General features: G+C 76.3%; 48 protein-coding genes, 1 tRNA gene, 1 other RNA gene and 1 pseudogene (2 of these 51 cut by a window edge). 28 read left to right on the top strand and 23 right to left on the bottom strand.

Annotated features, from left to right (window positions below; translation table 11 throughout):
- Positions 1–130, top strand: partial view of a DUF3892 domain-containing protein gene (locus tag HNR08_RS07235; RefSeq protein WP_146837010.1) — the final stretch only. 152 nt of this gene lie to the left of the window's left edge; the window shows 130 of its 282 coding nt (coding positions 153–282); its start codon lies off the left edge, out of view; it ends in the stop codon at positions 128–130.
- 73 nt (positions 131–203) lie between these two features.
- Here the strand turns inward: HNR08_RS07235 and HNR08_RS07230 are convergent, their stop codons facing one another.
- Positions 204–827, bottom strand: a complete 624-nt coding sequence (locus HNR08_RS07230; RefSeq protein WP_146837007.1) for a hypothetical protein — start codon at positions 825–827, stop codon at positions 204–206.
- Positions 828–1031: 204 nt separating this feature from the next.
- Between HNR08_RS07230 and HNR08_RS07225 the strand changes: the two genes are divergently transcribed.
- Positions 1032–1955: a pseudouridine synthase gene (locus HNR08_RS07225; protein ID WP_146837004.1), complete on the top strand. Its 924-nt coding sequence runs from the start codon at positions 1032–1034 to the stop codon at positions 1953–1955.
- 48 nt (positions 1956–2003) lie between these two features.
- Here the strand turns inward: HNR08_RS07225 and HNR08_RS21610 are convergent, their stop codons facing one another.
- Positions 2004–3398: a zf-HC2 domain-containing protein gene (locus tag HNR08_RS21610; RefSeq protein ID WP_246803048.1), complete on the bottom strand. Its 1395-nt coding sequence runs from the start codon at positions 3396–3398 to the stop codon at positions 2004–2006.
- A gap of 131 nt (positions 3399–3529) precedes the next feature.
- Positions 3530–3787: pseudogene (locus HNR08_RS22880) on the bottom strand (RNA polymerase sigma factor); the annotation flags it as partial.
- Positions 3788–4013: 226 nt separating this feature from the next.
- Here HNR08_RS22880 and HNR08_RS07215 point away from each other — a divergent pair.
- Positions 4014–9857, top strand: coding sequence for an SdrD B-like domain-containing protein (locus HNR08_RS07215; protein ID WP_183834903.1), 5844 nt, complete (start codon positions 4014–4016; stop codon positions 9855–9857).
- A gap of 93 nt (positions 9858–9950) precedes the next feature.
- Positions 9951–10415, top strand: a complete 465-nt coding sequence (locus HNR08_RS07210; RefSeq protein WP_221286322.1) for a hypothetical protein — start codon at positions 9951–9953, stop codon at positions 10413–10415.
- Here the strand turns inward: HNR08_RS07210 and HNR08_RS07205 are convergent.
- Positions 10412–11425 carry a glycoside hydrolase family 43 protein gene (locus HNR08_RS07205; protein WP_146836992.1) on the bottom strand — a complete coding sequence of 338 codons (1014 nt, stop codon included), beginning with the start codon at positions 11423–11425 and terminating at the stop codon, positions 10412–10414. The genes HNR08_RS07210 and HNR08_RS07205 overlap by 4 nt on opposite strands.
- Positions 11426–11507: 82 nt before the next feature.
- Here HNR08_RS07205 and HNR08_RS07200 point away from each other — a divergent pair, with 82 nt between their 5' ends.
- The 6 genes from HNR08_RS07200 to HNR08_RS07175 all read left to right on the top strand — a co-directional run bounded on the left by HNR08_RS07200 (position 11508) and on the right by HNR08_RS07175 (position 18333).
- The gene (locus tag HNR08_RS07200; protein WP_146836989.1) at positions 11508–12545 is read left to right on the top strand and encodes a LacI family DNA-binding transcriptional regulator; all 1038 of its coding nucleotides are present in this window, start codon (positions 11508–11510) and stop codon (positions 12543–12545) included.
- 150 nt (positions 12546–12695) lie between these two features.
- Complete coding sequence (locus HNR08_RS07195) at positions 12696–13958, top strand: ABC transporter substrate-binding protein (protein ID WP_146836986.1); 1263 nt, start codon at positions 12696–12698, stop codon at positions 13956–13958.
- Positions 13959–14037: 79 nt separating this feature from the next.
- The gene (locus HNR08_RS07190; RefSeq protein WP_146836983.1) at positions 14038–15012 is read left to right on the top strand and encodes a carbohydrate ABC transporter permease; all 975 of its coding nucleotides are present in this window, start codon (positions 14038–14040) and stop codon (positions 15010–15012) included.
- Positions 15012–15884 carry a carbohydrate ABC transporter permease gene (locus HNR08_RS07185; RefSeq protein WP_146836980.1) on the top strand — a complete coding sequence of 291 codons (873 nt, stop codon included), beginning with the start codon at positions 15012–15014 and terminating at the stop codon, positions 15882–15884. Before HNR08_RS07190 ends, HNR08_RS07185 begins: the two co-directional genes overlap by 1 nt.
- Positions 15881–17152, top strand: coding sequence for a family 1 glycosylhydrolase (locus HNR08_RS07180; protein ID WP_146836977.1), 1272 nt, complete (start codon positions 15881–15883; stop codon positions 17150–17152). Before HNR08_RS07185 ends, HNR08_RS07180 begins: the two co-directional genes overlap by 4 nt.
- A 176-nt stretch (positions 17153–17328) precedes the next feature.
- A complete protein-coding gene (locus HNR08_RS07175) occupies positions 17329–18333 on the top strand; it encodes a LacI family DNA-binding transcriptional regulator (protein ID WP_146837035.1) in 1005 nt (334 codons plus the stop codon).
- A gap of 35 nt (positions 18334–18368) precedes the next feature.
- Here HNR08_RS07175 and HNR08_RS07170 read toward each other — a convergent pair whose 3' ends face one another.
- The 6 genes from HNR08_RS07170 to HNR08_RS07145 form a co-directional block, all read right to left on the bottom strand.
- The gene (locus HNR08_RS07170; protein WP_146837038.1) at positions 18369–20975 is read right to left on the bottom strand and encodes a glycoside hydrolase family 78 protein; all 2607 of its coding nucleotides are present in this window, start codon (positions 20973–20975) and stop codon (positions 18369–18371) included.
- A 73-nt stretch (positions 20976–21048) separates the two neighbouring features.
- On the bottom strand, positions 21049–22371 hold the full coding sequence (locus HNR08_RS07165; protein WP_168431460.1) for an MFS transporter: 1323 nt from the start codon (positions 22369–22371) through the stop codon (positions 21049–21051).
- A gap of 203 nt (positions 22372–22574) precedes the next feature.
- Complete coding sequence (locus tag HNR08_RS07160) at positions 22575–23042, bottom strand: ATP-binding protein (protein ID WP_168431459.1); 468 nt, start codon at positions 23040–23042, stop codon at positions 22575–22577.
- A gap of 83 nt (positions 23043–23125) precedes the next feature.
- On the bottom strand, positions 23126–23605 hold the full coding sequence (locus HNR08_RS07155) for a GNAT family N-acetyltransferase (protein WP_146836971.1): 480 nt from the start codon (positions 23603–23605) through the stop codon (positions 23126–23128).
- 19 nt (positions 23606–23624) lie between these two features.
- Positions 23625–24443: a polyphosphate kinase 2 gene (gene ppk2 / locus HNR08_RS07150; RefSeq protein WP_146836968.1), complete on the bottom strand. Its 819-nt coding sequence runs from the start codon at positions 24441–24443 to the stop codon at positions 23625–23627.
- 40 nt (positions 24444–24483) lie between these two features.
- Complete coding sequence (locus HNR08_RS07145; RefSeq protein WP_146836965.1) at positions 24484–25491, bottom strand: Abi family protein; 1008 nt, start codon at positions 25489–25491, stop codon at positions 24484–24486.
- 233 nt (positions 25492–25724) lie between these two features.
- Between HNR08_RS07145 and HNR08_RS21605 the strand changes: the two genes are divergently transcribed.
- From HNR08_RS21605 to HNR08_RS07130, 3 genes are all read left to right on the top strand, one after another.
- Positions 25725–25883 carry an ABC transporter permease subunit gene (locus tag HNR08_RS21605; protein ID WP_168431457.1) on the top strand — a complete coding sequence of 53 codons (159 nt, stop codon included), beginning with the start codon at positions 25725–25727 and terminating at the stop codon, positions 25881–25883.
- A gap of 98 nt (positions 25884–25981) precedes the next feature.
- Complete coding sequence (locus tag HNR08_RS21600) at positions 25982–26344, top strand: YtxH domain-containing protein (protein ID WP_246581791.1); 363 nt, start codon at positions 25982–25984, stop codon at positions 26342–26344.
- A gap of 18 nt (positions 26345–26362) precedes the next feature.
- On the top strand, positions 26363–27907 hold the full coding sequence (locus HNR08_RS07130) for an FAD-dependent oxidoreductase (protein ID WP_146836959.1): 1545 nt from the start codon (positions 26363–26365) through the stop codon (positions 27905–27907).
- A 121-nt stretch (positions 27908–28028) separates the two neighbouring features.
- Here HNR08_RS07130 and HNR08_RS07125 read toward each other — a convergent pair whose 3' ends face one another.
- Positions 28029–29426 carry a GntP family permease gene (locus tag HNR08_RS07125; RefSeq protein WP_146836956.1) on the bottom strand — a complete coding sequence of 466 codons (1398 nt, stop codon included), beginning with the start codon at positions 29424–29426 and terminating at the stop codon, positions 28029–28031.
- Positions 29423–29965 carry a gluconokinase gene (locus HNR08_RS07120; RefSeq protein ID WP_146836953.1) on the bottom strand — a complete coding sequence of 181 codons (543 nt, stop codon included), beginning with the start codon at positions 29963–29965 and terminating at the stop codon, positions 29423–29425. The genes HNR08_RS07125 and HNR08_RS07120 overlap by 4 nt, the downstream gene beginning before the upstream one ends.
- A gap of 223 nt (positions 29966–30188) precedes the next feature.
- Here HNR08_RS07120 and HNR08_RS07115 point away from each other — a divergent pair, with 223 nt between their 5' ends.
- A complete protein-coding gene (locus tag HNR08_RS07115) occupies positions 30189–30881 on the top strand; it encodes a FadR/GntR family transcriptional regulator (RefSeq protein ID WP_246803047.1) in 693 nt (230 codons plus the stop codon).
- A gap of 42 nt (positions 30882–30923) precedes the next feature.
- On the opposite strand, the gene HNR08_RS07110 is transcribed toward HNR08_RS07115, so the two are convergent.
- Positions 30924–32696 carry a pyruvate dehydrogenase gene (locus HNR08_RS07110; RefSeq protein ID WP_146836947.1) on the bottom strand — a complete coding sequence of 591 codons (1773 nt, stop codon included), beginning with the start codon at positions 32694–32696 and terminating at the stop codon, positions 30924–30926.
- Between the two features lie 223 nt (positions 32697–32919).
- Between HNR08_RS07110 and HNR08_RS07105 the strand changes: the two genes are divergently transcribed.
- Positions 32920–37002, top strand: a complete 4083-nt coding sequence (locus HNR08_RS07105; protein ID WP_146836944.1) for an SCO7613 C-terminal domain-containing membrane protein — start codon at positions 32920–32922, stop codon at positions 37000–37002.
- Positions 37003–37024: 22 nt separating this feature from the next.
- Here HNR08_RS07105 and HNR08_RS07100 read toward each other — a convergent pair whose 3' ends face one another.
- Positions 37025–38302 carry an MFS transporter gene (locus HNR08_RS07100; RefSeq protein WP_146836941.1) on the bottom strand — a complete coding sequence of 426 codons (1278 nt, stop codon included), beginning with the start codon at positions 38300–38302 and terminating at the stop codon, positions 37025–37027.
- Between the two features lie 77 nt (positions 38303–38379).
- Here HNR08_RS07100 and HNR08_RS07095 point away from each other — a divergent pair, with 77 nt between their 5' ends.
- Positions 38380–38676 (top strand): GNAT family N-acetyltransferase, encoded by a 297-nt coding sequence (locus HNR08_RS07095; protein WP_146836938.1) that lies wholly within the window; start codon positions 38380–38382, stop codon positions 38674–38676.
- A gap of 120 nt (positions 38677–38796) precedes the next feature.
- Here HNR08_RS07095 and HNR08_RS07090 read toward each other — a convergent pair whose 3' ends face one another.
- The 3 genes from HNR08_RS07090 to pgm all read right to left on the bottom strand — a co-directional run bounded on the left by HNR08_RS07090 (position 38797) and on the right by pgm (position 41777).
- On the bottom strand, positions 38797–38976 hold the full coding sequence (locus tag HNR08_RS07090; protein WP_146836935.1) for a hypothetical protein: 180 nt from the start codon (positions 38974–38976) through the stop codon (positions 38797–38799).
- Positions 38977–39062: 86 nt separating this feature from the next.
- Positions 39063–39806 carry an SAM-dependent methyltransferase gene (locus tag HNR08_RS07085; RefSeq protein WP_183834900.1) on the bottom strand — a complete coding sequence of 248 codons (744 nt, stop codon included), beginning with the start codon at positions 39804–39806 and terminating at the stop codon, positions 39063–39065.
- 300 nt (positions 39807–40106) lie between these two features.
- Positions 40107–41777 (bottom strand): phosphoglucomutase (alpha-D-glucose-1,6-bisphosphate-dependent), encoded by a 1671-nt coding sequence (gene pgm / locus HNR08_RS07080; protein ID WP_146836932.1) that lies wholly within the window; start codon positions 41775–41777, stop codon positions 40107–40109.
- A gap of 84 nt (positions 41778–41861) precedes the next feature.
- On the opposite strand from pgm, the gene HNR08_RS07075 reads away from it, so the two are divergent.
- The 4 genes from HNR08_RS07075 to HNR08_RS07060 all read left to right on the top strand — a co-directional run bounded on the left by HNR08_RS07075 (position 41862) and on the right by HNR08_RS07060 (position 44644).
- Positions 41862–42689: a DUF5926 family protein gene (locus HNR08_RS07075; RefSeq protein ID WP_146836929.1), complete on the top strand. Its 828-nt coding sequence runs from the start codon at positions 41862–41864 to the stop codon at positions 42687–42689.
- Between the two features lie 341 nt (positions 42690–43030).
- On the top strand, positions 43031–43792 hold the full coding sequence (locus HNR08_RS07070; RefSeq protein WP_146837029.1) for a glycosyltransferase family 2 protein: 762 nt from the start codon (positions 43031–43033) through the stop codon (positions 43790–43792).
- Between the two features lie 85 nt (positions 43793–43877).
- Entirely contained in the window at positions 43878–44243 is a 366-nt protein-coding gene (locus tag HNR08_RS07065) for a VOC family protein (protein WP_146836926.1), read from the top strand.
- 35 nt (positions 44244–44278) lie between these two features.
- Complete coding sequence (locus HNR08_RS07060; RefSeq protein ID WP_146836923.1) at positions 44279–44644, top strand: VOC family protein; 366 nt, start codon at positions 44279–44281, stop codon at positions 44642–44644.
- 110 nt (positions 44645–44754) lie between these two features.
- Here the strand turns inward: HNR08_RS07060 and HNR08_RS07055 are convergent.
- Positions 44755–44839 (bottom strand) — tRNA-Ser (locus HNR08_RS07055).
- Positions 44840–44984: 145 nt separating this feature from the next.
- On the opposite strand from HNR08_RS07055, the gene HNR08_RS07050 reads away from it, so the two are divergent.
- Positions 44985–45698, top strand: coding sequence for an AAA family ATPase (locus tag HNR08_RS07050; protein ID WP_146836920.1), 714 nt, complete (start codon positions 44985–44987; stop codon positions 45696–45698).
- Positions 45699–45709: 11 nt separating this feature from the next.
- Here HNR08_RS07050 and HNR08_RS07045 read toward each other — a convergent pair whose 3' ends face one another.
- Positions 45710–46192 carry a GNAT family N-acetyltransferase gene (locus tag HNR08_RS07045; RefSeq protein ID WP_210737336.1) on the bottom strand — a complete coding sequence of 161 codons (483 nt, stop codon included), beginning with the start codon at positions 46190–46192 and terminating at the stop codon, positions 45710–45712.
- A 76-nt stretch (positions 46193–46268) separates the two neighbouring features.
- Between HNR08_RS07045 and ffs the strand changes: the two genes are divergently transcribed.
- The 4 genes from ffs to HNR08_RS07025 all read left to right on the top strand — a co-directional run bounded on the left by ffs (position 46269) and on the right by HNR08_RS07025 (position 50330).
- An RNA gene (gene ffs / locus HNR08_RS07040) (signal recognition particle sRNA small type) lies at positions 46269–46365 on the top strand.
- 184 nt (positions 46366–46549) lie between these two features.
- Positions 46550–47311: an ABC transporter ATP-binding protein gene (locus HNR08_RS07035; RefSeq protein WP_146836917.1), complete on the top strand. Its 762-nt coding sequence runs from the start codon at positions 46550–46552 to the stop codon at positions 47309–47311.
- Complete coding sequence (locus HNR08_RS22275) at positions 47308–48666, top strand: FtsX-like permease family protein (RefSeq protein ID WP_146836914.1); 1359 nt, start codon at positions 47308–47310, stop codon at positions 48664–48666. Before HNR08_RS07035 ends, HNR08_RS22275 begins: the two co-directional genes overlap by 4 nt.
- A 101-nt stretch (positions 48667–48767) precedes the next feature.
- Positions 48768–50330 carry a serine/threonine-protein kinase gene (locus HNR08_RS07025; RefSeq protein ID WP_146836911.1) on the top strand — a complete coding sequence of 521 codons (1563 nt, stop codon included), beginning with the start codon at positions 48768–48770 and terminating at the stop codon, positions 50328–50330.
- A gap of 4 nt (positions 50331–50334) precedes the next feature.
- Here HNR08_RS07025 and HNR08_RS07020 read toward each other — a convergent pair whose 3' ends face one another.
- Entirely contained in the window at positions 50335–50769 is a 435-nt protein-coding gene (locus HNR08_RS07020; RefSeq protein ID WP_146836908.1) for an Lrp/AsnC family transcriptional regulator, read from the bottom strand.
- Between the two features lie 70 nt (positions 50770–50839).
- On the opposite strand from HNR08_RS07020, the gene HNR08_RS07015 reads away from it, so the two are divergent.
- The 3 genes from HNR08_RS07015 to HNR08_RS07005 all read left to right on the top strand — a co-directional run bounded on the left by HNR08_RS07015 (position 50840) and on the right by HNR08_RS07005 (position 54215).
- On the top strand, positions 50840–51454 hold the full coding sequence (locus tag HNR08_RS07015) for a LysE family transporter (RefSeq protein ID WP_183834896.1): 615 nt from the start codon (positions 50840–50842) through the stop codon (positions 51452–51454).
- A 122-nt stretch (positions 51455–51576) separates the two neighbouring features.
- Positions 51577–52785, top strand: coding sequence for an alpha-hydroxy acid oxidase (locus HNR08_RS07010; protein ID WP_246803046.1), 1209 nt, complete (start codon positions 51577–51579; stop codon positions 52783–52785).
- Positions 52782–54215, top strand: coding sequence for an FAD-binding oxidoreductase (locus HNR08_RS07005; RefSeq protein ID WP_183834894.1), 1434 nt, complete (start codon positions 52782–52784; stop codon positions 54213–54215). Before HNR08_RS07010 ends, HNR08_RS07005 begins: the two co-directional genes overlap by 4 nt.
- A 27-nt stretch (positions 54216–54242) precedes the next feature.
- On the opposite strand, the gene HNR08_RS07000 is transcribed toward HNR08_RS07005, so the two are convergent.
- From HNR08_RS07000 to HNR08_RS06990, 3 genes are all read right to left on the bottom strand, one after another.
- Entirely contained in the window at positions 54243–54842 is a 600-nt protein-coding gene (locus HNR08_RS07000) for a methionine ABC transporter permease (protein WP_146840878.1), read from the bottom strand.
- A gap of 62 nt (positions 54843–54904) precedes the next feature.
- A complete protein-coding gene (locus HNR08_RS06995; RefSeq protein ID WP_146840877.1) occupies positions 54905–55975 on the bottom strand; it encodes a methionine ABC transporter ATP-binding protein in 1071 nt (356 codons plus the stop codon).
- Positions 55976–56054: 79 nt separating this feature from the next.
- Positions 56055–56709, bottom strand: the 3' portion of a protein-coding gene (locus tag HNR08_RS06990; protein ID WP_146840876.1) for a MetQ/NlpA family ABC transporter substrate-binding protein. It continues 245 nt past the right edge of the window; the window shows 655 of its 900 coding nt (coding positions 246–900); the start codon falls outside the window, past its right edge; its stop codon occupies positions 56055–56057.

The following is a 56709-nucleotide window of genomic DNA, read 5'->3' as shown; positions in this document are numbered from 1 at the left end:
CGCCTTCGTGGGGTCGAACGGGACCGAGCAGCGGGTGACCACGGTGCACCCGGCGTTCGGGACCGCGCACCTGCGGACCTGCGCGGACGGGTCCTGGACCGACAACCTGCTGGCGCTCGACGAGTTCTGAGCACCGGCCGACCCTCCCGGGCGGGCTCGCGCGCCGTCCGGCGGTCGGCCGTGCCCGGTCGCGGGCGCCGGCGTCAGGCCGTCGCGGACGCCGGCACCCGCTCCTCGGTCGCGCCCGCCGCCTCCTTGCGGAAGATGATCTTGAGGATCGGGAAGAAGACGACGAACGAGATCAGCGCGTTGATGATCATCGTCACGACGTCGGCCCCGGCCTCGCCGGTCGCGCCCCAGCGGCCGATCATCCACTGGTAGATCGGGTCCTTGTAGAAGCCCTGCACCCACGCGGCCGCGAACGTGATGAGGACGTAGGCGACGGCGTACCAGGCGGCCGCGCGCCACACGTTGGAGCTCGACTTGAACGTGACGTTCCGCTGCAGGAAGAAGTTGACGACCTGCGCGACCAGCAGCGTGATCTGCACCGCGAGGAAGTAGGCGAGCCCTCCGCCGCCCGCGGGGAGCGCCCCCGCCGCGTAGTCGAAGATGAAGTAGGTGCTGCCGTCGGCGTTGGTGCTGACCGGCAGGACCTGGAACGTCGTCTCCACGAGCGCGGTCATCCCGAGGACCCACTTGAGCACGGGCATCAGCGCCAGCTGCAGGACCGTCATGCCCATGCTGATCAGGCTGAACAGCACGAACTCGGCCGTCGCCGGACGGGACTGCTCGAACCGGCGCCACGCGCCCCGGGCGGTGCGGAACATCCGACGTCCTCCTTCGTCGGCGCCGGAGAACGGCCTCCGGGCCGGGGCCAGGAAACCCGCTCCGCGCGCCCGGCGGGGTCCGATCCGCACAACCGGTCCCTCCGGGTCCACACACGGTTCGTGGGCCGACGAGAAGGCAGCGGTCGGGGTCTGCGCGTCTCCGGACGCCCGGGTACTGCCCTCTCGTGCACCTAGCCTTGGCAGGTGCCGCCCCGGTCCCCGCTCCCGCCCCGCCACGGGCTCGGCGCGGCGTGGGTGCGCACGCCCGACCGGGACCGCGCGCGGCCCGTGGCGTGGACGACGATGGGCGCCTGGCTGCGGGACCGGCTGCCCGAGCACGTGGACGTCGCCGGGATGCTCGCGCAGGAGCGGTTCGTCGGCGAGGACGGCCGGCCGGTGCGCGAGGACGACCCGTACGCCCCGCACCGGTTCGTCTGGTTCCACCGGGACCTGCGGGACGAGCCGGAGGTCCCGGGCGAGATCCACGTCGTGCACCGGGACGAGCGGCTGGTGGTGGTCGACAAGCCGCCGTTCCTGTCCTCGATCCCGCGCGGGCGGCACGTGCGGCAGAGCGTCGTGGTGCGGCTGCGGGAGGAGCTCGGGCTGCCGGAGCTGTCGCCGCTGCACCGGCTGGACCGGGTGACGTCGGGGCTGCTCATGCTGGCGACCGAGGCGCGGTGGCGCGGGGCGTACCAGACGGCGTTCGAGCGGCGTGCGGTGCGCAAGACGTACTGGGCGCTCGCGCCGCTGCGGGCGGACCTGGAGCTGCCGGTCGACGTGCGGAACCACATCCACAAGGAGCGCGGGACCTGGCAGGCCGCGGTGGTGCCCGGCGCGCCGGTGAACGCGGAGACCCGCGTGGAGCTGGAGCGGGCGGTCGGCGGCCGCGGGGTGTACCGGCTGACGCCGCGCACGGGCCGGACGCACCAGCTGCGGCTGCACCTGCTCGGGCTCGGCATCCCGATCGTGGACGACCCGCTCTACCCGGAGGTCCGGGACGTCACGGTGGACGACTTCACCCGGCCGCTGCAGCTGCTGGCGGGGGAGCTGGCGTTCCCGGACCCGGTGGACGGGACCGAGCGGCGGTTCCGCAGCGTGCGGCGGCTGCCGCTGGCGGCGGGCGGCTGAGCGGCGGGCGGCTGGGTCCCGGTCGGCTGAGTCCCGGTCGGCTGACGGTCAGCCGACCGTGAAGGCCACGACCGCCCAGGCGCCGACCAGGCCGCGTGCGGGGTCGGCGTAGCGGACCGCGAACGTGTGCGGACCCGGCGCCAGGTCGTGCACGACGCGCACCAGCGGGGCGGTGCCGAGCTCGTGCGTCCGGCCGGTGCTCACCCCGTCGACGGCGGCCTGCACGAGCAGCCCCGGTTCGCCCTGGAACCGCACCTCGAGGTCGTCCGCCCGGCCGTCGCCGTCCAGCGCCACGAGGGTCGGCGTGCTCCCCTCGAGCGGGAACAGGACGACGGGGACCTCGGGGGTGAACGGCCCGAACGGCCCGGCGACCGCGGACGTGACGCCGTCGACGGTCTGGGTGACGGCGAGACCGACCGGGTCGCCGGCGACGACGTCGGCGACCACCGCGACCCGCCACGCGCCCGACTCGTCCGCGGTGACCCAGCCGGCGAGCGCGCCGTCCGCGAACCGCACCCGGACCTCGGCCCCGGGGGTCGCGGTGCCGGACAGGGCGGGGAGGTGGTGCGGCTCGGCGAGCACGTCGGTGACGACCGGCGGGGCGACGACCGGATCGCCGTCGTCGTCCCCGTCGTCGCCCGGGTCGACGGGTGGGCCCGGGTCGGCCGGCGCGCCGGGCTCGACCACGACGGGGTCGTCGACGAGCACGAGCGGCGCCGCGGCGTCGACGGGCCCGGGCGGGGCCGACGGGCGGCGCGGCACGTCGGCGGGGACGTGCTCGGGGTCGTCCGCTGCGTCCTCGACGGCGGGCGGCAGGTCCGGCTCCGCCCGCTCGACGGGGCTCGCGGGCGGGTCCGCGGTGGTCGCGCCCGCGGCCGGGTCGGCGGGCTCGGCCGCGACCGGGGCGGGGTCCCCCGATCTGCCGGTCAGCGCCGCCAGCGCGGCGACGCCGCCGACCGCCAGCACGAGGGCGGCGGCGGCCGCGGCGGCGCTCGCCCGGCGCCCCCGGCCGAGCCGGCGGACTCCCCGGGCCGGCGGTGCCCCGGCCGCGATCCCCGCCCCGGCCCCCGGCAGCGCCGCCGCCCCCAGGACGGCGGGCCACAGCACGGCCCGCAGCCGCGCCCGCACGAGGATGTCCGCGTCGTCCCCCACCTCGGCCACGAGCACCGGGCAGTCCGCGCAGCCGTCGACGTGCGTCTCGAACCGCCGCCGCACCCGGTCGGACAGCGCCCCGCGGTGGTACGCACCCACCCGCTCGGCCACCCAGCGGCAGCGCGGGCGCTCGGGCAGCTGCGTGACGTGCGCCTGCAGCCACGCCCGGCGCAGCCCCTCGCGGGCGCGGTACGCGAGCGCCGACGCGGACGCCGGCGCGAGCCCGAGGAGCGAGCCGACCTCGGCGGCCCCATCTCCTCGAGCTCGGTGTACCAGAGCACCTCCGCCCACTCCGGCGGCAGCGACGCGTACGCGCGCCCGAGCAGCCCGCCCTCGGCGATGCGCGCGACGTGGTCGGGGTGCTCGGACGGCTCGGGGACCTCGTCCAGGGGGACCGTCGGGGTCGTCCGGGTGGCCCAGGTCGCGGCGACCCGGTCGATGGTGGCGTACAGGTACGGCCGGAACGCGCCCTGCGGGCCGTTCCCGGATCCCAGGGTCTCGAGGATCCGCGCGAAGGCCTCCTGGACGAGGTCGTCGGCGTCGAACCGGTCGGTGACCCGGCGGGCGGCGGCCCGGCCGGCGTCGGCGTGCCGGTGCCACAGCTCCCCGTAGACCTCGCGGTCGCCGTCGCGGACCCGCTGGGCCAGCTCGGTGTCGGACAACTCTGCCGCGGACAGCACGACGACGCTTCGCCTCCTGGGGACTCGCCGCTGAGCTGCAGCGATCCCCCCACCCTAGGCACGCCCGAGAGGCCCCTCGGCCGTCGGGGTGGGTGCACCCACCCAAAAGGATGAATCCGACATTCCGGTCGAGATTCTCGCGTCATGACCGCCGCCGTCCTCGGTCGTCCCGGGCGGCAGGACCCGTGCCGGGCCTGCCGTCAGCCGGGAACGAACGAGGGACGTCGTGCAGAACAGGCAAGGTGCAGTGCTCGCCGCGGGGCGGGCCGGATGGTGGTCGCGCGGGTGGGCGCTGGCGCTCGTGGTGGTGCTCGCCCTGGTCGCGGCGGTGGCGGGCGCGCCCGCCGGGGCGCGGGCGGCGGACGAGCCGCGCGCGGTGCTCAGCGTCGCGAAGAGCGTGTCGGCGGCGACGGCGCGACCGGGTGACCGGGTGACGTGGGCGATCGACGTCACCTGCGAGTCCATCGTGACCATGTGCGCCGACGTCGTGCTCGACGACCTGGTGCCGGCGCCGTTCCTGCTCGAGGCCGGCGACGTGTCCGTGCAGGGCCAGCGCACCGGGACCGCCGACGTGTCGGTCCAGGACCGCGCGGTGCGGGTGGCGTTCCGGGAGTCCGACGCCGGCCGTCCCGGCGCGCTGGGCCTGGCCGCCGGGCAGAGCGTGTCCGTGCTGCTGCAGACGACGCTCCCGGCCGGCCTGCCGCTGTCCTGGGACGGCAGCACCGTGGTGAACACCGCGGACGTGACCGGCTCGAACGCCGACCCGGCGTCCGACGACGCGTCCCTCGCGATCGTCGTCCCGGTGCAGCCCGCCGTCGGCGTGACGAAGTCCTGGTCCCCGGCCGACCAGGTCGCCGGCGACGCCGCGGACACGACCCTGGCGCTGGGCGTCACGAACCGCTCGCCGGTGCCGGCGACCGACCTGTCCCTCACGGACCCCGCCGCCGGCACCCCCGCGGCGTTCGGCCCCGGGACGCCCGTCGAGCTGCGCGGGTTCGGCCCCTGGACCGCGCCCGCCGGTGCGACCACGCTGACGGTGGACCTGGTCACCGCCACCGGCACCACCACGCTCGGTCCGTTCGCCCCGGGCGAGGCGGTCGACGCCTCCGGGGTGGACCTGGCGGCGGTGACCGGCGTCGTCGCCCGGTTCGCCGGCGCCGACGGCACGGCCGCGATCGAGCCCGGGGCCGCCGGGTCGCTGGCCGTGGTCGTCGGCCAGAACGGCACCGCCCCGCGCGACGCCGTCACCCGCGTGCCCAACACGGCGGCGGGCGCGGTGCGCACCCCGTCGGGCGACGCGGACGCCACGGCCTCCGCCGAGCTGCAGATCAACCCGGTGACCGTCGAGGTCACCGCCGGCAAGACGTTCGAGAACCGCACCCAGGCCCAGGTGGTCGCGGGCGCGGAGCCGGTGGTCCGGCTGACCGCCACCAACTCCTCCAACACGACGCTCCGGGACCTCACGCTGCGCGAGCCGGCCAGCGGCACGGAGCCGTTCGGCTCCACCGCCGACGGGCTGCTCGGCGTGCTCGGCCTCGGCGTCGACGGCACCGGCACGGGCGCCGCGGCGGACTGGCCGCAGGGCGCGGTCGACGCCGTGGTCCGCCTGACCGGCGACGGCCCCGGCCTGCCGCTCGAGGTCACGGTCCCGGCCCCCGCCGCGGGCGGGGCGGTCGCCTGGCCCGCCGTCCCCGCCGGGGCGACGGTGACCGGCCTGACCGTCACCTACCGCGGCGCGATGCCGCCCGGTGCGCGCGCCGTGCTGCCGCTGCGCGCGGCCACCGACCCGGCCTGGCCGACCACGCGGGGCTACGCGAACGAGGTCGCCGTCGGCGGCACCGCCGCGGACGGCACCCCCGCCGCCGAGCGGACGGCGACCGCCACCCTCACGGTCGTGCCGCGCCAGGTCGTCACCACGACCAGCAAGACGCTCACCCAGCAGGCGAACGGCGAGCAGGTCACCGGCGCCGTCGGGCAGGAGCTCGTCGCCCGGCTGACCGGCCGGATCTCCGCGGACACCACCGTCCCGGTCGGGCGCCTGGTGGTCGAGGACGTCGCCGGCCCGGACTCGACCCTGTGGGACGCGGCCGCCCTCGACCGGCTCGGCTCCGTGGCGGTCCCGGGCGGCTCGCGGGCCGAGGTGCTGGTCCGGGTCGGCGGGACGTGGCAGTCCGTCGCCGGGCCGACCGCCGACGCGACCGCGCTGCTCGACCTCGCGGTCCCGGCCGGCACCGACGGCGTGCGCGTCGTCTACACGCCGGAGGCCCCGGACGGCACCCTGCCGACCGACGGCTCGTTCGCGCCGGTGGTCGCGCTGGTGCTGCGGCTGACCGAGGAGCGCGCGCCGGGCACGCCGCTCGCCAACACGGCCACCACGACGGGCGAGGGCACCGGGGACGGCGCGGGCCTCACCGGCACGTCCGGCGCGGGCACCCAGGTCACCCCGGGTCCCGGCACGACGCCGGTGGACATCCGCCAGGTCGACGCCAGCAAGTCGTGGCGGGACGCGGCGGCGCTGATCGGCGTCGGCAACGCGGACGCCGCGGACGGCGACCGCCCCGCGAACCGGCTGACGATGCGCGTGCAGAACGTCACGGGCATCCCGGTCGGCACGCTGCGCCTGGTCGACCCCGACCCGCAGGTCGCGGCGAACGCGTTCGACCACGTCGACCTCACCGGGCTGACCGTGACCGCCCCCGCCGGCACCACGTCGCTGCGCGTCGTGCTGCGGGACGCCGACGGCACCGTGCGGCACACCCTCACCTCGACGGCGGCCGTCGCGGCGCTCACCCGCGCCGACCTCGCCGACGTCACCCAGGTGGAGGCGCGCGCGGACGGCACCCTCCCGGACGGCGCGACGCTGACCGTCGTCGCGGCCACCGAGCTCCGGCAGGCCACCCGGTCCGGCTCGCCGATCACCGGCACGGCGGACGCCCCGGCGTCGACCACGCTGGTCAACACCCTGCGCGGCGACCTCGGCCCGGGCACCCCGGACGACGCGGCCCGCGCGGACACGGTGCTCTACCCGGAGGCGCTGCAGCCGCTCGACGGCGCGCTCGCCAAGTCGGTGTCGCCGTCGACGGTCATGCGCTACGCGGCCGAGGAGCGGACGGTGCGGCTCGCGCTGAGCGCCCGGCGCACGAGCGACGCCGCCGTCAGCCGGCCCGCGCAGTACGTCCTCGAGGACGTGACGCCCGAGTTCTGGGACGCGGTCGACCTGGTCGGCCTCCAGGCGCTGACGGGCATCACCGAGGCCGACGGCACCGGGTGGACCGCCGCCGTCGAGTACCTCGTCGCCGGCGAGTGGACCCCGGCGGTGACCTCCGAGCTCCGGCCCGGGACGGCCGCCGCCAAGCCGGCGCTGCCCGAGGGCGCCGCGGCGCTCCCGGACGGCGTGGACCGCACCGCCGTCGCCGGCGTGCGGGTGACGTTCACCGCGCCCGCCGGGCGGTGGTTCGAGAACCGCGCCGTGGGCGGCTTCGAGGGACCGACCGCGCTGTTCACCCTGTCCCCGCGCAGCACGCTGCGCAGCACGGGCGCCGAGGTGCCCGCCGGGACGGTGACCAACGTGCTGACCGGGACCGTCCGCGGCGAGCACACGCCCGCGCCGGTGGTCCTGGACCCGGTCACCGCGCCGTACACCGTGCTCGACGGGCAGGTCGACGCGACCGTGACCAAGTCGCCCGTCACCACGACGACCGGCCCCGGGGCGGTCATCCCGTTCACCCTGACCGCGACCAGCACCGGCACCGCGCCGCTGGTCGACCCCGTGCTCACCGACGTGCTGCCGGCCGACGCCGCGGGGGCGCTGCTGGTCTACGACCCGGACGCGTACGGCGCGGCGACGGTGCAGGTGACGCCCGCGACCGCCGCGGCCGCCGGCGTCGAGCCGACCGTGACGGCCGACGGCGACGGGCTGCGGGTGACGTTCCCCGAGGGCACGCGGCTGCTGCCCGGGGAGCGGGTGCTCGTGACGGTCCCGCTCGCGGTCCGGCCCGGCACGCCCGCGGGCGCGCAGCTGGTCAACCGGTTCGAGCTCACGGCGGCCGGTGGCCTCGAGCGCACGGCCACGGCCGCGGTCGACGTCGTCGCGATGGCCACGTACCTGCGGGTCAAGGACGTCGCGGAGGACCTCGCCCCCGGCCAGGAGCCGACCGGCGTGCTCAGCACGGTCGGCGGCGACTGCACCTCCGCCGACGGCTTCTACCGGAACCCGTGCCTGGTCCGCACCGCCCCCGGCGGCACCGAGACCTGGCGGCTGCGGGTGACGAACACCGGCAACCTGCCGACGGCGGCGATCTCGCTGGTCGACGTGCTGCCGCACCCGGGCGACACCGGGACGTCGCGGTCGCAGAGCACCAGCGCCCGCGGCAGCGTGTGGGCGCCCGAGTACCTGGGCGACCTCACGGTGGCCGGCGTGCCCGCCGGCGGCACCTCCGCGGTGTCGTACCTGGTGGGCGACGCGACGTGCCGGTTCACCGGCGACCCGCGGTCCGCCGACCCGTACGGCGACGGCTGCGCGGCCGACGCGTGGACCCCCGCGTCCGCCGTCGACGACCTGTCCGCGGTCCGCGGGCTCCGGGTGGACGTCGACCTGGGCGCGGACCTGCTGCAGCCGGGCGAGACGGTCACCGTCACCTTCCGCACCCGGTCCGCGACCGCCTACGACCGGGACGCCGCGGACGTCGACGCCCCGGCCTGGAACACGATGGTCGTCAGCACCGAATCGGTCGGGACGACGGGGCTGGTGCACGAGACGCTCGAGCCGAACCGGGCGGGCGTCGCGGTGAGCCGGACGTACGCGCTCGGCGACCGGGTGTGGCTCGACCGGGACCGGGACGGCCGCCAGGGCGCGGGCGAGCCGGGGCTCGGGGGCGTCACCGTCGAGCTGCTGCCGGCGGACGGCGGCGACGAGCCGATCGCCACGACGGTGACCGACGCCGACGGCCGGTACGCCTTCGACCTGCTGCCGGCCGGGGAGTACCGCGTGCGGTTCGTCCTGGACGACGCGGCGGCGGCGCGGTACGCGTTCACCCGGGCCGGCGCCGGCGACGCCGCCGAGGACTCCGACGCCGACCCGTCGACCGGGTGGACCGCCGTGGTCCGGCTCGGCGCCGGCGAGGCGCGGGTGCGGCCGGCGGTCGAGGGCGACGGGGTCGCCGCCGACTACGTGGACCCGACCGTGGACGCCGGGCTCGTGGAGCGTGCCGTCCAGGTCGGCGACCTGGTCTGGCTCGACACGGACCGCGACGGCGTCCAGGACCCGGGCGAGCCCGGCATCCCCGGCGTCGTGCTGCGGCTGACCTCCCCGGACGGCACCGAGGTGGTCGACGTGCACGGCCGCCCGGTCCGCCCGGTGACCACCGACGCGGACGGCCGGTACCTGTTCGGCGACCTGCCCCCGGGCCGGTACGTCGTGACGATCGACCGCGTGGCGTCCGCGGACGCGCTCCGGGAGTACGCGCCGACCCTCGACGGGGCGGGCGACGACCCGGGGCTCGACTCCTCGACGTGGACCGTCGCGTCCGCCGACCTGGTCGGCGGGCAGGAGGACCGCACGCTGGACTTCGGGTTCGTCCCGTCGGACGCGATGCAGCTCGCGGTCCGCAAGGTCGTGGCCGGCCGGTCCGACGGCCGGATCGCCTGGGACGTCACGGTGCTGGCCGCCGGCACGCTCGACGCGTCGCGCGGGTTCACGGTGACCGACGACCTCGCCGACGACCTGCGGTTCGTGTCCGCCGAGGGCGACGGCTTCGCCTGCACCGCCGTCGGCCGGCGCGTGACCTGCGACCACGACGGACCGCTCGCGGCCGGGTCGCAGGCCACGGTCCGGGTCGTCACCGAGGTGGTCACGCCCGGCGCGACCGTCCGGAACACCGCCGTCGTCGACCCGGGCGGCCGGGGCTACCGGAGCGACGTGCTCGCCGCCTCGGACACCGCCGCCTCCGTGGCGCCGGCCGGGGAGCTCGCCCGCACCGGGTCGGACGCCGGGTGGGCCGTGCTCGCCGCGCTCGGGGTGCTGCTGCTCGGGGTGGTGCTGGTGACGGCCCGCCGCCTCCGCCGGGAGTGACCGGCGGGCCGGGCGGCGTCGCTGGCCGACCTGCCCGCCGCCCGGCCGTCTACGGTGGACCGGACGACCCGCACCCCACCCGGAGGGACGCCCGTGCCCAGCACCCCGCCCGCCACCCGCGTGCTCGCCGCCGCCGTCACCGGCGCCGCGACCGCCGCGTACTACGCCACCCCCGACGTCGTGCGGTCGCGCACGGCGCGGGGCTGGCTGAAGGCCGGGCTGTCCCTGGTGGCGGCCGCCGGGTCGTTCCCGGAGTCCCGCCGCGCCGGCGCCGCGGCCGAGGCCGCGCGGGTCGATCGCGGCGACCCGCCGCTGCGGGAGGCGTTCGAGGCGACACCCGCTCGCGGCCGCACCGCCGTGGTCGCCGCGGGGGCGGTGGCCGTCGCCGGCTCCGCGGCGGGCGTGGTGGCGCTCGAGCGCTGGATCTTCCGCCGCGGAGAGGCCCGCGCGGCCGCGGGCGTCCGCTGGGCGCACACCCGGACGGCGGTGGTCCTGGGCGTCCTGGCCGCCGCGGTCACCCTCCTCCCGGACCCGGACGCCCCCGCCGACGCGCGCTAGTCCGGCGGGGTGCCGTCCGGGCGGAGGAGCGTCGTCGACGCCGGGACCGGGCGGGTGTCCGGGACCGGACGGCCCCAGACGGGGCGGCCGGCCGCGTCGAACGGGAGCACCTGCGCCCGCGCGTGGCGGTTCGGGTCCCACAGCGGGTCGCCCTCGATCTGGGTGTACGTCCGGGCGTGGTAGACGAGCACGACCTCGCCGTCGGGGGTCTCCGTGAACGAGTTGTGCCCCGGCCCGTACTGCCCGGCGTCCGGGTCGCTGACGAACACCGGGTCGGGGCTCTTGGTCCAGGACGCGGGGTCGAGCAGGTCGGCGCCGGCGTCGGCGGTGAGCAGGCCCATCGCGTACTCGGGCCCGGTGGCCGCGCCGGAGTAGGTCAGCCAGACCCGGCCCCCGCGGACGAGCACCGACGGCCCCTCGTTCACCCAGAACCCGGCGACCTCCCAGTCGTGCTCCGGCCGGCTGAGCAGCACCGCCGGCCCGGCCAGCGTCCACGGGTCCGCCATCGGCGCGATGTAGAGGTTCGAGTGCCCGCGGACCGCGACGTCCTGCTGCGCCCAGACCAGGTACTGCGTGCCGTCGAGGACGAACGTCGTGGCGTCGAGCGCGAACGACTCCCACCCGGTGTCGACCTGACCGCGCTCGGTCCAGGCGCCGGCGAGCGGGTCGGCGGCGGTGTTCTCCAGCACGAAGACCCGGTGGTTGAACGTCTCGGCGGCGCCGGGGGCGTCGGCCCGGCCGACCGCGTCGGGGGCGGCGGCGTAGTAGACGTACCAGGCGTCGCCGACGCGGTGGAGCTCGGGCGCCCAGATGAGGTGCGACTGCGGCCCGTCGGCGTGCCGCTCCCAGATCGTCACCTCCTCGGCCGCCTGGAGGTCCTCGAGGCGGTCGGCCCGGCGCAGCACGATGCGGTCGTACTGCGGGTGCGAGGCCGTGAACCAGTAGGTGCCCTCGTGCCGGAGGACGGACGGGTCGGCCCGCTGCAGGACGATCGGGTTCGGGATCGGCACGGCGACTCTCCAACGTTGTAGGGCGGCTGGCGCCGAGCGTAGTGGCCCCGCCGCGCCGGTTCAACGTTGTAAGGTTCCGACCGTGGCAGCGCACGCAGGGGAGGGACCGGCGCCCACGCTCCGCGACGTCGCGGAGGTCGCCGGGGTCTCGTTCAAGACGGTCTCCAACGTCCTCAACGACCACCCGCAGGTCCGGGAGGCGACCCGCGCGCGGGTGCTCGCGGCCGTCGAGCAGCTCGGCTACCGGCCGAACCTGTCCGCCCGGAACCTGCGCCGGGGCCACAGCGGCGTGATCGGCCTGGCCGTCCCCGAGCTGAGCCAGGCGTTCTTCGCCCAGCTCGCCGACGACGTCATCCACACCGCCGCCGCCCGCGGGCTGGTCGTGCTGGTCGAGCAGACCGGCGGCGACCGGGAGCGGGAGCTCGAGGCGCTGCGCAGCCCGCGGCTGTCGCTGACCGACGGCCTGCTGCTCGCCCCGTTCGGCCTGACCGAGGAGGACGCCCGGGCCGCCGCCCCGGGCGCGCCGCTGGTCGTGCTGGGCGAGCCGCTGTTCCCCGGCGCCGTCGACCACGTGACGATGCAGCACGAGGCGGCGGCGCGCGCGGCGACCGAGCACCTGCTCGGGCTCGGCCGGCGGCGGGTGCTGCTGCTCGGTGCGCACGCCGGCGAGACCACCAGCGTCGCCGGGCTGCGGCACGCCGGGTACGTGGCGGCGCTCGCGGCCGCCGGGATCCCGGTGGACGACGCGCTCGTCGTGCCGATCGAGATCTGGGACCGGCCGAACGGCGCCCGGGCGATGGCCGCGGCGCTGGACGCGGGCACCCGCATGGACGCGGTGTTCGCGATGAACGACGACCTGGCGCTGGGGGCGCTGCGCTCGCTGCAGGAGCGCGGGCTCCGGGTGCCGCAGGACGTGGCGCTCGTGGGCTTCGACGACGTGGCCGACGGCCGGTTCACCTACCCGAGCCTGACCACGGTGGAGCCCGGGCGGCACGACGTCGCGCGGCTGGCGGTGGAGTACCTGCAGGAGCGGATCGCGGACCGCCGGGCCGGCGAGCTCGCCCCGCGCGTCATCGCCCCGGACTTCCGGCTGGTGGTCCGGGAGTCCACGACGCTCTGACCGGGGCCGCCGGGCGCGCCGCTGACCTGGGGTCGCGCGCCGCCCGCACCGCGGGGGTTGACAGCCCGCCGCGCCGCCCGGCACCATCGCACTTACAACGTTGACTTACAACGTTGTACCGGGAGCAGACGCACCGAAAGGTCATCCGCAATGAAGCGCACACCCGCACTCCTGGCCGCCCCGGTCTGCCTGATGCTCGCCCTCACGGCGTGCTCCGGCGGTGGCGGCTCCTCGTCCGGCTCGGACGGTCCGGTCGAGCTGACGTTCTGGCACGGCTACACCGAGGCCGACGGCGACGTGCTCGAGCAGATCGTCGAGGACTTCAACGCCGCGCACGACGGCGAGATCGCGATCACCACCGAGGTCAACCCCTGGGACGTCATCGACGACACGTTCCTGCCGGCCCTGTCCGCCGACAACGGCCCCGAGCTCGTCGCCATGCCCGCCGAGCGTCTGCCGGTCTACGCCGACCGCGGCGCGTTCGTCGACCTGGACGACTTCTACGCCGGCGACGAGGCCACGCCCGACCTCAACCAGGGCGCCCTCGACATGGTCACCGTGGACGGCACCGCGTACGGCGTCCCCACCGGCTTCGTGCCGCTGACGATGTTCTACAACAAGGCCCTGTTCGCCCAGGCCGGCGTCGAGGTCCCGACCACCTGGGACGAGTGGGTCGCCGCCGCCGAGGCGCTGACCGTCGACCAGGACGGCGACGGCACGCCGGAGCAGTACGGCCTGGTGCTGACCGACCACGCGACCGTCGGCAACGGCGTCTGGCCGACGCTGTTCTACGGCAACGGCGGCGCGATCGTGGAGGACGGCGAGGCCGTCATCGACTCCCCGGAGAACGCCGAGACGCTCGAGTTCTGGCACGACGCGATCGCCGCCACGCAGCTCAGCCCCACCGGTGTCGACGGCATCGCGGGCGACGGCCTGTACTCCAGCGGCCGCGTCGGCATGTACATCGGCGGTCCGTGGATGGCGTCGATCTCCGAGGAGAACGGCATCGACTACGGCATCGCCCCGATCCCGGCCGGCCCCGAGACCCAGGCCGCGTCCGCGATCGGCGTCGCCATGGCCCTCACCGAGCAGGCCGACCAGGCCCAGCAGGAGGCCGCGCAGGAGTTCTTCCGCTACTTCCTGGCGCACGAGCAGGCCGTCACGTGGTCCCTCGGCTCCGGCTGGCCGCCCCTGCGCACCGACGTGACCACGGACGAGGTCGACGAGAACCCCGTGGTCGCGGCGCTCACCGAGCAGGCCGAGCTCGGCCGCCCGCTGCTGCCCGGCGTCGTGAACAGCACCGACGTGCTCACCGCGGTCGACGACCTGACCCAGCGCGCGATGGCCGGCGAGCCGGTCGACGAGCTGCTGGCCGAGGCCCAGACCGCCGTCCAGGCCGCGCTGGACGACTGAGCACCTGAGCGCCGGCCGTCGTCCCCCGGCACCCCCTGACGGGGGGCGGCGGCCGGCCCCCGCACCGAGAGGTCCCACCATGAGCACCGCGCAGGCAGTCCGCTCGCGCAAGCGCGCCTACCGCGCCCCCGCCCCCCTGGGCGGCCGCGGCGCCGGCCGGGCACCCGCCCGCACCCCGCGCGGCGGCCGCCGCCGCACCCGCACCGCCCTGGCGTTCCTCGCACCCGCGCTGCTGGTCCTCGGCGTCTTCGTCGTCTGGCCGATGATCTCGGCGCTGCAGATGTCCTTCACCGACGCCAGCGGCTTCGGGCAGGCCGAGTGGGTCGGGCTGGAGAACTACACCCGCATCTTCACCGACCCGGACATCCTCGACGCCGTCGGCAACACCGTGCTGTACGCGGTGCTGTTCACCCCGACCGCGGTGATCGTGGCGCTGGCCCTCGCCCTGCTGCTCAACGACCCGCGGCTGCCGTTCCGCGGCCTGTTCCGGACGGCCCTGTTCCTGCCGTTCATCATCTCGCTCGCCGTGGGCGCGCTGGCGTGGTCGTACCTCATCGACCCGCAGGTCGGGCTGCTGCACTACTGGCTGCGCGGCCTCGGGATCGACCTCGGCAACGTGCTGCAGGACCCGACGCTCGCCATGCCGGCCGTCGCGCTGGTCGCCGTGTGGAAGAACTTCGGGTTCTACATGGTGATCTTCCTGGCCGGGCTCCAGGACATCCCGGGCTCGCTGTACGAGGCCGCCAAGATGGACGGCGCCGGCGCCTGGTCCCGGTTCCGGCACATCACGCTGCCGATGCTGTCGAACACCACCGCGTTCGTGCTGATCTTCGCGCTCATCGCGGCCCTGCAGGCGTTCGACCAGATCTACGTCATGACCGGCGGCGGCCCGTACGGCAGCACCCAGACCGTCGTCATGGAGATCTACGAGTCCGGGTTCCGCAAGCTCGAGCTCGGGTTCGCCTCCGCCCTGTCCTACGTGCTGCTGCTCGCCACGCTCGTGCTCAGCCTCGTCCAGTTCGTGTTCTTCGGCCGCCGCGAGGAGGAGCGCTGATGTCCGCCGTCACCCTGCCGGGGGTCGCCGCCCGGCCCGCGCCCCGGCGCCGCCGGCTGCGCCCCTCGACCGTGCTGCTCACCGCCGCCGTCGTCGCCGCGACGCTGGTCGCGCTGCTGCCGCTCGCCATCGTCCTGTTCACGGCCTTCAAGCCGACGGCCGAGGTGAACGCCTTCCCGCCGACGCTGCTGCCGGACGCGTGGACCACCGCGAACTTCGAGCGGATCTTCGCCGACCTGCCGTTCGGCCGGCTCATCGCGAACTCGTTCCTGTTCGCCGGCGGGGTCACCGTGTTCGCACTGGTGTTCGACTCGCTCGCCGCCTACGCCCTCGCCCGGATCGACTTCGCGGGCCGGAAGGCGCTGCTGGTGGCGATCGTCGCGACGCTGATGATCCCGTTCCAGGCCACGCTCATCCCCGTCTACCAGATCGTCAGCGACCTGGGCTGGGTCAACACGTTCGCCGGCCTGATCGCGCCGCGCGCCGCCGACGCCTTCGGGATCTTCTTCCTGCGGCAGTTCTTCATCTCGCTGCCGCGGGACCTCGACAACGCGGCGCGGATCGACGGCGCGTCCGAGCTGCGGGTGTTCACGCAGATCGTGCTGCCGAACGCCCGGCCCGCGCTGATGACGCTCGCGATCTTCGTGTTCGTCAACAACTGGAACGACCTGCTCTGGCCGCTGGTGTTCACCACGCAGCGCGAGATGGGCACCATCACCTCCGGGCTGACGCTGCTCACGGGCCCCGGCGGCATCGTGCCCTACGGCGTGATGATGGCCGGCGCGCTGGTCGCGGTCGTGCCGCTGGTCGTCGCGTTCCTGTTCGTGCAGCGGCGGTTCATCGAGTCGATCGCCACCACGGGGCTCAAGTGACGGCCCCGGACCGGCGCTGGTACGACGACGGCGCGCTGCACTTCGGCCTCGGCATCGAGGACACGTTCGTCCCGCAGACCCGCCCCGGCGAGCGCGCGATCGACGAGTACGAGCTGACCGACCACTACGCGAAGTACGCCTCCGACCTGCAGCTCGCGGTCGACGCCGGGGCCACCTTCCTGCGCTGGGGCGTGCCCTGGTACCGGGTCAGCCCCGCCCCGGGGCAGTGGGACTGGTCGTGGGTGGACCGGGTGGTCGACCGGTTCGGCGAGCTCGGGCTGCGGCCCGTCGTCGACCTGCTGCACTACGGCACCCCGCTCTGGCTGGACCGGCAGTTCGCGCACCCCGACTACCCGAAGGTGGTCGCGGAGTACGCGGTCGCGTTCGCCGAGCGGTACGGGGAGACCGTCACCGACTACACGCCCGTGAACGAGCCGATGATCCACGCGCTGTTCTGCGGCGTGTACGGCTACTGGCCGCCGTACCTCACCGGGGACACCGGGCTCACCACGATGGTCCGCAGCCTCGGCGAGGGGTTCGTCCGCACCCAGCAGGGCATCGCGGAGGTGCTCGGCGACCGAGCGACGTTCGTGCACGTCGACGCCTCGATGCGGTACTCGGGGGACGTGCACGGCGAGCACCGCGCCCGGGCCGAGCGGCTGCGGCACCAGGCGTACCTCGTCGAGGACCTGGTCACGGGCCGCGTCGGGGAGGGCCACCCGCTGCTGGGCGTGCTCCGCGGCGGCGGCCTGGACGACGCGTCGCTCGCGTGGTTCGCCGAGCAGGCGGTGCGGCCGGACGTCATGGGCGTCAACTACTACCCGCGCATCTCCACCGAGGTGTTCGAGGAGGGCGTGCACCACGGCGGCGGCTTCGCCGACCCGCGGCCCACCGAGGACGCCGGGGTGGCCGGGCTGGTCGAGGTGCTCACCGAGGCCGAGCGCCGGTACGGGGCGCCCGTCATGCTCACCGAGACCGCCGTCACCGCCGGGCGGGCCGACCGCATCGCGTGGCTGCACGAGTCCGTCGCGGCGATCCGCGCGCTGCGGGCCGTCGGGCACCGGGTCGTCGGGTACACGTGGTGGCCGGTGTTCGACATGTACGAGTGGACCTACAGGCACGCCTCGGGCCCGCGGTCCGACCACCTCCTGACGATGGGTCTGTGGGACCTGGTCGAGGACGGCCGCGGCGGCCTGGACCGCGTGCGCACCCCGGTCGCGGACACGTTCCGCGCCCTGGCCACGGACACCCGGGCGAACACCCGCTGACCCCGACCCCACCGCGCGGTGCCGGTGTGGTCCCGGCCCCGCCGCGCACCGGCTACCGTGGCGGGCGCCGGGGCGTCCCGGCTCCGGCCGCGGGGCCGGCGGGACCGACGGGAGCGGGTGTGGGCCGACAGGCACGCGGGCCGGGCGGCGGCGTCGCGGTCGAGGGGCGCGCATCGATGGCGGACGTGGCCGCGCGCGCCGGCGTGTCGGTGGGCACCGTGTCCCACGTGCTCAACCACCCCGAGCGGGTCACCGAGGTCACGCGCAGCCGGGTCGAGGACGCGATGCGCGCGCTGTCCTACCGGCCGAACCGGCTCGCGCGCTCGCTGGCGGGCGGCCGCAGCTCCGCGATCGGGCTGGCGATGACCGACCTGAGCAACTCCCTGTTCGTCGACATCGCGCGCGGCGCCGGCGAGGAGGCCGAGCGGGCCGGCATGAGCGTCCTGCTCGCGGACGGGGCGAACGAGATCGGCCGGGAGCTCCGGAACCTCGAGCTGTTCGAGGAGCTGAGCGTCGCCGGCAGCATGATCACCCTGAGCGACGAGGAGCACATGGCGGCGCTCGTCGGGGGGCGCTCGTCGGACCGGCCGCTGGTCCTGCTGAACTTCCCCGCCCCCGCGGCGTGGTTCTGCAGCGTCGCCGTGGACAACGAGCACGGCGGGCACCTCGCCACCCGGCACCTGCTGGACGCCGGGCGCCGGCGGCTGGTGTTCGTCGGCGGCCCGGACGTGCTGCGGCCCGTGCACGACCGGCGCACCGGCTTCCGGCGCGCCATGGCCGAGGCGGGGCTCGTGGCCGTGGCGGAGCACCAGCCGGACGCCATCAACCGCGCCGACGGCTGGGAGGTCGGGCGCCGTCTGGCCGCGGACGTCCGGGCCGGACGGGTCGACGGCGTCGTGGCCGCCTCGGACCTGCTCGCCGCGGGCGCCCTGCAGGCGTTCCTCGCGGAGGGTCTGGCCGTGCCGGGGGACGTGGCGGTCGTGGGCTACGACGACAACCGGGCGGCCTGGGACCTGCCGGTGCCGCTCACCACGGTGGCCCAGCCCGGCACGGAGATGGGCCGGCACGGCGCCCGGCTGGTCGTGGCCGAGGCGCGGGACGCCGCGCAGCACCGGCACGAGGCGGTCGTCCTGCGGCCGCACCTGCTCGTGCGCGCGTCCACCCCCGCCCTGCCGGCCTGACGCCGGGCGGCCCGCCGGCCCCGCCCGGCCGCGCCTCAGCCGGCGACGCCCGCCAGCAGCGGCGCGCGCAGCTCGTGCGTGCCGTGGCCGACGACGCGGGGCGCGGCGCCGGGCACGTCGACCTCGGCCTCGGACCCGACGGGCACCGTGAACCGCACGTGCAGCTCGTCGCCGTCCACCCGCCAGGCCACCGCCGCCTCGCCGTACGGCGTGCGGTGCCGGACGGTGGCGTGCGTCAGCCCGCCGCCCGGGCGCGGGGCCACCCGGATCCGCCGGTATCCCGGCGCCGCGGGCGCCAGCCCGCCCACCACCCGGTGCAGCCAGTCGGCCACGGACCCGAGCGCGTAGTGGTTGAACGACGTCATCTCGCCGGGGTTCACCGTGCCGTCGGGGAGCATGCTGTCCCACCGCTCCCAGATGGTCGTGGCGCCGAGGTCGACCATGGCGAGCCAGGACGGCGAGGTGCGGCCCAGGAGCAGCTCGTACGCGGCGTCGAGCTGGCCGGTCGCGCTCAGGGCGTCGGTGACCAGCGGGGTGCCGGCGAATCCGGTCCCGACGGTGCCGCCGCCCGCGCGGACCAGGTCGGCCAGGCGCCGGCCCGCCCGCAGCCGCGCCGCGTCGTCGGGCAGCAGGTCGAACGCGATCGCCAGGGCGTGCGCCGTCTGCGTGTCGTGCAGCGGGTCGTCGGTGAGGTACCGCGCGCGGAAGGCGGCCCGCACCTCGGCCGCGAGCGCGTCGTAGCGGCGGGCGTCGTCGTCGCGCCCGATGACTTCGGCGGTGCGCGCGACGGCCCAGGCCGAGCGGGCCAGGTAGGCGGTCGCGACGAGGTGGGGGTCGGTGCGGGCCTGCAGCGGGTCCTCCGGCGGGGCGGTCGGGTCGAGCCAGTCGCCGAGCTGGAGCCCGGTGTCCCACAGGCGCGTCGGCCCGGCGAGCGCGGCGACCTTGTCCACCCAGGCCGTCGCCCCCGCGTACTGCCGCTCGAGCAGCGCGCGGTCGGCGGACCGCTCGTGCAGGGCCAGCGGGGTGAGCGAGGCGGCGTCGCCCCAGCCGGCGATGTCCTGGTCCGGGCGCCAGAACCGCCCGCCGGGGATCCACGGGGCGTAGACGGGCGCGGTGCCCCCGAACCGGCGCTGCTCGGAGGCGAGGGTCCGGAACCAGTCGGCGAGGAAGCCGTGCACGTCGTACAGGGAGGCGGCGGTGGGGGCGAACGCCTGGATGTCGCCGGTCCACCCCAGCCGCTCGTCGCGCTGCGGGCAGTCGGTCGGGATGTCGACGAAGTTGGACCGCAGGCTCCAGACGACGTTCTCGTGCAGCCGGTCCAGCGCGGGGTCGGAGGACGTGAACCAGCCGGTCCGGTCCATGTCGGAGTGCAGCACGCGGGACACGACGTCGCCGGGCCGCAGCTCCCCGGGCCAGCCGGTGATCTCGGCGTAGCGGTAGCCGTGCACCGTGAAGCGCGGCTCCCAGGTCAGGGCCGCGCCGGCCGACACGAGCTCGTCGGTGGCCGCGGCCTCCCGCAGCGTGCGGGTGTACAGCGCCCCGTCCTGGAGCACCTCGGCGTGCCGGGCCCGGAAGACGGTGCCCGCGGGCGCCTCCGGGACGCGGAGCCGGAGCCGGCCCGAGTGGTTCTGGCCGAAGTCGAGCAGGTAGGACCCCGGGCCGGTCCGGGTGACGGTCACGGGGGCGAGCTCGGCGGTGCAGCGCACGGGCGGCCCGTCGGGCGCGGCGAGCACGGCGGGGTCGAGGGGGTGCACCGCGACCGGGTGCCAGCCGCCGTCGTCGAACCCCGGCCCGGACCACCCCGCCGGCAGCAGCCGGGCGTCGAACGTCTCGCCGTCGTACAGGCTCGCCCGCGTGAGGGGCCCCGGCGCGCTGCGCCAGTCGCCGCCCGTCGCGACGACCGTGGTGCCCTCGGCGGTGGTGACCTCGAGCTGGGCGAGCAGGCCGACGTGCGTCCCGTAGATGTCCCAGGTCCCGCCCTCGAAGCCGAAGCGGCCGCGGAACCAGCCGTCGGCGAGCCAGGCGCCGACGGCGTTCCGGCCCGCGCGGACCAGCCCGGTGACGTCGTAGGTGACCGTGCGGAGCCGGTCGTGGTACGGCGTCCAGCCGGGCACGAGCTCGTGGTCGCCCACGCGCGCGCCGTTGAGCTCCACCTCGGCGAGCCCGTGCGCCGTGACGTGCAGGCGGGCGTGGCGGACCTCGCCCGCGACGTCGAACTCGTGGCGCAGCAGCGGCGCCCGGCGCTCCTCCCGGGAGCCCTCGGCGTACCCCGGGCCGACGAGGGCAGCCCGCCAGTCCGCTGCGGCGAGCCCGCGCTCGGCGACCACCTCGGCGCTCCACGGCCCCCAGGCGCCCGCGACGTCCCGGGTCCGCACGCGCACGACGGCCCGCTGCCGGGGCTCGAGGTCCGGGCCGGGCCAGGGCACGAGCACCTGGTCGGCGGTCGGGAGCACGGAGCTCGCCGCGGCCACCTCGGTGCCGTCCGGCGCGGTGACGCGCCACGCGACCTCCGCCGCCGCCTGCCGGTAGGCCGCCGGTGCGTGCGCCACGGACCAGGACAGCCGCGGGCGCGCCTCGTCGATGCCCAGCGCGGGCTGGGGGTGGTGCTCGACGCGGACGACGGGGGCGGCGGGCGTGGTCATGGGTCCTCCGGGACTGCTGGGGTACGAGGTGGCGGGGCGCCCGGCGGTGCCGGGCGCCCCGGGGGCGGGCGCGTCAGCGCACGCGGGCGCCGTCCCGCGGTTCGGCGGCCGAGGGTGCGGCGGGCAGCGCGGGGTCGACCTCGTCGTCCGCGACCCGCGGGTAGCGGTTGATCCACAGCACCCCGATGAGCCCGCCCGCCGCGATGCAGGCCGCGACGAACCAGAACAGGATGCTCGGGCTGGCGTCGAGCAGGGCCGGGGTCCAGAGCGCCACGACCGCGGCGACGACGCGGGTGAGCGCGATCATCACGCCCTGGGCCGTGCTGCGGTAGACCGTCGGGAAGAGCTCCTGGGCCCAGATCTTGAACATCGGCTCGCCGGCGACGGCCCCGGCGATGGAGCCGATCACCCCCATGGTGACCAGGGTCCACACCTGGACGCCCAGCACGGCCGGGATGACGTACGCCACCGTGTAGGCGATTGCCATGCCCGCGAACCAGCGCATGCGGTTCGAGCCGTCGACGATCCGCATCAGCAGGTACGTCGCGCCGAACGCGATGAGGAAGGTGACGAACGAGACCGTCGACGCGAACTGCACCGTGGAGCCGGCCAGGTTGACGTAGATGTAGGTGTTGAACTGCCCGCCGGTGTTCGCGCCGACGTTGACCAGCGCGTAGAACAGCGCGACGGCGATCATCGGGGCGAGGTACGGGCCGGTGACCAGCCGCTTGAGCGTGCCGAGGTCGACGTCGTCGCCGGTGACCGAGCCGCCCGCGGCGCCCCCGTGCGCCGCCGCCCACCGGTGGGACTCGGGCATCCGCGACCGCAGCGCCATGACGACGAGCGCGACCACCGTGAGGTGCGCGTAGAGCAGCCGGCCGCCGGTGACGCCCATGCCGCCGACGACGATGCCGAGGAGCTGGGCGGCGAGGATGCCGACGAGCCACAAGATGTGCGAGAACGAGATGAGCTTCCCGCGCGCGCCCTCGGGCGCCTCCTCCGCGATCATCGCCAGGGACACCGGCAGGTCGGCGCCGACCGCGAGGCCGAGCAGCACGACGCCGGCGTAGAGCAGGCCCGGCCCGCCCGCGGCCACCATGAGCGCGGCGCCGACGGTGTAGACGGCCATCGTCACCATGAAGACGCGGCGGCGGCCGTACAGGTCGCCGAGGCGCCCGCCGATGAGCGCGCCGACCGCGATCATGAAGGTGAGCAGCGCGGAGAGCCGGCCGATGTCGCCGGACGTGAGCCCGAGCGGCTCCTGGTAGAGGACGAGCGCCGTGCCGGTGCTGATGATCGCGGCGGCGTCCAGGTAGGACGCCATGCCGGCGACCGTCGTGCGGTACCAGATCCTGCCCGGGATGGCGGCGGCTGCGCCGCTCCGTGAGGTCTCCATCGAACCCGTGTCTCCTGTCGATCGGCGGTGATCGTGCGGCCGTCGTGCGGCGGTCCGCGAGTGAAGCGTTTCAATTGATGCGCTTCAAAGTGAAGCGCGCGGAGGCTCCGGGTGTCAAGCAGCGATCACGGAGGCGGGCGCGGCGGCCGGGACGCGCCCAGGTCGCGGCCCGGGTCGGCCGGGGTCCAGCCGGGCGGCGGAGGTCAGCCCTGCGCGGGGAAGATCGCCCAGACGTGCTTCGTCGACTCCGCGGTGTACCAGCCGACGTCCTGCGACAGGCGCCGGGCGATCAGCAGGCCGAAGCCCCCGGCCCCGACCGGGCGCTCCCCGGCGAGCATGGGGATGGACTCCAGGTCGCTGTCGCACACGTCCAGCAGGTAGTCCCGCTCGTCGGTGTGCAGCGACAGGACGGTCGGCGGCAGGCCGTGCTGCAGGGCGTTGGTGGCGAGCTCGGACGCCACGAGCACCATGTTCTCCGGCACCCGGCCGAGGGTGAGCTGCGGGGCGGCGTGCGCGGCGGTGACCTCGTCGAGCAGCTCGCGCCGCACGCGGGCCAGGTCGGTGACCGAGTCCAGGGCCCACGCGCGCACCGGCGTGAACCGGTCCGGGGGGACGGACGACACCAGGCCCGCGTCGGACTCCGGCCGGGCTGGCCCGTCGCCGCTGTGCACCACGTCTCCTCCATGGTCTGGACTACCGGCCGTGACGACGGTAGGTCCGCGCGCCCCGGCCCGCCACCGCGGCAGGGCGCCCGTCACGCCGGCCGCGACTCCCGCGTGAGGAACACCGAGCTCGGGCTCTCCCGGTAGGACCCGAACGGCGGGCACTCCGCGAACCCGGCGCGGGCGTACAGCGCCCGCGCGGCCGCGAACCCGTCCTCGGTCCCGGTCTCCAGGCTGACCCGCGCGTACCCCCGGGCGTCCGCGAGGGCGAGCAGGTGGTCCAGCAGCGCGCCGGCCACCCCGCGCCGCCGGGCCGCGGCTGCGGTGTGCATCGACTTGATCTCGCCGTGACCGGGCGAGATCTCGGTGATCGCCCCGACGCCGAGCAGCTCGCCGCCGGCCCCGTCGCGGGCGCTGACGAACGTCACGTGCGGCGCGGTCAGCGCGTCCACGTCGAGGGCGTGCACGTCCTCCGGCGGGCTCTGCTCGTGCATGAGCTCCAGGTGCCGGGTCAGCAGGGCCCGCACGTCGGGGGAGCGCGGGTCGTCGGGGGTGATCGCGAGCGTCGTCATCGCCCGCGACGGTACCGCCTCAGTCGTCGCGCTCGGGGTCGCCGACCAGGCTCGCGGCGTGGTCCGGCACCGGCCGCGCGAGGTCCCGCGGCGGCCGCTCGTACCCCGAGGTGGCCGCCGGCCGGTCCGGCAGCTCGATGGGCGTGCCGTCGACCGGGTGGTACGGGATCGACCCGAGCAGGTGCGCGATCATGTTGAGCCGCGCGTTCCGCTTGATGTCGGACTCCACGACGAACCAGGGGCTGGTCGGCAGGTCGGTGTGCGCGAACATCTCGTCCTTCGCGCGGGAGTAGTCCTCCCACCGCGTGATGGACTCCAGGTCCATCGGGCTGAGCTTCCACCGGCGCACCGGGTCGTTCCGGCGGGACTTGAACCGGCGCAGCTGCTCCGCGTCGGACACGGAGAACCAGTACTTGCGCAGCAGGATGCCGTCGTCGATGAGCATCTGCTCGAACCCCGGCGTCTGCTGCAGGAACCGGGCGCGCTCCTGCGGCGTGCAGAACCCCATGACCGTCTCGACGCCGGCGCGGTTGTACCAGGACCGGTCGAACAGCACGATCTCCCCGCGGGCGGGCAGGTGCGTGATGTACCGCTGGAAGTACCACTGCCCGCGCTCGCGCTCGGTCGGGGCCGGCAGCGCCGCGATCCGCGCGACCCGGGGGCTCAGGTACTCGGTGATCCGCTTGATCGTGCCGCCCTTGCCGGCCGCGTCGCGGCCCTCGAAGACGACCACCACGCGGGCCCCGGTCGTCCGGACCCACTCCTGGAGGTGGACCAGCTCGGACTGCAGCCGGAACAGCTCCGCCTCGTACACATCCTTGGGCACCTTGGGCGTCATGTCCGGACGGTACGCCCGCGCGGCCCCGAGCGGGAGACCCTCAGCCGGTGCGGCCCGGCCGCCACAGGTCCAGATCGCGCCACCCCTCCGGCATCCCGAGGGCGGCGAGGGGCAGCGGCGCCGACGCCGGGAACGCGTCGAGCAGTGCCACGAGGCGGCGGCACCAGTGCTCGTGCGCGTCGAGCGACCGCAGGAGGTAGGCGATCACGGCCAGAGCGTTGTACGCGCCGAACGCACCCTGGGGGTGGTCGGCGGCGCGGAGGTGGTCGAGCAGCGGCGCGAGCCCGGGCCGGGGCCGGCTCGGCGCGTGCTGCAAGCGGCGGTTGAGCAGACGGGCGTGATGCGCCGCGACGTTGCGCACGTAGTTCAGGCTCGCGAGCCAGCTCGACATCAACCGCTTCGTCGGCACACCGAACGCCTCGGCGATCTCCCGTGCGGCGTCGTCCACGAGGCCCTGGTAGAGGCGGGACAGGTGTCCGAGCTCGAGGATCTCGGTCAGCGCCCAGATCGGCATCTGGCCGTCGTACTTCTCGCGGAAGTGCGCGACGAACGCCTCGTCCGAGCCGTCCCGGCGCCGTGCCACGCGCTCCAGCCATTCGGCGTGCCTGCTCGGGCGCGTCGCCCAGCCCGTGCGCTCGTCCGTCCGGTGCTGGACGAACGAGGGGACGAACGTGGCAGGGTCGAGGTGGGCGAACGCGGACCGCCGCCCGAGCGCGTAGCCGACCTGCATCCGCGCGGCGACCTCGATCCGCTCCACCCCGTCCAGGACGAGCAGGCGGAGCCGGCGGTCGAACTCGATGACCTGCGCCACGTGCTCGATCGACGCCCCGGGCCGGTAGTCGCTGAGGACGGTCGTGGTCGTGCGCCCGTGCTCGTCCCTGTGCTGCTCGGACCGCTGGAACGGGTACAGGTAGCCGGTGAGCCGGTAGTAGCCGACGGCGCGCAGGAGCGCCGCGGTCCGTTCCGCCGGCTCGACGTCGACGCCGCGATCGGCGAGCTTGCGGACCTGCTGGTCGAGCGAGTTCCACGGCTTGGTGTACTCGCCCATCACGCCTCCGACCTCAGAAAATCAGCCCGCCACCTGACGGTGACGGGCTGATCGTGATGACCCGAGCGTAGCGTCCCTGCAGCGCCGCCGTCCACCGGCCCTGCGGCGCGATCCGCCAGGTCAGGCCGACCGGCGGACCACCAGCGAGCAGTCCGTGAACACCTCCGTCGGCGGCCCCTCGCCCCCCGCGACGCGGGCCGCGAGCAGGTCGGCCGTTCTTCGGGCAGATCCCGGTGTCCATCGAGGAGGCCGCCCACATCGACGGCGCCGCCACCCTGCGCACATTCCGGTCCGTCGCGCTGCCGCTCGCCCGGAACGGCTTCCTCACGGTGTCGTCGGTGATCTTCCTGGTGTCCTGGGGCGAGTTCCTCTACGGCATCACGGGGCGGTGAAGTAGGGCCGGCGGGGGTCGCGCGCTCGCCGGGCGGGCCGCGACCCCCGCGCCTACGCTCGGTCGGACCACCAGGACGAGCGGAACCGGAGGTAGGGCATGAAGGGCAAGCTGGCATTCGTCCTCGGCGCGGGGGTGGGCTACGTGCTCGGGACCCGCGCGGGCCGCGCGCAGTTCGAGAAGATCAAGGGCTGGGCGTCCGACGCCTGGCAGGACCCGCGCGTGCAGTCCACCGTGGACGACCTGGAGTCGTCGGCCGCCCGGTTCGCGAAGGACCAGGGTGCGGCGCTCAAGGACAAGGCCGTCGAGGCCGTGAAGGGCGCGGTCGCGCGCACGAAGGGCGACGGGGACGACGACGTCGACGTGCGGACGACGCCCCCGGCCGGCACGACGCCGACCACCCCCGTCACGCCGCCGGCGCCGACGACCCCGCCCACCCCGCCGACGCCGCCCGCCGGCTGACCGGGCCGGGGCGTCGAGGTGGTCTCCCGGACGTCCCTCTGGTGGGACCGGCGCCCGGCGCCGGCCCACCCGCACCACCTCGCGCCCGGCACCGACCCGCGCCCGGCGGACGAGCCCGCCGACGTCGTCGTGGTCGGTGCCGGGCTGACCGGCCTGACCACCGCGCTGCTGCTCACCCGCGCCGGGCTGCGGGTGCTCGTCCTCGAGGCCCGGACCGTCGGCGCCGGGACGACGGGCCGGAGCACCGCGAAGATCAGCCTGCTGCAGGGCGACCGGCTCGCGTCGCTGGCCGAGCAGCACGACGACCGGGTGGCCGCCGCCTACGCGGAGGGGTCCGCCGAGGGCATGGACTGGCTGCTCCGGTACCTCGACGACCACGACGTGCCGTACCAGCGCCGCGAGGCCGTCACGTTCGCCACGACCGCCGACGGCCGGGACCGGGTGGAGGCCGAGCTCGAGGCCGCGCGCCGGGCCGGCGTGCCGGTCGGCTGGCGACGACGCACCGACCTGCCCCTGCCCGTCACCGGGGCCATCGGGCTGGCCGACCAGGCGCAGGTCGACCCGCTCGACGTGCTCGGCGCGCTCGCGGCCGACGTCGTCGCCCGCGGCGGTCGCGTGGTCGAGGGCGTGCGCGTCCTCGGCATGCACCACGGCCGGGGCCTCACGAGCCGCACCGGGCGGGCCGTGCTGCGCACCACCGCGGGGGACGTGACCTGCGACGCCGTGGTGCTCGCCACCGGGACGCCGATCCTCGACCGCGGCGGCGCGTTCGCCCGGCTGCACGCGCTGCGGTCCTACGCGCTCGCGTTCCGCGTGCCGGAGCCGCCGCCGGCGAGCATGGCGATCTCGGTGGACGCCGAGACGCGCTCGATCCGGTCGACGCCCGCCGGCGCGGACGGCCCGGACGCGCTGCTGGTCGGTGGCGCGGGGCACCCCGTGGGCCGGCGCGTGCCCACCGGGGCCTCCGTGCGGGAGCTCCTGGAGTGGACCCACCGCCACGTCCCCGGCGCGGAGCTCACGCACGTGTGGTCCGCGCAGGACTACGCCGCCGCCGACGGCCTGCCCCTGGTCGGCCGGCTGCTGCCCCTGGACCCGCGGCTGCACGTCGCCACCGGGTACGCGAAGTGGGGGATGACCACCGCCGTCGCGGCGTCGCTCGTGCTCGCGGCCGAGCTGCTCGGCGACCACCCGCCGCGGTGGGCCGAGGCGTGGCGGCCGTGGGGCCGGCACGAGGTCGCCGGTCTCGGCGAAGCCGTGCGGCTGAACGCCGGCGTCGGGCGGCGCCTCGCGGGCGGCTGGACCGCCCCGCGCCCCGCCGCCGGGCGGAGGCCGGACCCGCCGGAGGGCCAGGGCGGCGTCGAGCGAGCGGGCGTCCGGCCGGAGGCGGTGTGCACCGTCGGCGGCGTGACCCGGCGGTTCTCCGCGGTGTGCCCGCACCTCGGGGGCGTCGTGACGTGGAACGAGGTGGAGCGGTCCTTCGACTGCCCGCTGCACGGCAGCCGCTTCGCGGCGGACGGCTCGGTCCTGGAGGGCCCGGCCACCCACGGCCTGGCCCCGCGCTGACGCCGCCGCCCTCCCGGCCGAGGTGCGGCGAGGTCGACGGTTCCGCGCGCGCCCCGGCATGTCGCCGCGGCGTGTCCCGCGAAACCGTCGACCTCGACCTCGGCCTGGCGACCGGCCCCCGCTAGATCACCAGGCTCAGCAGCAGGACCACGATCAGGGCCGTGACCGACAGGACGCACTCCATGAGGGACCACGTCTTGAACGTCTGGCCGACCGTCATCTTGAAGTACTCCTTGACCAGCCAGAAGCCGGCGTCGTTCACGTGGCTGAGGAACACCGAGCCCGCGCCGATGGCCAGCACCATGAGCGCCACGTGCGTCGGCGACAGGCCCTCGGCCAGCGGCGCCACGATCCCGGCCGCGGTGATCGTCGCGACCGTCGCGGAGCCGGTGGCCACGCGGATCAGCACCGCGACCAGCCACGCCGCGAGCAGCGGGGAGATCGGGGCGTCCGCCAGCCCGCCGGCGATCACGTCGCCGACGCCGGAGTCCACGAGGGTCTCCTTGAAGCCGCCGCCGGCGCCCACGATCAGCAGGATCGAGGCGATCGGCGCGAACGACGAGTCCACGAGCTTGCTGATCTGGCTGCGCGTGCGGCCCTGCGCGGACCCGAGCAGCACCAGCGACGCCAGCGCGGTGATGAGCAGCGCCACCAGCGGCGTCCCGACGAAGTCGAGCACCTGGCCGACGCCGGAGTCCTGGAACCCGACGGTCTCGGCGAGCGTCCGGGCGAGCATGAGCACGACCGGCATCAGCACGACGGTCAGCGCGACGGCGAACGACGGCCGCTTGGCGCCCTCCTCGCGCTCGCCGGCGCCGAGGATCTCGGTCGGCGGGTCGAGCGGCACCCAGCGGGCCATCGGCTTCGCGAGCAGCGGGCCCGAGATGGCGACGGTCGGGATCGCGACGAGCAGGCCGAGACCGAGCGTCAGGCCCAGGTCGGCGCCGAGCGCGTCGATGGCGATCAGCGGGCCGGGGTGCGGCGGCACCAGGCCGTGCAGGGCCGACAGGCCGGCGAGCGCCGGGATGCCGACGGTGATCATCGAGACCTTGGACCGGCGCGCGACCAGCATGACGACCGGCACCAGCAGCACCACGCCGACCTCGAAGAACAGCGGGATGCCGATGATGAACGCCGCGAACGCGATCGCCCACGGCAGCCGCTGGACCGGCGTGCGGGCGAGCACGGAGTCGACGATCTGGTCGGCGCCTCCCGACTCGATCAGCAGCTTCCCGATGATGGCGCCCAGCGCGATGAGGATGCCGACGCCCGCGACCGTCGTCCCGAGCCCCTCGGTGAACGACACGAACGCGTCGGTGTAGGGGAGCCCGGCGGCGACCGCGAGCACGCCCGCGCCGAGCATCAGCGCGAGGAAGGGGTGCAGCTTCAGCCAGACGATCAGCAGGACGATCACCGCGATGCCGAGCACCGCCGCGACGACCAGGCGCGTGTCCGAGACGGCGGGGGCGGCGTCCTCCGCCGCTGCGGCGAGCAGGGCGCCGTCGGCGAGCAGGCTCATCGGGTCTCCTCCGTGGCGCGTGCGGTGGCGGGGTCGATGCCCAGCGCGCGCAGCGCGGCGTCGGCGACCGAGTGCGGGGACACCTCGACCTCGACGACCACGCCGTCCTCGGCGTCGGTCAGCGGCTCGAGGGTCTGGAACTGCGACGGCAGCAGCGAGGTCGGCATGAAGTGCCCGGCGCGGCCGGACATCCTGTCGCCGATCGACTCGATGGTCCCGGACAGGTGCACGAACCGCACCCGGCCCTCGGCCTCGCGCAGCACGTCGCGGTAGGCGACCCGCAGCGCGGAGCACGTGACGATCGTCGACCGCCCCGCGCGGGACTGCTCCGTGAGCCAGTCGCGCATCGCGCGCAGCCACGGCCAGCGGTCCTCGTCGGTCAGCGGGGTGCCCGCCGACATCTTGTCGATGTTGGCCTGCGGGTGGAACTCGTCCGCCTCCGCGTACGGCCAGTTCAGGCGGTCGGCGAGGATCTGCGCGGTCGTGGTCTTGCCCGACCCCGCGACCCCCATGACCACCAGGTGCTGCACCTCAGGCATCAGTGCCCTCCTCGACGTCGTCGTCCGGGCGCGGTACGTCCGGTCGCGCCCCGGAACCGTCCGGGGCACCGGCACACTGTCGCACAAAGGTGCGACCTTTGAAAACCAAAGATCGCACCAGTCGCCCGCATTGGTCGTCCGCGCTCCGTGTGCGACCCTGGCACGGCTGCCCGGGTGGCGCGCGTCGACCGGACCGCCCCCGCACCGGGCGCGAGGAGGAGCGGTGGGCGTCGAGGTGCTGCACAGCACCGTGCTGGAGGTGATCGGCTCCGAGATCACGGCCGGTGCCCTGCCCGAGGGCTCCGTGCTCACCCTCGAGCAGATCCAGCAGCGGTTCGCGGTCTCCCGGACGGTCGCGCGCGAGACCATGCGGATGCTCGAGCACCTCGGCCTCGTGACCTCCCGCCGCCGCGTCGGCCTCGTGGTGCGCCCGGCCGCCGACTGGATGGTGTTCGATCCGCGCGTCATCCGGTGGCGGCTGGCCGGCCCGGGCCGGCTCGCGCAGCTCCGGTCGCTCACCGAGCTGCGCGCCGCCGTCGAGCCCGTCGCCGCCGCGGCCGCCGCCCGGCACGCCGACCCCGGCGAGGTGGACCGGCTGCTCGTGCTGGTCGCCCGGATGCGCGAGCTGGGCGAGGCCGGCCGCCTGGACGAGTTCGTGGTCTGCGACATCGAGTTCCACGCGCTGCTGCTGCGCGCCGGCCGGAACGAGATGTTCGCCGCGCTGACCGGCGTCGTCGCCGAGGTGCTCGCCGGCCGCACCCGGCACGGCCTCATGCCCGACCGCCCCCGCCCCGAGGCCCTCGACGCGCACGACGCGGTGGCCGACGCGATCCGCGCCCGCGACCCCGAGGCGGCGGAGCGCGCGATGACGGTGATCACGACGGAGATCCGCGCGGCCCTCAGCGACCTCCACTGACGCCGCCCTCCGCACTCCGTCCGCGGGCCTCGGTGCGCCCGGTCAGGGCCGCGGGACGTTGCGGAGGTTGGAGCGGGCCATCGCCATGACCTCGCCCATGCCCCCGCCGAGGATCTCCTTGCTCATCGCCGCCGTGAACCCGCTGACCTGCTGCCGCGTGATCTTCGGCGGGATCGACAGCGCCCGCGGGTCCGTGACCAGGTCGACGAGCGCGGGACCGTCGTGCGCGAACGCCTCGCGCAGCGCGGTGCGGATCTGCGTGGGGTCCTCGACGCGGACCGACGGGATGCCGATGGCGCTCGCGACCGCGGCGTAGTCGACCGACGGGGAGTCCGTGCCGAACGAGGGCAGCCCGTCCACGAGCATCTCGAGCCGCACCATGCCGAGCGTCGCGTTGTCGAACAGGATGATCTTCACGGGCAGCTGGTAGTGCACGAGCGTGACCAGCTCGCCGAGCAGCATCGACAGGCCGCCGTCGCCGGCGATCGCGACCACGTGCTTCTGCCGGGCGCCGGAGTCCCGGGCGGCGAAGGCCGCGCCGATCGCGTGCGGGACGGCGTTCGCCATCGAGCCGTGCAGGAACGACCCGATGACCCGGCGCCGCCCGTTCGGCGTCAGGTAGCGCGCGGCCCAGACGTTGCCCATGCCGGTGTCCACGGTGAACACGGCGTCGTCGGCCGCCTCCTCGTCCAGGACCACCGCGGCGTACTCGGGGTGGATCGGCGTGTGGTGCTCGACGTCCTTCGTGTAGGCCCCGACGACGCCGGACATGGCCTTCTCGTGCTTCTTCAGCATCGAGTCGAGGAACCGCCGGGACTTCTTGCGGCTCACCAGCGGGAGCAGCAGCCGCACCGTCTCACCGACGTCGCCGACCACCGCCAGGTCGGAGCGCGTCCGCCGGCCGAGGTGCGTGGGGTCGATGTCAACCTGCGCCGTGCGGACGCCGGCCGGGAGGAACTGGTCGTACGGGAAGTCGGTCCCCAGCAGGATCAGCAGGTCGGCCTCGTCCATCGACGCCTGGAGCGCGCCGTACCCGAGCAGGCCGGTCATCCCGACGTCGAAGGGGTTGTCGTACTGGATGTGCTCCTTGCCGCGCAGGCTGTGCCCCACCGGGGCGGCGATCTTGTCGGCCAGGGCGATGACGTCGTCGTGCGCGCCCCGCACGCCCGCGCCGGCCAGGATGGTGACCTTCTTCGCGGCGTCGATCGCGTCGGCGAGCGCCGTGACGTCGGCGTCCGCGGGGACGACGCGGGGGCGGCGCGGCCGGGTCAGCGTGTCGGGACCGGGGGCCGGCGCCTCGAGGTCGGCGACGTCGCCGGGGAGGGTCAGCACGGCGACGCCCGGGGCGCCGTACGCGTGGTGGATCGCGGAGCGGATGACCCGCGGCGCCTGCGCGGCGGACGAGATCATCTCGGAGTACACCGAGCACTCGACGAACAGCCGGTCGGGGTGGGTCTCCTGGAAGTACTGGGTGCCGATCTGCGCGCTCGGGATGTGCGAGGCGATCGCGAGCACCGGGACGCGGCTGCGGTTCGCGTCGTAGAGCCCGTTGATGAGGTGCAGGTTGCCCGGCCCGCAGGAGCCCGCGCAGACCGCGAGCCGGCCGGTGATCTCGGCCTCCGCGGCGGCGGCGAACGCCGCGGCCTCCTCGTGCCGGACGTGCACCCACTGGATGTCCGCGCCGTCCTTCTGCGCCCGCCGGACCGCGTCGACCACCGGGTTCAGGCTGTCCCCGACGATGCCGTAGATGTGCGTCGCGCCGGCCGCCACCACCTGGGCGACGAGCTGGTCGGCCACCGTGCTGCTGCGTGCCACGTCCCGCTCCTGTCGTTGTCGTGTCCGGCCATATTCATCCCATGATTCGAGCGGCGCCACTCCGGGGCCTGTCTCGTCCGTCACCCCGGCCGCGCCGCGCGGGGTCGGCCGGGGGGCCGCGGGGGATCTGCCGGGGTCCGCCGACGACGGGCGACCTGGTGAAAGTCTGCGCAGGAACTGTGCACGCCGCACCCGGGGGCGCCCGGGCTGGCACGCTCTGCACGTGGACACGACCTCGGCGGACGCCGCGCGGCGCGAGCTCATCGACTTCTCCCGCTGCGCCGCGTGCGGCGCCACGCTCCGGGTCGCGCGCTGCGACCGGTGCGGGCTCGACCTCGCCGGGGCGGAGGGCTCGCGGATCGCGGAGGCGTCCCGGGCCGCGGTGCGGGCGCTGGACGAGCGGCAGCGGGTGATCGACGCCGTGCGGGCGGCGCAGCAGGCGCGGTCCGCGGGCGCGGCGGGCGGCGTCCCGGGGGCGTCGACGTGGGTGCCGGGGGCGCCGTACGGTGACGCCGCGCCCGTGCCGCCGGTTGCCGCCGCGCAGCCGGCCCACGCCGCGCAGCCCTCGCCGGTGCAGCCCGCCAGCCTCGCCCCGGCCGGCCGGCCGGCACCCCTGCCCGGCCCGGCCGCGCCGGTCCTCCCGGTCCCCCCGTACCTCCGTGGCCCGGCCCCGGCCCCGGCCCCGCGCGCCGAGCGCCCCTTCGACGTCGCCCGCCTCTTCGCCCTCGCCGGCGCCGGCCTGGTCGCCGCCGCGGCCCTGGTGTTCGCGTTCTTCGTGCTGGCCGAGGCGCCCGCCGCCCGCGTGGTCGTGCTGCTCCTCGCCACGGCCGGCGCGGCCGCGGGCACGCTGGTGCTGCGGCGCACGGGCATCGGCGGCTCCGCGGAGGCGGTGGGCGGCCTCGTCGCCGCGCTCGCCGTCGTGGACGCGTGGGTGGTCGCGGAGCTCGCCGACGCCCCGGCCCGGTGGGTCGTGCTGGCGGTGCTGCTGGCGGGGGTCGGCACCGGCCTGCCCGCCGCCGGGCTCGCGGCGCGGGTCCGCTCGTGGACGGTCGCCGTGCTCGCGCTGCCGCTGGTCCCGCTCTGCGTCGCCGGGGCGGTCGGGGGCCCGTGGGCGTGGCACCTCGGGCTGCTCGCCGCCGGCCTCGTGACCCTGGTCCGCGTGCCGCTCGGGCGCGCCGTGGCCGGGCGGTTCGAGCGGTCGTCCCCGGCGCTGGACGGGCTGCTCGTGCTGGCCGCCGCCGTCCTGCTCGTCGCCGCGCTGGCCGCCACGGTGGCGCTGCCGTCGCCGGTGCGCGGCTGGGACTCGGGCGGCATCGCGGTCGGGCTGCTGCTCGCCGCCGCCGTCGCGGCGGTGCAGACGCGCTCCGGGCAGGCGGCGGCGTGGACGTCCGCGTCGGGCGCGCTCACCGTGCTCGGTGCGGTGGTCGCCGCGATCGGGGCGGTGCCCTCCGGGGGCGGGGCGGGCCCGGTCGCCGGCGCGGGCGCGTGGACGCTGCTGGTCGCGCTGCCGCTCGCCGGCGGGACGCCGACCGCGACCGACGTGCTCTACCGGGCGCGGGTCACCGGCGGCTGGGTCGCGCTCGTGCTCGCGACCGTGCCGGGCGCGGTGGCGGGGACCGGCTCGACGCTCGCCCTGCTCGGGGCGCTGGGCGCGCCCGTCCCGGACCTGCTGGGCCCCGCCGCGTTCGCCGAGGCGGGCGGCTCGGGGGTCGGGCCGGTGCTCGCGCTCGCGGTGCTGGCCGGGGCCCTCGCGGCGATCGGGCGGATCCCGCTCGCGCCGGTGCGGCACCGGCCGTGGCCCGGGGCGGTGCCCGCGGGGATCGCTGGCGTGCCGGGCGCGGGCCTGCCCGGCAGCGGCCTGCCCGGCGGCGTCGGCGGCCCCGCGCTCGTCCCCGTCGTGCGCCCGCCGGCCGTCGTCGCGTTCGGCCGCGCGTGCCTGCCGGCGGCCGTCGTGCTCGCGGTCGCCGCGGCGACCGGGCTGCTGCACCCGTGGTCGCCCGCTCTGCTCGTCGGGGAGCTGGTGCTCGCGGTGCTGCTGGTGGAGGCCGCCCGCCGCCTGCCCTCCCGGGACGCGGGCACGGAGCCGCCGACCGCGGGCGCGGTCCCGGCGGCGGCGACACCGTGGCGGGCGACCCTGGTCGCCGCCGCGTTCGCCCAGCTCGCGTTCCTCACCGCCCTCTCCTGGGTGTCCCGCCCGACCGCGGCCCTCGGCGCCGTCGCCGCGGTCGTGCTGCTGCTCCGCACCCGGCGGCTCGTGACGGCCGACCTGCGCGGCGTCCTCGTGGCGGCCGGCGCGGCCTACGCCGGGGCGGTCCTCGCCGTGCTGCTGGGGTGGCTCGGCTGGGACGGCTTCGGGGTGGCGGGCGGCGTCTCGGTCGCCCTGACCGTGGCCGCGGTGGTGCTGACGGTCGTCCCGCGCGTCGGCCGCGACACGTGGCTGGCCGTCCTGGCGGTCGCCGTGGTCCCGGCCGGGGTCGCCGTCGTGGCGGTGGCCGCCGACCGGACGTGGTGGTCGGCCGGCGCCGCGGCCGCGCTGCTGGTGCTCGAGGGCGTGCTGCTCGACACCCGGGTGCGCCCGGTCCCCGCCTGGCTGCGCGTGCTCGCCGCCGCCCTCGTGGTGCCGACCCTCGCCGTCGCCCTCATCTGCGCGGGCGCCGTGCTGCTGCCCGGGTCGGCGTCCCCGGTGCTGCTGCCGGTCGTCGCCGTGCTGGCCGCCGCCGCGGCGGTCGCCGCCCCGCCCGTCGCCGGCCGCCTGCGCCGCCGGGCGCTGGACGTGCCCGCCGAGCACGCCCGGGTCGCGCTCGAGGCCGCGGCCGCCGCGACCGGCGCCGTCGCGCTGCTGCTCGCGATCGCACGGGACAGCACGGGTGCCGGCACCGTCCTCGTGGTGTGCGCGATCCTCGCCGCGGGCGGCACGGCCGTCGCCCGGCGGCCCGACCGGCGCCCGGTCTGGTGGGCCTCCGCCGCGCTGTGGACCGGGGTCGTCTGGTCGGCGCTCGCGTGGTGGGAGGTCGGGCTGGTCGAGGCCTACACCGTGCCGCCCGCGCTCGCCGCGGTCGTGGTCGGCACCCTGCTGTCCCGCCGGGCCGACGGCTGGCGGCCGCTGGTGCAGTCGGGCACCGCGCTGCTCGTCGCGCCGACGCTGCTGCTCGCGGTCCTCGGGCGCGAGACCGGCCTCCGGTCGGCGGTGCTGCTGGCGTGCGCGGCGCTCGCGGTGGGCGTGGCGGTGCTCGCCGACGCCGACGCCGACCCCGACGCCGACCGCGCGGCCGGCCCGGCGCCCCGGGCCCGCGCCCTGCGCGTCCTCACCGACGCGCTGCTCGGCGGCGCGGCCGTCGCGGCGCTCGCCGGTGCCGTGCGGTCCGCCCACCTCGCCGCGAGCACCCCCCAGGGGTCGCCCGCCGGCGACGCCCGGCTGTTCGGCGTCGCGCTCCTGTGGTCGCTCGCCGGCGCGGTGCTGCTCGGGGCGGCCTGCCGGCTGCTCGCCCGCCGGTCCGCCGACGACCGCGCCGCGCTGCTGCGCCGCTGGGCACTCGGCCCCGCGCTCGTCGCGGGCACGGTCGGGGTGCTCGTCGCGGTCCGCCCCTCGTGGGCGGCCGTGTGGACCGGCTGGGTCGTCGAGCTCGGGCTGCTCGCGCTGGCGGTGCTGGCGGTCCGCGCCGACGTCGCCCGCCCCCGTCCGGCGGGCCCGGCCGCCCCGGACTCCCCCGCCTCCCCGTCCGCCCTCGTGCTTCCGCCGGGCTGGTTCCTGTGGCTCGGCGGCCTCGCCTGGGCGATCGGCGCGTGGAGCACCCGGCTGCTGCGCGTCGAGGTGTTCGCCCTGCCGCTCGGCCTGGCGCTGACCGCGATGGGCCTGGTGGCCCTGCGCGCGTCGCTCGCGGACCGCGCGACCCCCGCGACCCCCGCGACCCCCGCCCGCCGCTCCGCCGCCGGCTGGCCGGTCGGCTACGAGGGGTCGGTCGCGACGCTCACCCCCGGCGTCCTGGCGACGCTCGGCCCGTCGATGCTGGCGATCTGGACCGACCCGATGACGTGGCGGGCGATCCTCGTCGTCGTGCTCGCGCTCGGCTTCATGCTGCTCGGCGCCCGGCAGCTGCTCCGCGCCCCGCTGGTGGTGGGCGCCGCGGCGCTGCCGGTCGCGGTGGTCAGCGTGTTCGCGGCGCAGATCGGCCGGACGATCTCCGCCGGGCCGTGGCTGCTCACGCTGCTCGCGGCGGGCGGGCTGCTGCTGGTCCTCGGCATCTTCGCCGAGCGCCGCCGGGCCGGGGCGCAGGACGACCAGGGGGCGCCGCGCGTGCTGCGCTGACGACCGGCCCGGGGCGGCGTCCTCAGCGGGCGCCGTCCTCCGGTGCCGCCGGGGCGGCGGTCTCGGCGGCGTCGACCGTCCCCAGGTCCGCCGTGCCCGCGCGCAGCGTGCGCAGCGAGGCGAGCACGGCCACGACCGCCAGCCCGGCGGACGCCACGACCACCAGGTACCCGCCGTGCGAGCCCTGCCGGTCGATCAGCGAGCCCGCGACCCACGAGCCGAGCGACACCCCGACGCCGAGCGACGTCCCGACCCAGGTCAGCCCCTCGGTCAGCCGCTCCCGCGGGACGAAGTGCTGCACCAGCCCGTTGCCGTTGACGAGCGTCGGCGCGATGGCGAACCCGGCGACGAACATGACGACCGACAGCATCGCCATCGAGCTGACCAGCACGAACAGCGAGGCGCCGATCGCCAGGGCCACCATGCCGATCGCGAACCGCCGCCACAGCGGGGTCACCCAGTGCCGCGCGCCGTAGAGCAGCCCCGAGATCATCGACCCGCAGGCGAACACCGCGAGCGCCACGCCCGCGAGTCCCGGGCGCCCGGCCTCCTCGGCGAACGCGACCGTGCTCACGTCGGTGGCCCCGAAGATCGCGCCCATGGCGACGAACACGATCGCGAGCACGACCATGCCGCCGGACCGCATGACCGACACCCGCCGCGCGGGCGTGCCGTCCGGGCCGGCGGGGAGCTCGGTCCGCGGGTGCGGCGGCGGCTGCGTGCCGCGCTGGGCGAGGAACCACAGCCCGCCGAGCACCATGCCGACCACCGGCACGACCAGCCCGGCGGAGGGCGCCACCGCCGTCGCCAGGGTCGTGGCGAGGATCGGCCCGACGACGAACACGAGCTCGTCCAGCGCCGACTCCAGCGAGTACGCGGTGTGCAGGGCGCGCGGGTCGTCGAGCACGTGCGACCACCGCGCCCGGACCAGCGCCCCGAACGACCCGATGGTCGAGCCGACCACGATCGCCGTCACGTAGAGCGTCCAGACCGGCGCGCCGGCGGCGGCGCTCAGCACGAGCGTCACCAGGCCGGTCGCGGACACGGCGATCGCGGGACGCATGACGCGCGCCTGCCCGTGCTGGTCGACGAGGCGGGCCAGCGGCGGCGAGCAGACCGCCTGCGCCAGCACGTACGCGGCCGACACGCTGCCGGCGAGGCCGTACGAGTCGTAGAGCGCCTCGATCATCAGCACGATGCCGATGCCCACCATGGACATCGGCAGCCGGGCGATCACCCCGGCGGAGGAGAACGCCAGCGCCCCCGGACGGGAGAGCACGTCACGGTAGGGCCCCAGCACCCGGACAGTCTGGCACCTGCCGGTGACACGGGTGCGGACGGCGGGTGAACCGACGCCCCGCGGCGCACACTGAGGCCATGCCGGACCCCACCGTCGTCGACGCGCCCGACCACCACCGGTTCGAGGCGCTCGCCCCCGACGGCACCGTCCTCGGCGTCGCGGCCTACCGGCGGCGCCCGGGCGTGGTCGTCTTCACGCACACCGAGGTCGACGCCGCGTACGGGGGCCAGGGCATCGGCTCGACGCTGGTCGCGGCGGCGCTGGACGCCGTCCGGGCGGCGGGCGAGCGGATCGTCCCGCTGTGCCCGTTCGTGCGGCGGTACGTCGCCGACCACCCGGAGTACGCGGACCTGGTCATGTCCGAGGGGGACTGACGCCGAGCGCGCTCGCTGCGCCGCGGGGCATCCTGCGTGCATCCGGGGTGGGTCGCGTCATGCCGCCGCTGCTCGCGGGGTGCCCCCTCACCTCGAGGGGCCGGCGGGAGCAGCCGGCGGTCAGGGGTTGAGGAAGGACGCCGGGTCCGCGTCGCTCGTGCCCGGGTCGGGCATCGACCGGGCGACCTCCTCGTCGGAGACCTCCGCGTCGCGGACCTCGTCCACGTCGGGGTCCGTCACGGCGTCCGGGGTGTCGGCGGGGACCGGTGCGTCCTCGCGGTCCGGGGTGCTCTCGCTCATCGGGCGCTCCTTCGCTGCTCGTCCGGGGCGCCCACGCTAGGCCGGGCGGGCGCGTCCCGCACGCCCGGCCTGGCGTGGCCGTCGGGCTACCGGGCGATCAGCGCGAACACGCCCCACCCGAAGTGCACCCGCATGAAGGCCGCGTACTGCTGCGGCTCGGTCGCCAGCAGGCGGCGGACCTCGTCGTGCAGGTCGTGGTCCGGGTGCGCGTCGGCCCAGCGGCGCATGCTCAGCCACTGGGGTGCCATGTACCGGTCCCAGGACTCCTCGGTCGCGCAGACCATCTCGACGACGTCGTAGCCCAGCGCGCCGAACGAGGCCAGCAGGCCGGGCAGGGTCAGGTACTCGTCGGCGGAGGAGACCCCGCACCCGGCGACCTCCTCGGGGGTGCCGGGGACGGTGCGCCAGTACGGCTCGCCGACCAGCAGCATCCCGCCGGGGGTCAGGCTCCGGTTCAGCAGGTCGATCGTGCCGGGCACCCCGCCGCCGATCCAGGTGGCCCCGACGCAGGCCGCGACGTCGACGGGGGCGTCCGCGACGTACCCGGAGGCGTCGGCCTCGACGAACCGGACCGCGTCGTCCACGCCCAGCTCGGCGGCGCGGGCCCGGGCGGACGCGACGAAGTCGGGGTTGAGGTCCACACCCACCCCGGTGACCCGGTGGTCGCGCGCCCAGGTGGACAGCAGCTCACCGGACCCGCACGCCAGGTCGAGGACGTGCGCGCCGGTGATGCCGAGCCTGGCACCGAAACCGGCGAGCTGCCGCTCGGTCAGGGGGTTGTGGATGCGGTGGCGGGACTCACGGATGGAGAAGAGACGGAGGTCGAACACGATGATGCTCCTTGCACGGGTTCCAGTGGGCGTTCGTGTGGGAGCGGACGGATCCGCTCGCCGGCACCTGGACCGTCCTCTGGCATCGGGCTCTCTGTGATGGCTCCGCTCGCGGACGGCGACCGGGCCGGGCCCCGTGCGGGCCCGCGTCGAGGCTAGGACCGGGCCCGGTCCGCGGGCCACGCTTTTCGCCCGCGCCCGCGCCCGCGCCCGCGCCCGCGCCCGCGCCCGCGCCCCTGCCAGGGCCCGTCCCCGCGCCCTGGCCCGCGCACGGGAACCGCGCCGCGCGCCGCGCCGCGATCAGCCCAGTGCGTCCGAGACGACCTCCTTGGCGGCCTCCTGCACCTGGGCGAGGTGCTCCGGCCCGGCGAAGGACTCGGCGTAGATCTTGTACACGTTCTCGGTCCCGGACGGCCGGGCGGCGAACCAGGCGTTCTCGGTGGTGACCTTGAGCCCGCCGATCGCGGCGCCGTTCCCGGGCGCGGCGGTGAGCTTCGCCGTGATCTCCTCGCCCGCGAGCGTGGTGGCCGTGACCTGCTCCGGGGACAGCTTCCCGAGCGTGGCCTTCTGCTCGAGCGTCGCGGGCGCGTCCACCCGGGCGTACCAGGACTCGCCGAACTCCGCGACGAGGTCGGCGTGGTGCTGCGACGGCGACCGCCCGGTGGTCGCGAGGATCTCGGACGCGAGCAGCGCGAGGATGATCCCGTCCTTGTCGGTGGTCCACACGGAGCCGTCGGTGCGCAGGAACGACGCCCCCGCGGACTCCTCGCCGCCGAACCCGACCGAGCCGTCCAGCAGCCCGGGGACGAACCACTTGAAGCCGACCGGCACCTCCAGCAGCCGCCGGTCGAGGGAGCGGGCGACCCGGTCGATCAGCGAGGACGACACCAGCGTCTTGCCGATCGCCGCGTCCGCCGGCCAGCCGGGGCGGGCGCCGGAGTACAGGTAGCGGATCGCCACCGCGAGGTAGTGGTTCGGGTTCATCAGCCCGGCGTCGGGGGTGACGATGCCGTGCCGGTCGGAGTCCGCGTCGTTGCCGGTGGCGATGTCGAACGGGGCGTCCCCGCCCATCGCGGTGACCAGCGAGGCCATCGCGGACGGCGACGAGCAGTCCATCCGGATCTTGCCGTCCCAGTCGAGCGTCATGAACGACCACTGCGGGTCGACCCGCGGGTTCACGACGGTGAGGTCCAGCCCGTACCGCTCGGCGATGGCGCCCCAGTACTCGACGGACGCGCCGCCCAGCGGGTCCGCGCCGATCCGCACGCCCGCCGACCGGATCGCGTCCAGGTCGAGCACGTGCACCAGGTCGTCGACGTACGCGCCGAGGTAGTCGTGCTTGCGCGTGGTGTCGGCGGCGAGCGCGGCGTCCAGGCTCACGCGGGGCACGCGGTCCACGCCGCCGGCCAGCAGCTCGTTCGCGCGGTCCGCGATCCAGGAGGTCGCCTCGGACCCCGCGGGACCGCCGTGCGGCGGGTTGTACTTGAAGCCGCCGTCCCGGGGCGGGTTGTGCGACGGGGTGACGACGATGCCGTCGGCCAGGCCCGGGCCCGACGCGCGCACGCCCTCGGAGGTCGCCGCGCCGTTGTGCAGCAGGATCGCGTGCGAGACGGCCGGGGTCGGCGTCCACGAGTCCCGGGCGTCCACCCGCACCTCGACGCCGGCGGCGGCCAGCACCTCGAGCGCCGTGCTCCACGCGGGCAGCGACAGCCCGTGGGTGTCCCGCCCGATGAACAGGGGGCCGTCGGTGCCCTGGGCCCGCCGGTACTCGACGATCGCCGCGGTGATCGCCACGATGTGCGCCTCGTTGAACGCGCCGTCGAGGCTCGACCCCCGGTGCCCGCTGGTGCCGAACACCACGCGCTGCGCGGGGTCGTCCAGGTCGGGACGGCGGTCGTGGTACGCGGCGAGCATCGCGTCGACGTCCACCAGGTCGGAGGGCTGGGCAGGGGTTCCGGCGCGCGGGTCCATGGCGTCGATCCTGCCACCGAAGCGGCCGCGGCGGCGGGCTGGGCAGGGAACCTGTGGACGAGCGCGCCCGGTACCCTCGTCGGCATGGCCTCCGCATCCTCCGTCGAGTTCGTGCTGCGCCCCTTCGAGGGTCTCCCCGGTGAGCCCGACTGGGTCGCCCTGCGCGAGCTCGTCCCCGCCGCCACCGCGACCGCCCGCACCACCGCCGAGCACGGCGCCCGCGACGTCACGGTCACCACCGTGCTGCCCGACGGCTGGGCCGCCCTGCACCGCGCCGACGGCGTCGTGCTGCTCGCCCTGCAGACCGTCGGGGGCTCCGGCGACGCGAGCCGCGACCTCGCCGCCGCCCTCCTGGAGGCGCTGGACTCCGAGCCCGGCACCGCCGTCCAGCAGTCCGGCCTGCCCGGCCCCGGCCCGCGCCTGCAGGACGTGCTCGACCTGACCGTGCCCTTCGAGGTGACGGTCGAGGACTCCTTCTCCTACTGGATCGCCGCCGGCACCGAGATGACGCCCGAGCTCAAGGCCGCCGTCGAGGAGGCCGACGCGGGCGTCGTCGGCACCAAGAAGCTCGCCGCCGTCGACGCCGGCTACTGGGTCCGCATGGGTGCCCGCGAGTACCTGCGCTGGGCGCAGCCGCACGACGAGCAGCAGGTCATCGACGGCCTCGCCCGTCTGCACGGCCGCCGCGAGTCGGGCTTCGACGGCGCGAAGTTCATCGGCTACTTCCGGTCCAACGGCCTGGTCGTGCCGGTCTGGGAGCTGGCGCGCGGCAGCGAGGCGGAGGACATCGAGGACGCGGTGGCCGCGTTCGCGCCGACGTTCGCCGCCGCGGTGGCCGAGACGGAGCCGCTCGACGCGAACGCCCGCCGCGCCCGCGCCGGCATCGTCGCCCGGCAGGTCACGCTGCGCTGAGGCGACCCGGCCCGGCGGAGGCCGGCACGCGCGGAGCGGTCCGCGGGTGCCGGCCTCCGGCGTCCCCGGGGTCCGGCGGTCCCGCGCGGAACCGCAGGTGACGACGTCGCGCCGCCGGTGTGACCGTCCTGTGCAGCCTCCGCGTGTCCCGCCCTCGCAGAGCGCCGCGCCGGGGTCCGATCGTTAGGCTGTGGCGCGTGACGGGCGCGGCGGAGGACAGGACCGAGGATCGACCGGTCGCCGACCGCCCTGCCCAGGGCGCGGCGCCCGACGAGGCCGCGACCCCGGCGGAGCCCGCACCGCGCAAGCCCCGCCGCCACCAGCCGGCGCCGACCGCGCCGCTGGAGGCCGCGACGACGACGGCCCGCACCGGCCGCTCCCGGCAGCGCGTCGCCGTCGTCATCCCCGCGAAGGACGAGTCCCGCCGCATCGCCGCCACCGTCCGCTCCGCGCGGGCGATCCCGCACGTGGACCTCGTGCTCGTCGTGGACGACGGGTCCGAGGACAACACCCAGCACGTCGCCCGCGAGGCCGGCGCGGTGGTCGTCCGGCACTCGCACAACCGGGGCAAGGCCGCCGCCATGGAGACCGGCGCCGCCGTCGTCGCCATGCGTGACGCCCCGGACCGCCCGCCGCGCCTGCTGCTGTTCATCGACGGCGACCTCGGCGAGACCGCGGTGAACACCGCGCCGCTCGTGCCCCCGGTCCTCGAGGGCACCGCGGACGTGTCGATCGCCCTGCTGCCGCCGCAGCCCGGTGCCGGGGGCCGGGGCATCGTCGTCGGCGCCGCCCGCCGCGCGATCCAGTCGATGACGGGGTGGACCCCGACCCAGCCGCTGTCCGGCATGCGCTGCCTGACCCGCGAGGCCTTCGAGGCCGCGACGCCGCTCGCCCGCGGGTGGGGCGTCGAGACCGGCATGACGATCGACCTGCTCCGCAAGGGGTTCGTTGCCGTCGAGGTGCCGTGCGACCTGCGGCACCGCCCGTCCGGCAGCGACCTGCGCGGCCAGATGCACCGCGCCGCGCAGTACCGCGACGTGCAGCTCGCCGTCGCCGCCCGGCGCGTCCGGACGTTCGTCGCCCCGAAGCGGTCGAAGGGCTGACCCTCGCCCGTGTCGGTGGCCGTCCCTAGGCTGGGCGGCAGCCGATCCCGCAGCGGCGCGGGGTCACCGGCCCCCGGGAGGGGACATGGCACACGGCGACATCACGCACCACGAGATCCCGGCCGACGACCTCGCGCGCGCGACCGCGTTCTACAACGACCTCTTCGGCTGGGGCGTCCAGGAGTACCCGGGCTTCGAGGGCTACCCGATGTGGCGCGGCCCGAACCAGATGAACGGCGGCGGCCTCGTCCAGCGCGGCGAGCAGCTGGACGCGCCGCGCGCCTACGTCGAGGTCGACTCCATCGACGACGTGCTGCGGCGCGTGACCGAGCACGGCGGGCAGGTCCGCGTGCCGAAGACGGAGATCAGCGCCACGAGCTGGTCCGCGGTGCTCCTCGACCCGGACGGGAACGAGATCGGGCTCTACGAGGGCGTGACCGAGGCCGGCTGACGGCGGACCCGGCGACGGAACGACAGGAGACGGACATGGGACACGGCGACATCACGCACATCGACATCCCCGTCGCGGATCTCGCGCGGGCCCGGGAGTTCTACACCGCGGTGCTCGGCTGGGACATCCAGGAGATGCCCGGATTCGAGGGCTACCCGATGTGGCGGGCGCCCAACCAGATCAGCGGCGGCGGGCTCGCGCCGCGGGACGAGGGCTTCGACCGGCCGCGGTCGTACGTCGAGGTCGACTCGATCGACGACACCCTGCGGCGCGTGGCCGAGCTCGGCGGTCGGGAGGTGCTGCCGAAGACGGAGATCAGCCCGACGAGCTGGTGGGCGGTGTTCGTCGACACCGAGGGCAACCAGATCGGGCTGTACGAGGGGTCGGACGAGGACGGCTGACGCCGGGCGGGGCGGAGGCGCCGGCTCGGGGAGCGGCCGTGGGCCGGCCCGCGCGCCCGGGAACGCGAGAGCCCCCCACCCGGTTCGCCCGGGTGAGGGGCCTCGTGCTGCGGAGGATGGGGGATTCGAACCCCCGAGGGCTTGCACCCAACACGCTTTCCAAGCGTGCGCCATAGGCCACTAGGCGAATCCTCCCGGCCCGTAGAGGGTACCCGAGGCGGAGGGCAGGTCGGTAACCGGCCGCTCGGCGACCTCCCGGGGCGCGGGAGCGGCGTCGTGGTGGGCGCGCCCGCGCCGCTCGCGACTGTGGTGGGCTGACCCCGTGCGCACCGCCCGACCCGTGACCCTCCCCGTCCGCCGCGTCCGCGCCCACCCGGCGGCGCCCGTCCCGCGGGGCGCGTGGTTCGCGGACGTCCCCGCCGTGGCCCAGGTGCTCGCGGACGGCTGGGAGCTCGGCCCGGCGACGGTGCTGGTCGGCGAGAACGGGGCCGGCAAGTCCACGCTGGTGGAGGCGCTCGCGGTGGCGTTCGGCATGGGCGCCGAGGGCGGGTCGACTGGCGCCCGGAACGTGACGCGGGCGTCGGAGTCGCCGCTCTGGGAGCACCTGCTGCTCGAGCGGGGGGCGGGTGCGTCGCGCCGTGGGTTCTTCCTGCGGGCGGAGACGATGCACGGCTTCTACACGTACCTCGAGGACAACCCCGGGGGCGGGGACGCCGCGTTCCACGACATGTCCCACGGCGAGTCGTTCCTCGCGGTGGTCCAGGACCGGATGCGCGGGCGGGGGCTGTACGTGCTGGACGAGCCGGAGTCGGCGCTGTCGTTCACCGGGTCGCTCGCGCTGCTGGCGCACCTGCGGGGGCTGGTTGCGGCCGGCGCCCAGGTGGTGCTGTCGACGCACTCGCCGGTGCTGGCCGCGCTGCCGGGCGCGCAGGTGCTCGAGGTCGGGCCGTGGGGGTTGCGGGAGCAGGCGTGGGAGGACACCGACCTCGTGCTGTCCTGGCGCGGGTTCCTCGGCGCCCCGGAGCGGTACCTGCGGCACCTCGACGACGCCTGACGGCGGGCGCGTCAGCGCAGGTGCAGCCGCATCGGCTCGAACGGCTGCGACGCGAACCCCAGCCCGAGGTACAGCAGCTCGCCCTCGGCGGTCGCCGCCAGGCTGACGGTCGCGACGGCGGGGTCGGACCGGAACCAGTCGAGGATCCCGGACACGCACGCCCGGGCCAGGCCGCCCCCGCGGTGCTCGGGGAGGGTGGCCACGGAGTACACGGTCCCGTGCACGCCCTCCTCGCCCCCGGGCCCCGGCGGGCGGTCCTCGCGGCAGCCGACCGCCCCGGACACCACGCCGTCCGCGGGGTGCTCGGCCACCACGGCGGCCACGTCGTCGCCGGCCAGCCGGTCCCGGAACCACGCCTCGGCGGCGGCCCGCCAGGGGGCGTCGGGCCCGCCCGGGTCGGTGCCCGCGGCGGCGAGCATGACCGCGCGGATCTCCACGAGGGCGGGGGCGTCGGCGGGGAGCGCGCGGCGCACGACGACGGCATCGGACGGCACGGGGGCGATCGTGCCACCCGCGGCAGGCCCGGGACCGGGACGTCGAGCCCAGGCCCGGGGCTGCGTTAGGCTGGTGGCAGACCCCTCGTGCGGCGTCATCTCGCTGAACCCCCCCAGGGCCGGAAGGCAGCAAGGGCAGGTGAGCTCTGGCGGGTGTGCGGGGGGTCCTTGCATGCCCGCGCGCCGTCCGCGCCCCGCGCCCTCCGCGGCCGGGGGGGTCGGCAGCGCGGATGACCCGCCGTCCGCCCGCGGGGGGACGGCGCCCGTCGACCGCCGACCCGGGTCGCAGGGCCCGGCCGGGGCGGACCCGCCCGCGGTCCGACGCGCCGCGGGCCCCCGCCGCCGGACGCTGGGGGCATGACGCAGCAGACCCCCGCCCCGCCGGCCGCCGCGGCTCCCGGCACCCCCGCCCGCCTGTCCGCCCGCGGCCTGGTCAAGCGCTTCGGCCCGACCACGGCCCTCGCGGGGGTCGACCTGGACGTCGCGCCCGGCGAGTCGGTGGCGGTCATGGGGCCGTCGGGCTCCGGCAAGTCGACGCTGCTGCACTGCCTCGCGGGCATCCTCGTCCCCGACGCCGGCACGGTCGCGCTGTCGGGGCGGACGCTGCACGACCTGGACGAGCGGCAGCGGTCCCTGGTCCGGCGGCGGCAGTACGGGTTCGTGTTCCAGTTCGGGCAGCTGCTGTCCGAGCTGCCGGCGGTGGAGAACGTCGCGCTGGCCCCGATGCTGCTCGGCACGTCGCGCAAGGAGGCGACGGAGCTCGCGGGCCGGTGGCTGGCGTCGCTGGGCCTGGCGGGGATGGAGGGCCGTCGCCCGGGCGAGCTGTCGGGCGGGCAGGCGCAGCGCGTGGCGGTGGCGCGGGCGCTCATCACCGGGCCCGAGGTGGTGTTCGCCGACGAGCCGACGGGCGCCCTCGACCAGGCCACCGGCCAGGACGTCATGCGGGTGCTGACCGAGACGACCCGGCTGGCCGGCGCGTCGCTGGTGCTGGTGACGCACGACGCCGACGTCGCCGCCTGGTGCGACCGGCGGGTGGAGGTCGTCGACGGTCGCGTGGTCGCCGACGTGCGGCGCGACGCGGCGGCCCGGGCGGCGCACCCCGCGGGCGGTGCGCGGTGAGCGCCGTCCTCGCGCTGGCCCCGCGGCTGCGCGGTGCGGGCGGGCGGGACAGCCGGCTGACGACGGCGCTCGCGGTCGCGGCGTTCGCGGTCATGACGGCGCTGACGCTGTCCGTGGTCGGCGGGCTGCTCGGGTTCCAGGGGCGCGCCGCGCACCCGGCGGACGAGTACCAGCGGGAGAACGCCGACTCGTACGTGATCCTCGCGTGGACCGCGGTGGTGCTGCTGGTCGTGCCGCTGCTGACGCTCGGGGGGTCGGCCGCGCGGCTCGGGGTGGCGCGGCGGGACGCGCGGCTCGCCACGCTCCGGCTGCTCGGGGTGACGCCGCGCGAGGTGGTGGCGCTGACGGTCGTCGAGACGGCCTGGCAGGGGCTCGTCGGGGCGGTCGCGGGCATCGCCGGGTACGTCGTGCTGCTGCCGGTGTGGACGCGGGTGCCGTTCCAGGGCTCGACGTTCGGCGTCGGGGAGCTGTGGGTCGGCTGGCCGGTGCTGCTCGCGGCGTGCGCGGCCGTCCCGCTGCTGGCCGTGGTGTCCGGCGTCCTGTCGCTGCGCCGGGTGGTGGTGTCGCCGCTCGGCGTCGCGCGCCGGACGACCCCACCGCGGATGCGCGCGGTGCGGGCGGTGCTCGCCGTGCTGGCGATGGGGCTGTTCATGGTGGTGTCGGCGTCCCTGGGCGCGCTCGGCGCCGCGGCCGTCGCGTTCGCGATCGGGTCGCTGGCGCTCGGGTTCGGGGCGCTGAACCTCATCGGGCCCTGGGTGCTCGGGCTGGTGGGCCGGCTGCGGGTGCGCTGGGCCCGGACGCCGGCGCAGCTGCTGGCCGCCCGGCGGCTGGTGGACGACCCGCGCGCGACCTGGCGGGTGGTCGGCGGCCTCGGGCTCGCCGGCTTCGTCGCCGGGGCGCTCGCGGTCGTGCCGGTCATCCAGTCGGCGCTGGAGGGCGAGGAGGCGGCGGTCGACACGTACGCCGGCGACCTCATGCGGGGCGCGCTGCTGACCCTGGTGATCACGTTCCTGGTCGCGGCGGCGTCGGCGGGCATCACGCAGGCGGCGTCCGTGCTGGACCGGCGCCGCGAGTACGCGCTGCAGGTGCTCGCGGGGACGCCGGTCGGGCTGCTCGACTCCGTGCGCCGCCGGGAGGTGCTCATGCCGATGCTGCTGGTCGCCGTCGGGTCGGCCGCCGCGGCGGTGGTCATGCTGTCGCCGGTGCTCGGCATCGCGGGGATCACCGACCCCAGCGGGCTGCTGCTGCTCGTCGGGTGCCTCACGGGCGGGTGCCTGCTGGTGCTCGGGGCCACGGAGACGTGCCGGCCGCTGCTCCGGTCGGTGCTGGCCGAGACGCAGGTCAGGCCGGACTGACCCTCCCGGGTTCGCCCGAACAGGTGACCCCGTGCGGTCGCTCGCCGCGCGCGCAACCGCCTCCCCGGTGATCCTGGTACCTCCCGTCGAGGAGGTCACCCGTGAGCGAGCAGCCCGAGGACGGTGCGCGCCCGGCCGACCCCGGCGCCACCGCGCCGGCCCTCGACGCGCGCCCCCGGGACCGTGCGCTCCGCCGCGGCACGGTGCTCGGCGGTCGGTACGTGCTCGCGGAGCGGCTCGGCCGCGGCGGCATGGCCGAGGTGTACGCGGCGCGGGACGAGGTGCTCGGCCGGGACGTCGCGGTCAAGGTGTTCCACCCGTCGGCGGCGGGCCGGGCGGCCGACGAGCGGCACCGCGCCGAGATGCGCCTGCTCGCCCGGCTCAGCCACCCGGGCCTGGTGACGATCTTCGACGCCGGCAGCACGGAGCTTCCCGACGCGGAGCAGCAGGACTTCCTCGTCATGGAGCTGGTGCGCGGCCCGTCGCTGGCGGTGCGCGTGGCGGCGGGCCCGATGCCGGCGGACGAGGCGGCGGTCGTCGGGGCGCACGTCGCCGAGGCGCTGGCGTACATCCACGACGAGGGCGTGGTGCACCGGGACGTGAAGCCGGCGAACATCCTGCTGCCGCCCGAGGAGCGCTCCGGGTCGACCGTGCCGTGGACGAAGCTCGCGGACTTCGGGATCGCCCGCGCCCGCAGCGAGGAGCACCTGACCGTCACCGGCGAGCTGCTCGGCACCCCGTCGTACCTGAGCCCGGAGCAGGCGACCGGCGGCGCGCTGACCCCGGCGTCGGACGTCTACGCGCTGGGGCTCGTGCTGGTGGAGTGCCTGACGGGCGAGCGGGCCTTCCCGGGCACGCCCATCGCCTCCGCGGTCGCGCGGCTGCACAAGCCGCCGCCGGTCCCGACGCACCTCGGCCCGCGCTGGGCGGGGCTGCTCACGGCGATGACGGCCCTCGACCCGGCCGACCGGCCGACCGCCGTGGCGGTGTCCGAGGAGCTGCGCGCGCTGCTGCGTCCCGGGGCGCTCGGCCTCGGGCCGGTGCGGGGCGACGCCGGCGCCGCGGCGGTGGGGGCGGACGACGAGGGGGCACCGACGCTGGCGGTGCCGGTGGCGGCGCTCGCGGCGGGGGCCCTGGACGCCGCGACGGAGGAGGGCGACGACCGTCCCGCCGCGCCGGTCGTTCCGCTGCGCGCCCGCCGGGACGGGGTGTCGGCGCGGCGCCGCGGCATGCGCAGCGCGGCGGTCGCGGCGGCCGCCGTCGGGGTCGCGGCGGCGCTGCTCGGCGCGCAGGCGCTGGGCGACCGGCCGCAGGCGGGGCAGGACCCGGCGCCGTCGGTGCAGCCGACCGAGGCGGTGGCGGAGGCGGCCGACGACGTCGCGACGGTGGAGCCGGCCGTCGCCGACGCGGACGCGGCCGTCGGGAGCCCGGAGGGCGACCGGGGCGCGGCCGAGGTCGTGGCCGATCCGGCGGCACCCGCCGCGGACACGGCGCCCGCCGAGGACCCCGCGCCCGCCGCGGACCCGCCGGCCGCCGAGGACGCCGCGGACGACGGGGACGGCGGGGACGGCGGCAGCGGCCCGTCGGAGAACGCGAACCCCCGGGCCCACGAGCGTGCCGGCGCCGAGTCGGGCAAGGGCAAGGACAAGGACAAGGACACGTAGGCCCTCAGCCCCCCGCGGCCCGCAGCGCCACCCGCGACACCGTCTGCGCCGCGCCGTCCTCCCGCTTCATCGCCCGGACCAGCCGGTCGAGCCCCGCGGCGTCCCGCACCACCGCGTGCACGAGGTAGTCGTACCCGCCCGTGACGTGCACGGCGTCCAGCACCTCCGGGCGCGCCGCCGTCGCCCGGCGGAACGCGTCGGAGTCGGCGTCGGGAGCGAGCCGGACGTCGACGAACACCTCGAGCCCGCCGGTCCGCGCCGCCGCGCCGCCCGCCGCTCCCCGCACCGTGAACCCGCCGATGCGCCCGTCCGCGACCATCCGCCGCACCCGGGCGGCGGCGGCGTTCGGCGACAGCCCGACGAGCCGCCCGAGCTCGCGGTACGGCAGCCGCGCATCCGCGGTGAGGTGACGGAGGATCGCGTCGTCCGTGGCGTCCATACCGCGACTCTCGCAGCCGCACCGCGACATCCGCAGCACCCGGCCGGGTGAGCCCGCGACGCTCCTCCCCGTGACCGCCCTCGACGCCCTGCTCACCGGACTCCTCGCCGGCCTCGGGGTCGCCGTCCCGCTCGGGCCGGTCGGCCTGCTAGTGGCCCGGGCCGGCGCGGTGGCGGGGCTGCGCCGGGGGCTGGCCGCCGCGGGCGGGGTCGCCGTGGTGGACGCCGGGTACGCCGTGGTCGCGGCGACCGCGGGGGCCGGGGTCTCCCGGGTGCTCGCCGGGCACGAGCGGGTCGTGGCCGTGGTGGCGTCCGTCGTGCTGGCGGGTGTCGCGGCGCACCTGCTGCGCGGGTCCCGGCGGCCCGCCCCCGCCGCGGCCCCCGGCCCGCCCGACCGCTCCGGACCGGCCCTCGCGACCACCGCCCGGTTCGTGCTGCTCACCGCGGTCAACCCGCTGACCCTCGTCACGTTCGCCGCGCTCGCCGCCGCGCTCCCGCCTGCGACGCCGGTCGCCTGGTTCGTCGCCGGCGTGGCGGGCGCGTCGGCGGCGTGGCAGTGCCTGCTGGCGTCCGCCGGGTCGCTCGTCCGGCACCGCGCCGGCGCGGCGGCCCGCCGCTGGACCGGCCCCGTCGGCGCGGCCGCCGTGCTGGTCGCCGCGCTGGTCACGCTCGTGCGGGCCCTCTGACCGCCGGTGCCCGACACCCGCTGCCGCGGGGTGAGACGCCGGGCCGGGTCCCGGGCCGCGGGGGCTACGGTGCCAGGACGGGTCGCGGATCCGCCGGGCCCGTGGGAGAAGGAGGCGCCGGCGTGCGGCGACGGCTGCAGACCTGGTCCGAGCTGAGGCCGCTGCTGCGGATGCGCCCCGTCGAGCTGGACCCCGTCGCCCGGCGGCTGTCCCGGGCGTACACCGTGCGGGACCTGCGCACGATCGCCCGGGCGCGCACCCCGCGCTCGATCTTCGACTACGTGGACGGCGCGGCCGAGGCCGAGGTGTCGATCCGCCGGGCCCGCCGCGTGCTGCGCGACGTCGAGTTCCAGCCGTCCGTGCTGCGCGACGTCGGCACGGTCGACCTGGGCACCACCGTCCTCGGCCGGCCCGCGGCGGCGCCGTTCGTGTACGCGCCGACGGGGTTCACGCGGATGATGCAGCACGAGGGCGAGCCCGCCGTCGCCCGGTCCGCGGCCCGCACGGGCGTCCCGTACACGCTGTCCACGATGGGCACGACCTCGATCGAGGACCTCGCCGCGGCCGCCCCGGACGGGCGGAACTGGTTCGGCCTGTACGTGTGGAAGGACCGCGGCGCGTCCCGCGAGCTGATGGCCCGCGCGCGGGAGTCGGGGTACGAGGCGCTGGTCATCACGGTGGACGTCCCGGTGGGCGGCGCGCGGCTGCGGGACGACCGGAACGGGTTCAGCATCCCGCCGGCCCTCAGCCCGAAGGTCGTGCTCGACGGCGCCCTGCACCCCGCGTGGTGGCTGAACTTCCTCACCACCGAGCCGCTCCGGTTCGCGACGCTCGACGCGTGGCAGGGCACCATCGAGGAGCTCGCCGCGCACATGTTCGACCCGACCGTCGAGCTCGACGACCTCGCGTGGGTGCGGGAGCACTGGGACGGCCCGCTCGTCGTCAAGGGCGTGCAGACCGTCGCCGACGCGCAGCGCGTCGTGGGCGCCGGTGCCGACGCGGTGGTGCTGTCCAACCACGGCGGCCGCCAGCTCGACCGCGCCCCGGTGCCGCTGACCCGGGTCCCCGGCACCGTCGACGCCGTCGGCGACCGCGCCGAGGTCTACGTCGACACCGGCTTCAGCAACGGCGGCGACGTCGTGGCCGCCCTGGCGCTCGGCGCGCGGGCCGTCATGCTGGGCCGCGCCTACCTCTACGGCCTGATGGCCGGCGGCGAGCGCGGCGTGGACCGCGTGGCCGCGATCCTGACCGCCGAGATCGGCCGGACCCTGCGCCTGCTCGGCGTGCGGTCCGTCGCCGAGCTCACCCCCGAGCACGTGAGGCTGCCATGAGCACCAGCACCCCGGTCGACCCCGTCCCGGCCCCCGCGGCCCCGTCCGCCGACGCCCTCGCGGCGGCCCTCGCCGACCTCCGCTCGGCGCTGCCGGCCGACGCCGTGGTGACGGACCCCGAGGCCCTGCGCGACCGGGCGCAGGACGGCTCCGCGACCCCGCCGACCGGCGACCCGCTGGTGCTCGTGCTGCCCGCGACCACCGCCGAGGTGTCCGCCGTGCTGCGCGCCGCCCACGCCCACGGCGTCCCGGTCGTCCCGCAGGGCGCGCTGACCGGCCTGGCCGGCGGCGCGAACGCCGTGCCCGGGGCGATCCTGCTCTCGACGGCCCGGATGACGGCGATCCGGCGCATCGACCCGGTGGACCAGGTGGCGGTCGTGCAGCCGGGGGTCGTGACCCGGGACCTGCAGGACGCGGTGGCCGCGCAGGGGCTGTTCTACCCGCCCGACCCCGCGTCGTTCGCGACGAGCACGCTCGGGGGCAACATCGCCACGAACGCCGGCGGTATGCGGTGCGTGAAGTACGGCGTGACGCGGGACTTCGTGCGCTCGCTCGAGGTCGTGCTCGCCGACGGCACCGTCGTGCGGACCGCCCCGCCGACCGTGAAGGCCGTCGCCGGCCTGGACCTCACCGGGCTGGTCGTCGGCTCCGAGGGCACGCTCGCCGTCGTCACCGAGGCGACCCTCGGCCTGCTGCCCGCGCCGGGCCCCGACCGCGGGGTGGCGGCGACGTTCGGGTCGGTGACCGCGGCGCTGGAGGCGGCGAACGCGATCATCGCGAGCCCGCACCGGCCGTCGACGCTGGAGTTCGTGGACGGCGTCGTGCTGGAGGGGCTCGCGGCCTACGACCCCGACGCCGGCCTGCCGGTCGGCGCGCGGGCGATGCTCATCGCGATCACGGACGAGGAGGTCGGCGGGGCCGCCGACGTCGCGGTGTACGAGGCGATCGCCCGCGCGCACGGGGCGCTCGGCGTCGACGTCGCGCACGAGCCGGAGCGCATCGACGTGCTCATGCGGGCCCGGCGCGCGCTCAACCCCGCCATGCGCCTGCTGCGCGGCGGCAGCATCAACGAGGACGTCGCCGTCCCCCGCACCCGGCTGCCCGAGCTCCTCGACCGGCTGCAGGGGATCGCCGCGGAGGCGGGGCTGCCCATCGGCACCGGCGGCCACGTCGGGGACGGCAACCTGCACCCCGTCATCGCGTTCGACCCCGCCGACCCCGCGGAGGTCGCCGCCGCGGCCGAGGCCCACGCGCGGATCCTGGCCCTCGCGGTCGAGCTCGGCGGCACGGTCACCGGCGAGCACGGCATCGGCACGGAGAAGCGCGGGGCCCTGCCCGGGGAGCTCGGCGAGCGCATCCTGGCGATCCAGCGCGGCATCAAGCAGGTCCTGGACCCCACGGCGGTCCTGAACCCGGGCAAGAAGCTCTGACCCCCGCGCCGGCGGGCGCGGCCGGGGTCAGCGGCGCAGGACCTTGCGGGCCAGCCAGTTGCCCAGGAGCTGCGCGAGCTGCACCATCACGACGATCACCGCGACCGCCGTCCACGTCGCGACGTCGTTGAACCGCTGGTACCCGTAGACGATCGCGAAGTCGCCCAGGCCGCCGGCGCCGATCGCGCCCGCGACCGCCGTCATGTCGACGATGCCGACGAACAGGAACGTGAAGCCGAGGATGAGCGGGCCGAGCGTCTCGGGCACGATCACCGTCGCGATGATCCGCAGCGGCCCGGCGCCCATCGCCCGCGCCGCCTCGATGACGCCGGGGTCGAGCGCCACAAGGTTCTGCTCGACGATCCGGGAGGTCGCGAACGTCGCCATGATCGCCAGCGCGGGGATCGCGGCCTCGACGCCGTAGGACGCCCCGGTCAGCGCCTGGGTGAGCGGCCGGACCGCGGTGATGAAGATGATGAACGGGATCGGCCGCACGATGTTGACCGCCACGTTCAGCACGGCGAACACGGGCCGGTTCTGCAGGATGTTCCCGCGCCGGGTCACGTAGAGCGCCAGGCCGAGCAGCAGGCCGCAGAACCCGCCGATCGCCAGCGCCGCGATCGCCATCTGCAGCGTCTGGCCGAGCGCCTGCCACAGCTCGGGCCACAGGGAGGTGCCGTTCGGGGTGGTCACGCGGTCACCCCCTCGGTGGACGGGCCGGCGTGGTCGCCGGCGTCGGTGTGCTCGACGACCTCGGTGTGCTGCCGCAGGTCGGCGATCAGCGCGTCGACGTCGGCGTCCGAGCCGGTGAGCTCGAAGGTGAGGGAGCCGAGCGGCCGGGCGTTCACCTCGGTGATGCCGCCGAACACGACCGTGCCGTCGACGTGGTGCGCGCGGAACCGCTCGGTGATCGCGACGCCGGGCCGGCCCTCGGTCTCCCGGACCGCCACCGTGACGATGCGGCCCGGGTGGCGGCCGCGCAGCCGCGCGACGACGTCCTCGCGGGGCCGGTCGTGCAGGGCGGCGCCGATGAACCGGCGCGTGATCTCGGCCTGCGGGTGGGCGAACACCTGGTAGACGTCGCCGGTCTCGACGACCTTGCCGTGCTCCATCACCGCGACGCGGTTGCACAGGTAGGACACGACCGACATCTCGTGCGTGATGACCACGATCGTGACGCCGAGCTCGCGGTTCACGCGCCGCAGCAGGTCGAGCACGTCCTTGGTGGTCTCGGGGTCCAGCGCGCTGGTGGCCTCGTCGGCGAGCAGCAGAGCGGGGGAGGTGGCCAGGGCGCGGGCGATGCCGACGCGCTGCTTCTGGCCGCCCGACAGCTGGTCGGGGTACTGCTTGGCCTTGTCGGAGAGCCCGACGAACTCGAGCAGCTCCGCGACGCGGGCCTGGCGCTTCTCCCGCGGCCACCCGGCGACGCGCAGCGGGTACGCGACGTTGCCGGCGACGGTCCGGGACCGCAGCAGGTTGAACTGCTGGAAGATGAAGCCGATCCCGGCGCGGGCGGGCCGCAGGCCGCGCTCCCGCAGCCCGGTCAGTGCGGTCCCGTCGACCACCACCTCCCCGGACGTCGGCGACTCCAGCGCGTTGATCAGGCGTACCAGCGTGCTCTTGCCGGCACCGGAGTAGCCGATCACGCCGAACACGTCGCCGCGCTCGATGTCGAGCGAGACGCCGTCGACGGCGTGCACGGGGCCGCTGGCCCCGTCGAACACCTTCGACACGTCGCGCAGGGAGACCATCGCGGTCATCGGGTCACCGTCCAGGGTGGGGGGTGGGGGTCGGGGTGCCGCGCCGGGCGACCCGCGGGCCGCCCGGCGCTGCGGCGGGTCAGGAGTTCTCGCGGACCAGGTCCTCGAGCTCGGTGAGGCTGGTCTGCAGCTCCTCGGGCGAGAGGTCCGGCTTGACCGCCGTGCCCTTGTTCTCGTCCTCGAGCTGCCCGATGACCTCGTCGCGCTGGTAGATCTCGACCAGCTGCGCGTACACCGGGTTGTCCTTGTCCTCGGCGCGGGCCACCCACACGTTCACGTACGGGCGCGCCTGGTCGGGGTCGTCCAGGTCGGAGAAGATCGCCTCGGTCGGGTCGAGCCCGGCGTCCGCGGCGAAGGTGTTGTTGATGACCGCGCCGTCCAGGCTCTGCAGCTGCACCGCGGTCTGGTTGGCGTCGACCGGCACGACCGTCACGCGGGAGGCGGCCTCGTCGATCTCCGCCGGGGTGGACAGCGCGTTGCCGCCGCCGGTCAGCGAGATCAGGCCGGCCGACTGCAGCACGAGCAGGGCCCGCGCCTGGTTGGTGGCGTCGTTCGGGATCGCGATCTCCGCGCCGTCCGGGATCTCCTCCGGGGAGGTGTAGCCCTTCGTCGTGTAGAGCGCGAGCTGGTAGATCAGCGTGCTGCCGATGGGCGCGAGGTCGTCGTCGGCGTTGACGTTGTAGTCCGCGAGGAACAGCAGGTGCTGGAACTGGTTGAGGTCGAGCTGGCCGTTG

This window comes from Cellulomonas hominis, assembly GCF_014201095.1.
Classification (GTDB): Bacteria; Actinomycetota; Actinomycetes; order Actinomycetales; family Cellulomonadaceae; genus Cellulomonas; species Cellulomonas hominis.
The sequence above is the reverse complement of the archived record's forward strand: the minus strand, read 5'-3'. Positions and strand labels throughout refer to the sequence as shown.

Coding starts and splice junctions, on each gene's coding strand:
- HNR08_RS07230 (WP_146837007.1), bottom strand. CDS start 827: ATGTTCCGCACCGCCCGGGGCGCGTGGCGCCGGTTCGAGCAGTCCCGT.
- HNR08_RS07195 (WP_146836986.1), top strand. CDS start 12,696: ATGAAGCGCACACCCGCACTCCTGGCCGCCCCGGTCTGCCTGATGCTC.
- HNR08_RS07190 (WP_146836983.1), top strand. CDS start 14,038: ATGAGCACCGCGCAGGCAGTCCGCTCGCGCAAGCGCGCCTACCGCGCC.
- HNR08_RS07185 (WP_146836980.1), top strand. CDS start 15,012: ATGTCCGCCGTCACCCTGCCGGGGGTCGCCGCCCGGCCCGCGCCCCGG.
- HNR08_RS07175 (WP_146837035.1), top strand. CDS start 17,329: ATGGCGGACGTGGCCGCGCGCGCCGGCGTGTCGGTGGGCACCGTGTCC.
- HNR08_RS07170 (WP_146837038.1), bottom strand. CDS start 20,975: ATGACCACGCCCGCCGCCCCCGTCGTCCGCGTCGAGCACCACCCCCAG.
- HNR08_RS07165 (WP_168431460.1), bottom strand. CDS start 22,371: ATGGAGACCTCACGGAGCGGCGCAGCCGCCGCCATCCCGGGCAGGATC.
- HNR08_RS07155 (WP_146836971.1), bottom strand. CDS start 23,605: ATGACGACGCTCGCGATCACCCCCGACGACCCGCGCTCCCCCGACGTG.
- ppk2 (WP_146836968.1), bottom strand. CDS start 24,443: ATGACGCCCAAGGTGCCCAAGGATGTGTACGAGGCGGAGCTGTTCCGG.
- HNR08_RS07145 (WP_146836965.1), bottom strand. CDS start 25,491: ATGGGCGAGTACACCAAGCCGTGGAACTCGCTCGACCAGCAGGTCCGC.
- HNR08_RS21600 (WP_246581791.1), top strand. CDS start 25,982: ATGAAGGGCAAGCTGGCATTCGTCCTCGGCGCGGGGGTGGGCTACGTG.
- HNR08_RS07125 (WP_146836956.1), bottom strand. CDS start 29,426: ATGAGCCTGCTCGCCGACGGCGCCCTGCTCGCCGCAGCGGCGGAGGAC.
- HNR08_RS07120 (WP_146836953.1), bottom strand. CDS start 29,965: ATGCCTGAGGTGCAGCACCTGGTGGTCATGGGGGTCGCGGGGTCGGGC.
- HNR08_RS07095 (WP_146836938.1), top strand. CDS start 38,380: ATGCCGGACCCCACCGTCGTCGACGCGCCCGACCACCACCGGTTCGAG.
- HNR08_RS07090 (WP_146836935.1), bottom strand. CDS start 38,976: ATGAGCGAGAGCACCCCGGACCGCGAGGACGCACCGGTCCCCGCCGAC.
- pgm (WP_146836932.1), bottom strand. CDS start 41,777: ATGGACCCGCGCGCCGGAACCCCTGCCCAGCCCTCCGACCTGGTGGAC.
- HNR08_RS07075 (WP_146836929.1), top strand. CDS start 41,862: ATGGCCTCCGCATCCTCCGTCGAGTTCGTGCTGCGCCCCTTCGAGGGT.
- HNR08_RS07065 (WP_146836926.1), top strand. CDS start 43,878: ATGGCACACGGCGACATCACGCACCACGAGATCCCGGCCGACGACCTC.
- HNR08_RS07060 (WP_146836923.1), top strand. CDS start 44,279: ATGGGACACGGCGACATCACGCACATCGACATCCCCGTCGCGGATCTC.
- HNR08_RS07035 (WP_146836917.1), top strand. CDS start 46,550: ATGACGCAGCAGACCCCCGCCCCGCCGGCCGCCGCGGCTCCCGGCACC.
- HNR08_RS07020 (WP_146836908.1), bottom strand. CDS start 50,769: ATGGACGCCACGGACGACGCGATCCTCCGTCACCTCACCGCGGATGCG.
- HNR08_RS07005 (WP_183834894.1), top strand. CDS start 52,782: ATGAGCACCAGCACCCCGGTCGACCCCGTCCCGGCCCCCGCGGCCCCG.
- HNR08_RS07000 (WP_146840878.1), bottom strand. CDS start 54,842: ATGGCGATCGCGGCGCTGGCGATCGGCGGGTTCTGCGGCCTGCTGCTC.
- HNR08_RS06995 (WP_146840877.1), bottom strand. CDS start 55,975: ATGACCGCGATGGTCTCCCTGCGCGACGTGTCGAAGGTGTTCGACGGG.